Genomic DNA, 57671 nt, shown 5'->3' with positions numbered 1-57671 from the left:
GGACATTAATATCTGTTGTTAATATTTATCCCGATAGCAGCAGGGAGTATCCATATGGAAAAGATCCTCAGGGCCTGTTGATGTTTGATGAAAAAGGTAACTATGCCATTCAAATACTAAAAGCGGTACGGCCTAAAATTGAATCAGGCGACAAAAATAAATGCACCCCGGAAGAAAGTACTGCGTTGGTGCAGGGCAGTAATTCGCATTTTGGAAAGTATAGAGTTAATGAGGAGAAGAAGACCATTACGTTTATGATTGAACACGCTTTTTATCCAAACTGGGAGGGTATTGACCAGGAACGCTTTTATACATACACAGGCAGTGAAATAAAGTATGTGGTTACTCATACAACACAAGGTGGGCGAAAAGTAATTGCTGAAGTTGCCTGGCAGAAAGTACAGTGATCCGATAACTTTTTTTATACAAGTTACAGTTATGTACACAGATAACATATTTAGAAGAATATTCAGGCACTTTAAAATTAATCAACAGGTTTTAAGACAAATACTTGAAATTACTTTTTGGAGATAGGTATTCTTATATTAATGTAATAGGTTATAACATTAGCGGCTGTAAATCGGGCGTTAACCAGTTTTTTCTGGCTTCTTTACTCATTAACAATTCCCGGGAATAATATTTTAACGGAAAATCTTTCTTTAAAAATTCCTGTTGCCAAAACCCGTTCAGTATGACTTCAAATTGCCGGCCGGCGCCGGTTTGCAATACGTAGTTAATTATATGCCTGGTGTAGAAAACGGTGATCGTTTCGTGATAACCTGCGTGATCGGTATTTTCTCCACCAATGCTAATGTTGTATTTCTTTATACCTTCTTTGATTGATTCAATTGCCTGCGGTAATGGCTGCAGGCAACAATACCAAAGTGCCATGGCAAAATGTGCTTCATGTGTCCATTTTTCTTTGGGTAACCTACCAATTTCAAATTGATGGACCAGGTCTTTTACTTCAGGTGCTGTCATCTTAAAAGTTTTTTGTGTTAACCTCTTCTTTATAGGTGTTGAGAATGATGGTTGTATTGGTGCGGGTTATCGCTTTTATGGATTTTATCTTTTTTACCAGCAGTTCTTCCAGCGCCAGCGTATCTTTTACCAGCACTTTCAACAGCAGATCATAATCGCCTGCCGTATGGTGGCATTCGAGCACTTCGTTTAATGCAATGAGATTCTCTTTTACCGGCGCTGTTTTGGTGTGATCGATCCAAACCTGGATAAATGCCAGCAATTGCAGGTTTACCTGTTGCCGGTTTACTTTTATCGTGTACTTTTCTATATACCCCGATCTGTCAAGCTTGCGTAATCGTTCTGTTACTGCAGGTAGTGATAAATTTATTTTTCGGGCAATGTCTGCTCCGGTAATGCGGGCGTTGTCTGCAAGCAATTGTAGTATCCTGCTGTCATAGCGGTCCATAATGGTTCATTATTTATCCCGAAAATAAACTTTGTCTTTATATCATTTTGTTATATATAAGAAATAACAGCGACTATTAAGAAAAGCAGGGACTTTCCCTTATAATAATTTGATATAATAGTATGTTGGATAAAAAGCCAGCATTGCTAAGGCGATATTTTAACGCTGGATCAATTTTATACAGATAAGCGACAGCGTGAGCCACCAGCATGCTACCAGCATACTGGCAATAACATCTGTGGTAAAATGTACATGTAAATAGATCCGGCTAAGTCCTACCAGGCAAGCGTATGAAAGCAGTAAAAATGCGGAGGCTAATTGGGCGATAAATGACCACTTGCTTTTCAGGGTGATATAGATCAACACACCGCATAATGTGAAGGCACCGAGGGTGTGCCCGCTGGGAAAGCTATAACCTATCGCTAATTGCAAATGCGGCATTGGGGGACGTGTCCGATGAAAAATCAGCTTCAAAGCCCAGCCCAATAAAATACTACTGGCAGCAATTACAAATACATAAATCGCGGCTCGTTTATGACCTCTTTTAGACAGAAAAAATAAAATTACCAGGTAGATAGTGATCGTAAAGAAATTGGTGCCGCCGAAAGTAACCAGTAATGCCAATTTGGTATGCAGCGGTGATGTCCATTGCTTAACACAGTTCCACACAACGGTATCGAGCCATTCCCCTTTTTCTGCCAGTACTTCCCAGGCCAGCCATAGAAACAACAGGCAGCTAATGAACGACAACGCAACCAACACCCAAAAACGTGCTGTAAGTGATTTCCCGGGTTCATTATTGATCGTCATGCTTTATTTTAATAAAAATACATGCCTGTTTCGTTGCAGGTTTCTAAATGACCATTGGGGGCAAGTAACATTGACTCACCCGGTCAAACGGGCTACTTTCAGTACGCTTTAGCTTTGTAAAAAAGAAAAATATGCTACAAGAGAAAGTAATTGTAATAACCGGCGCCAGCAGTGGCATCGGAAGAGCTACTGCAAAGAAACTGGTTTCACTTGGTGCCCATGTAGTTGCTGCTGCCCGGCGTAAAACAGAACTGGATGCGCTGGCAGCGGAAAGTGGAGGACACATGCTGGCCGTACCTACAGACGTGACAAAAAGGAGGGAAGTACAATTGCTGGCGGAAGCTGCGATCAAAAAATTCGGCCGGATCGATGTATGGATCAACAATGCGGGCGTTATGCCCAACTCCTTCTTCGATGAAGGGAAGGTCGATGAATGGGACCGTATGGTTGATGTGAATATCAAAGGAGTTCTTTATGGCATCGATGCGGCACTGCCTCATGTGCTTCAAAGTAATGGCCATATACTCTCCATTGCTTCTGTTCAGGCACTAAAGACTTATCCCGGAACGGGGGTATATACAGGTACCAAGTTTGCTGTTCGGGCTATTATGGACAGTCTGCGGGAAGAGTTAGCAGGCAAGATACGCGTGACCGTCATCAATCCCGGTGTTGTTGCAACAGACTTTACCCGGGAAATAACCAGTGAAAAGCTAAAAACACTGTTTGGCGATGCCGCTAATTTCCCAAGCCTCGATCCTGATGCTATTGCTAACGCTATTGTGTATGCTGTTGGTCAACCCGCTGAAAGTGCAGTAACGGAAATAACCATTCGACCAAGTGCCCAGGCACACTAGACTATTAAAGGGAAACCCTACTGCCGATATTTTTGTTAAATTTGAGATATGGCCATTCTGAGAGATAAAACGGAATTCTATCGTCCCAATGTGTTCCTCTTTACGGGAACGGTTCCAACTTTCGCGGCCGAGGAATTTGTCCGCGAACACGTGCTTTGCCATGTGTACGCGGGCGAACTCCATTATACTACTGCAGAAGAGGAGGTGGTCGTACATGAAGGCGAAACGGTTCTTTTTCGCAGGGACTTGCTCGTGAAATGCGAAAAGCGGCCCGTTCAGGGTGAGGCAGCTTTCAGGATCGTATATTTTGTATTTGAACGGCATTTTGTAGAAGCCCTGGCCCTGAAACATCCGCTGGATGCAGGTATGAATGAGCAACGGTATGGCGCTGTAGTTCCGCTACAGCCAACTGCTCCTTTACAGGGAGTGATCGAATCCCTGCTTCCTTATCTGCGGAACAATAGTTTTCTTTCCTCTCAAATGGTTCCACTTAAATTAACAGAAGCCACGCTAGCACTTGTAGAACAGGACGCTGCTTTCGGCAGCTGGCTATTAAGTCCCCACGAAGAGCATAAACCTGATCTGACCGTTTTTATGGAACGCAATTTCCGGTTCAACGTTCCCATGGCAAAATTTGCAGAACTCTCCGGACGAAGTTTATCCACCTTTCAACGGGATATGCGCAAAGCTTTTGGTATGAATGCACAAGCCTGGCTATTAAAGCGCAGATTGGAAGCTGCTTATAACCTGATGACCACAAAGCAGGTTGCACCGGTCGATCTCTACCTTGATCTCGGTTTTGAAGATATTTCCCATTTTTCACGCTCGTTCAAAAGACAATATGGTGTCAGTCCTTCGTCACTGAAAGGAAAACAGCCTGCCCGCATTTCCTGATCCTTTTATCAATCAGAAAAACAACTTATTGACTGATCAAAGCTGCATACATTTTATCCCTGCGGTAGATGGATGTGCGTTCTCCTATTTTTTCGATTGTAGAAAAGCCAGCGTCATCAAAAAGTGTCTGTGCGCGGGCAAATGAAACAGGATAGGGGACCCATTCATTTCCTTTATCGGTGTCATATTCAATCAGGATAAACACGCCAGTGCGTTTGCGTAAATGGGTTTTTAACTGTTGGATGCATGCAGCCTGATCCTGTACGTAATGAAGCGAATTTGCCATTAGTATGCCGTCGAGGATAGGAACAGACAATTTATCTTTCACAAAATCCGCCTGTTGAAATATGATCGAGGGATTATGTTGGTAGTTAGGCCGCTTTTGCAGATCAACCGCATGAATGGTAGATCCTGGTTGTAACAGGGAGACCAGGGCTTCAGAGAATAATCCATTGCCCGCACCAAGATCTGCCCAGATTTGTGACGGACCTTTCGGAACAATTCCTTTTTTAATAAACGATATCGCTTCGGACAATTTCATGGTATCAGATTGCTGCGTTTCTAATCTTTCAAAATCCGGCTAAATATACGGCAAAACTATCTTCAGGGATAGTACGATTACTTTTTCAGGTGTAACTTATTCCGAATCGTCTGGGCGCGATTTTGTCCGGTACACGATTAAAACCGAGGTGTCGTTTAAAAAAAAATGGAGCCGGGACATCATGTTATCCTGGGAGGAAATGGAAAAGATCGCTGAATTATTAAAACCTGCATTCATCACTTACTCAATAGTAGATTTGACGGAGAAGGCACTTCGGGTTAGATCGAAATCCAAGCGGAGTAATTAAAATAAAAGGATTGTTCAATGAACGGCCCCTGCTACTTTTAGGCAGGGGCTTCTATTTCAGCCAGCGGGCATTTTACGGTTAGTAACATAAGTGAAATGCTTTTTCAGCTGAGCCTGTGTTTATCTTGCACATATAATTTCGGTATGAATCATTACAAATTCGATAATAATTTAGTTATGAAAAAGAAGACCATGAAAATGACAATACTGGCGGGCATCATAACTTATATCTCTGCTTGTAATTCAGCAAAACAGGAACCCACAGCAGGGACGGTAGATAAAGAACAAATTAAAAAAGAAATCCAGGCCAAGGAAGATGAATATGCTACTACCTATAATGCAGGCGAACTTAAGAACATTGGTTATTATGCAGATGATGCAACAAGTTATTATCAAAACAGGGCGCCATTAATAGGCAAAGAATCAATCCTGGATTTCTTAAAGTCGGACCTGGCTTCAAATTCCAACAAAATCACGTTTAAGACCAAGGAAGTTTTTGTATCAAATGATGGGGGGCAGGTTGTGGAAATTGGCTATTTTCAGGTAGTTGACTCTGCTAATACAACTGTTAATTCCGGAAACTATATGAGCCTGTTTGAAAAAAGGGACAACAAGTATGTTTGCGTAAGAGATATGAGTGCTTCTGAAATGCCTGTTCAATAACAAAAGCTATATACATTGAAATAATCAGGTGAAAATATTTCGCCTGGGTGTTTCTTATTACCGTCTTCTGCCTCCGCCACCACCACCACCTCTCATTCCACCTCCTCCGCCGCCGCTCCTGGTTCTACCAGATCCCGCTGAAGAAAAGTTAGATGATGACCGGCCTGACCCACGATCGGAGAACCCGCCGGATTGACGATCGGATACTCCTGCACGATTAGATGCCCCGTCGGAAGGACGGGTTGACGCAGAAGGTCTGTCGCCGCCTCTGTTACCACCTCTGTCGCCGCCTCTGTTATCACCTCTGTTATCGCCTCTGTTGTTACCCCTGTTATCACCTCTGTTATTACCTCTATTACCATCTCTGTTACCATTACCGTAGTTGCCATTATTCCTGTTATTGGATACGGTATTAGACCTCATTTTATTATTGTTGTAATTATTGAAATTATTAAAGTTGTTATTATTTATTACAACGTTTCCGCCCCCATAATGTCCGCCATAATAACCACCATGATAATGATAATGGTTGTGCCGATAAATGCCGACTGCCATCACCGTTGCAAACCCAAACCAGGGTGGATAATATCCGTAATGGTAAGGAGGTACATAAGGCACGTATGCAGGGGAATACACGTATTGTACAATCGGTGCAGATTCAACCACTACCGTTGTAGTTGGAGCCGGAACAGTTACGGTAACAGGATTTTCACCCGTATATGCCGGATTAGGGGTTACAGATGAATTCCCTTTTGGCTCTATGACATAATCTTTTCCATACAGTTCCTCGTCACCCACTATTTGCAAAGAAACTTTATTGTTTTTGTCTTTATCTAATAAAATAACCGCTACATCCTGTGTTTCATCTTTAGTTACATCAACCTGAAGTACAAACGTATGCGAGTTATCCTTTTTCTTGGATACAACTTTTATAAAATCAATTTTTTTATCAAGGTTTAAATCCAGGTTGTTGATTTTTGTTTTTTCATCATTTAAAGTCTTTTCAAACTCTTCAATGGTTTTTGATTTTTGAAAGACTGTTAACACGGCATAAAGATCCAGGTTGTCACCTGCCATGCCTAAGGCAGCTGTGTCTTCCTGAGAAAAAACTGGTTGATTTAGCAAGCTCATTACCCCTGCTAAATACAGCAGAATGATCTTTTTCATTGCAGGTATAATTTATGATGAGAGCTCAGGCAAGTTAAGCTAATAGTATGACTCTGGGGCTGACCTGACGGCGGGCAAACGCCAGTCTGCCTTAGTTATCCGTTTATTTTACGGTAAAACAGCTGCCCAATATTATAAAAACGGACAAATTAGTAGCAGGCGGATTTCAAAGAAAAGTATTAACAAATAAAATTTTGAAAAGAGAGCAGCATCCGTATCTTTGTACTGTAATTAAAATTATTACAGTATGAACAATGGGCGATTTGCAACAGCTTTACACATTCTTACCCTCCTTGATATCAAGAAGGGAGAGTTGCTTTCATCTGAGTTTATTGCTGGCAGTATAAATGTTAACCCGGCCATTGTGCGCAAGGAAATTGGCAATCTGCGGGCATTGGGTTTCATTGAAAGTAAAGAAGGTAAAGGAGGGGGCTATACATTGGGAAAATCTTCATCAAAAATTACCTTATCCGAAGTTTACCGGGCCGTTAACGATTCGCCGTTGCTTGGCAGAGCGAACGACCCTAATCCTGATTGTCCGGTTGGTAGGCAAATAAACGATCACCTGAAGGACTTGTTTAGTACTGCGGATGAACTATTTCTTAAGCAGCTTGATAAAATCACCGTAAAAGATTTTGTGAAGAGGTTCGAGTAATTTTTTTGAGTAAAACTGTAACATAAAACATAACAGTATTTGAGTAACACTTAAAATGAAAAGATGAAAGTAGCATTAATTGGAGCCACAGGCTTTGTAGGGACAGCCGTTTTAAAAGAACTTCTGGGAAGAGGGCATCAGGTGACTGCCATTGCACGTAATATTGAAAAGATACAGCCGCATAACCTGGTAACTGCTAAACAGGCAAATGCATTGGATGCGGCTGCAATAGCCGACGCCGTAAAAGGTAATGATGTGGTCATTAGCGCTTATAATCCGGGTTGGACCAATCCAAATTTGTATAACGAGTTCTTACAGGGGGCTGCGGCTATTCAGGAAGGCGTGAAAAGATCAGGTGTACAACGCATATTGGTTGTTGGCGGTGCAGGTAGTCTTTTTGTCGCAGAGGGGGTACAAAAAGTCGATACTCCCGGTTTCCCGGCAGAATGGAAACCAGGCGCATTGGCAGCACGGGACTATTTGAATATCCTAAAAGATGAAAAAGAATTGGATTGGACATTTTTAAGCCCTGCTCTTGAAATGCATCAGGGTACCTCTGGTGAAAGAAAAGGCATTTACCGCACCGGGCTCGATACACCGGTTTATAATGAAGAGAAAAGAAGTGTTATTTCTGTTGAGGATGTAGCGGTAGCCATTGCTGATGAAATTGAAAATTCAAGACATAGCCGCCAGCGTTTTACCGTCGCTTATTAGTATAAAAGAATAGAAATTAAATGGGGCAGGGTTATCTCTGCCTCGTTTATGGCCATCGGCATAAGTTAGTTAGATTGATTAAGTTCCTTCAGGCAACCGACCTTTAAATGATCGTATAGGGAATGCCTGTCGATCAATAAAGAAACGAGGTTGGCCAGCAAACCGGCCAGCATCAGGTAAAAGATCACGTTGTGACGGTCAGTCATTTCCAGTACAAGTATAGCTGACGTAAACGGCGTCCTTGTTACGCCCGTTAAAAAGGCTACCATTCCTACCAGGATCAGCAAATTGGAGTCTGTTAAAGAAAGATGTAACAACCCCGCTATCAATGACCCGAAGGAAGCGCCGATACTTAATGAAGGCGCAAACACCCCGCCTGCGGCACCGGAGGTAAAGGACATGATCAGTCCTTCCATACGAATAAAGGGCATGTACCAGGGAACATACTTATCGTTTGTAAACAATGTGCCCGTCATTACCTGTTTACCCGATCCTATGGCATCGGGATGAATAAAAATACCAGCCAGTGCAATTAATAATCCACCGATAATGAGATAGAAAACTGTTTGATATTTCTTTTTAAAGCGGGATTTCCAACTCATAATGCTTAAGACCAACTTTGAAATGCCGCTGCCGAAAAGACCTGCAATGATGGCCGTTAATATTACCCAAACAAAGACTATGGACGACAGATGTGTTACATCGGGATAACCCAGGTACAGGTAAGGACCCAGCAATGCCTGCGCTGTTAACCCGGCCACGATAATGGCGGTAAAAAGGGCCGTTTTAAAATAACTGATATGTGTTTTTGACAATTCTTCCACCGCAAATACAATTCCGCCCAACGGGGTGTTGAAAGCCGCTGCCAGTCCGGCTGCAGCACCTGTTATGATCATATTCTTTTTCGAGATCCTGGGCCACCAGCTGGGTAAATATTTATTTACGGTCCTGAACACGGAACCAGCTATTTGGATAGTTGGCCCTTCACGCCCGATGATGGCCCCACCAAACACCATGATCAAACTCGAAATGATCTTTACCACAATAATCCTTATGCTTAATAGCCGGTCAATTTTGTTATGTTCTTTAGGCGTTGCCAGTTCTATGGAAGCCATAATTTGTGGAATGCCACTGCCTCGTGCAAAAGTGGAAAACCGTTGAACGGTCCACCAGCCAAGCACAAAACAAATGGGTGTAATTGCTAAAAGGCTCCATTTGAAATGATGTAAAATGAAAATGTTCGCTTCTTCAACCCAGGCAAATAATTTGGCATACAGCACCGCCAGCAAACCGGCAACAAGCGACGCTGTCCAATAGGGAAGTGCCTGCATGAAATTCAACTTTACTCTTTCACTTTTCAGGTTGGCGACAATCCTTTTCAGTTTATTGCGAAATAGGGCCATCATCAGGCAAAACTACAATGAATACAAATAGAGTACATTAGAAAATGATTAGAGACGGTGCGGAATTCCTTCCCCATTTATGGTATAATATTTTAGCCTTTCCCAATGAAAACCAGGCTTTGTTAACATCAGCGCATTTCTTTATCGATATGTGAAGTATGTTTTGTATCCCTTACAACTGCATATACTATTAGGGAGATGAGGATACACCCGGTAACATACCAGAAAAACAGCGACTCATTGCCGGTTTTCTTGAAGTATAATGCGATATATTCAGCCGTGCCCCCAAAGATGGCAACGGTAAGTGCATAAGGTAAGCCTACCCCCAGGGCTCTTACTTCGGCAGGAAACAATTCTGCCTTAACAACGGCATTGATGGAAGTATATCCGGTAACGATGATCAACGCGGCCAGTATCAGGATAAACGCACCCCACTCGGTAGTTGTATGACTGATAGCAGTAAGAATAGGTACGGTGAATAAAGTGCCCAGGATCCCAAAACCCAGCAGGAGCGGTTTACGGCCTATTTTATCACTCAGCATCCCGAACAACGGCTGCATACACGCGTAGATCAGCATCAGCCAGAAGACCAGCTGTGTAGAACGTTCCTTGCTGAGATGTACTGTATTTACCAGGAATTTCTGCATGTAAGTGGTGTAGGTGTAAAAGGCCAATGTGCCGCCCATGGTAAGACCTACCACGGTAAGTACAGCACGTGGATGTTCCTTTAATAGCGTGATAACGGATCCGCGTTTAACATCTTTTTTCTCCACCACAATAGTTTCCTGCATATGCCTGCGGATGATAAGGGCAAACAGGGAAAGCGCCGCACCAATTACAAATGGGATCCGCCAGCCCCAGTTGTGTAACTGTTCGGGAGTAAGAAATACCTTTTGCAGCAACATTTGTACACCCAGTGCAATAAGCTGCCCGCCGATAAGGGTAACATACTGAAAGCTGGAATAGAAACCACGTTTTCCAGTTGTAGAAATTTCGCTCAGATAAGTGGCGGAAGTGCCGTATTCTCCACCCACACTTAAGCCTTGTAATAACCGGGCTGTAAGCAGGATAACGGGCGAGAGGGCGCCGGCAGCAGCAAAGGAGGGAGCCAGCGCAATCATAAGACTGCCTGCTGACATCAGTAAAACGGACAGGGTCATAGCCGTTTTACGTCCGGCACGGTCTGCAATACTGCCAAATAACCAGCCACCGATAGGCCGCATAAGAAAGCCTACCGCAAAAATGGCTGCTGTATCCAGCAACTGAGCGGTGGGGTTACCTTTGGGGAAGAATACGGGAGCGAAGTATAACGCGAAGGCGGCATAGGCGTACCAGTCATACCATTCAACCAGGTTACCAATGGAACCGGTTAAGATCGCTTTCAGTCGTTTAGCCGTATCGTTTTTGACGGTATTTGTGGTGTTCATATTTTTTATAGCAGATGGCTTCCAAAAATAGCTAAATCGCTCTTAATTTAAAACACTGCAAAACGGGTTTATTCACGCTGAAGGCTTTTAACCGGATTAATCATGGCAGCTTTGAGCGATTGCATACTGATGGTAATAAATGCAATAAGTAGTATGCCACCGCTGGCGATAACAAACCCACCATTGAATGGTTTTCCGGTACGCAAAATCCTGCAACCATTGTTGCATAATCAGCCAGCCTGCAGGCAGCGCAATAACAAGAGCGATCGCAATCCATTTCAGAAAATCTTTTGAAAGCAAAATCACCAGCGATAGAATGCTGGCCCCCAGAATCTTTCTGATACCTAACTCGTCCAATACGTAAAACACAATCAGCAGGCAAACGGACAAACCAAGGGCAAGTCCCAGGATATTTATTACGGTAAAGTGTATGTTTTTTTTCAGGCTGCGGAAGGCAGTTTTAAGATAATTTGTGATCATACAGGCAAGTGCTGGAATTTATAAAAACGATACAAAATTTCCTCATTTCATACGCCGCAAATGCATCCCTATGAGACACGGATCCTCCTGAAATCCATAAAACGAATAAGTATGGCCAGTCTGGGTCCATGGCCTTCTCCTTTTGCCAGGTGCCTAAAAAATGATATTTTGCGGAAATCTTTAAAGAATCAGCTATGGTAATAGAACCCAAAATGAGAGGATTTATTTGTTTAACAGCCCATCCTAAAGGCTGTGAGCAAAACATTTTAAATCAAATTGCTTATACCAGGAGCAAAGGAACAATTGCCGGCCCTAAAAATGTACTGGTAATTGGTGCATCAACAGGTTTTGGCCTGGCTTCCAGAATTGTGAGTGCTTTTGGTGCCAATGCCTCCACTATCGGTGTTTTCTTTGAAAAAGCGCCGTCAGAGGGCAAAACCGCTTCCCCCGGCTGGTACAATAGTGCTGCCTTTCAAAATGAGGCAAAAAAAGCAGGCCTTTACGCCAAAAGTATCAATGGCGATGCTTTTTCCGATGAGATCAAAAAACAAACCATCGAGCTTATAAAAAAGGACCTGGGCAAAATAGATGTGGTGGTCTATAGCCTGGCTTCACCGGTAAGGACCAATCCTAAAACGGGCGTTACCCACCGTTCTGTTCTTAAGCCTATTGGACAAACCTTCACCAATAATACGGTAGATTTTCATACCGGTAAGGTAACCGAGATCTCCATTGCGCCTGCCACACCGGAAGACATTGACAATACAATAGCCGTAATGGGTGGCGAAGACTGGCAAATGTGGATGGATGCGCTTTTACAGGCCGATGCCCTGTCAGAAAATGCTTTGACCCTGGCATATTCCTATATTGGTCCCGGCCTTACTGAGGCAGTATATCGCAAAGGAACCATTGGTAAAGCAAAAGATCACCTGGAAGCCACCGCTTTTAATATTACCGACAGTTTAAAAAAGGTGAACGGAAAGGCCTATGTTTCTGTAAACAAAGCATTGGTGACCCAGGCCAGCTCTGCTATTCCTGTCATTCCATTATACATCTCCCTGCTTTATAAAACAATGAAGGAGAAAGGAATCCATGAAGGCTGTATTGAACAAATAGATCGTTTGTTCAGAGAGCGTTTATACAGCGGCCAGTCTATTCCTGTAGATGGAAATAACCGAATACGAATTGACGATTGGGAAATGAGAGCGGATATACAGGACAAGGTAGCTGAACTGTGGGCGCAGGCAAATACCGAAACACTTCCGGCTATTGGCGACCTGGCGGGTTATAAAGCTGATTTCCTTAACCTGTTTGGATTTGGATTGGCCAATGTAGATTATGCAGCGGACGTAAATGAGATGGTGGCTATTGATGGCTTACAATAAATAATTCAATAATAAAAAAGAGGCGGTCACAAAAGAAATTTTGGACCGCCTCTTTTTTATTATTTTCTATTCTGGTCTTTCATAGAATTATACGGTTAAACCGGCCGATTTAACCTCCTGATAATACACCAGCATTCACCTTTACAGGCGAATGTTATAGGTTTGGCATACCTTTTTTACCAGCATATCTGTGATAGCCAGGAAACCATGAAAGCGCGTTGGCAATATTTTATTAATACTTCTTTATGCATCTTGTCATTTGCTGTCATTCATTCCTGTTTTCCCTGCTCGCATTGCCGGCAATCGCAATGTGTTCCCGGCAAGGGGGTACAGTATGGCAATGAGCTGCCCGACAAAACTTCGGAATTCAGCAGCAGTCCTCAAATAATACCATTGAAGCGAAAAAATCTGCGCGAGATCTCCGGCATCGCTGCCAGTCTTCAAAATAAAAATATGCTGTATTTAAACCAGGACAATGCGCATCCCAATTGTATTTATCTTACCAATACTACCGGGCAGGACCTCGGCAGACTGATCATTTGCAACAGCCTTAACCGCGACTGGGAAGATATAGCGGTTGGCCCCGGCCCATTGCCTGATCATACTTATATCTATGTGGCCGATATTGGCGACAATAATGAATGGCATTGCAATATTCGCATTTATCGTTTTCAGGAGCCGGATCTGTCAACGGCTGCATTCCCTGTTCGCAAGAGCATAAAAAGTGCAGAAACTATTACCCTGCATTACCCCGATAAGCCGCACAATGCGGAAACCATTCTCCTGGATCCATTAACCCGCGATCTGTACATCGTCACAAAGGAAGATACCTGCAGCCGGATCTATGTAGCATCATTTCCTCAATCTACCCATAAAAAAATAGTGCTGGAACCGGTGATTACATTACCCTTTCACCTGGTTACAGGCGGCAATATTTCAATCAGTGGATTGGAGATCTTTCTGCGCAGTGAAGAATATTACTGGTATTATAAACGGGCTGTGGGGGAAACGGTGGCTGCAGCATTAGGCAGGCCACCGCAACAGATAACACCGGTAACAAGAGAACCGCAGGGAGAGGCCATTTGCTTTGCAACAGATCAACAGGGTTATTTTACCTGTTCGGAAGTTAAGAGAAAACAACAGCCGGTTATCTATTTTTATGAAAGAGCTTCTTTAAGCAAAAAAGACCGCTGATAGCGGTCTTTTTTGCTTTACAACTACTCTCTATTTGATCTTTACAGGCTTTTTAAAGGCGGTTGAAAAAATATCTACTTCAAACTCGTCGGTAATATTATCCAGTAACTGGATTTCAAATTGCCGTACGCCGGTTGCGGTATTGTTCAATAGCTTAACGTAAACGGTATCCATGGCTTGTAATGCCTGTGGGAATATCATGGTATACGTGTTATCGGTAGCAGGGATCACATTTCCGTTTTTATCTACTACATCAAAGTCTACGCCGCGTACAGCAGGCAGGGTGTAGCCGGTAGTGCTGAAAGTATATTTTGCCACCGCATCGTAATTACGGGTGAACGCCGAATAAAATTGTACCGGCAATTTTATCAGGTCGGTTCTTTTTGATGACGTAATGGTGTCATTGGAGTTGGGAACAAAAACAGCATAATAGTGATGTTCCAATTCCGGTAGCTTTCGTTGGTAAGCCCTTTTCTCGCATGCCATCAACGCAAGCATTAAGGAGCCGGTAATGATACTATATGTAATGTATTTCATTTTTGTATTGTTGAGGTTATTGCCAATTGGGGTTCTGGGTAACATTGTTGCCGCTGGTGGTAATTTCATTTACTGGTACCGGGTACAGATAATCGCGGTTTGCCTGGAATTTACGGGTATTGGCAGGTTCGGATATGATCACTTTATCGCTGTTGAGCTTTAGGGTATTAACATTTGTTCCACTCCAGTCACCCGCAATATATTTGGCGCCCAGTATTTCCTTGGGTAAAACAGTTTCGGCAGTTTTCCATCTGATGAGGTCATCATAGCGGAAACCTTCCAGTGCCAGTTCTACTGTTCTTTCGCGTCTGATCTCATCGCGCATAGACAGGTTGTTGGCAGTTACAAAAGCATTGGTGAGTTTAACTGGCATGCCGGCCCGGGTGCGCAGGGCGTTCACCGTAAGATCGAGATCGCCATCGCTGATAGTTTCAGTCAGTTCAAATTTTGCTTCGGCCAGGATGAGTAATACTTCGGCGTAACGCATCAATATCCTGTCGGTAACGCCCCCGTTACTAACGGTCCAGTCCTCCAAACTGAATCCTTTTTTGCTGGCGAAACCGGTACGTGTTCCGGTTGTAAGGGTAGGCTGCCAGGGTCCTTTATAGGCTGAATCCCCTTTTTTGAATGCTAAAGTAGCCAAACGTGGATCTCTGTTTTCGAAGATGGTATTGTAAGCGGTTTCGTTTGCTTCAGGAACAAATAAAGGTGAAGGGGTAGCCACCGGCGTATTGTCTGTATTGAAAGCAGGCAATCCATCGGTATACAAATACTGCCGGAGCAGGTTACGGGTAACCGCGTTTTTGCCCTGTTCCAGGTCTCTTGAAAAGGTATGGCCAAGTATGATATTTGTGTTGCTTATGCCGTAGATTTTTACAAAGATGTTTTCCTTATTGGTGGGGCCTTCGCCGTCCTTAAGAAATAATTTTTCATAATTGGCAAAAAGCGCATGTCCCTGCATTGTTACCAGTTGAGCGGCAGCGATAGCGGTTTGCAAATGCGCTTCCCAGCCGGTTTCTCCCCGAAACTTTTCGCGGGTACCTTCGTAAAGGGCAATTCTTGCTTTTATACCCATTGCGGTACCTTTCATAACCCGGCCCCATTGTTTGGCATCTAAATTATCGCGGCCAGGTAACCAGGCATAGGCATAATCAAGGTCTTCATAAATGGCCTTCATTACATCCGCTCTTGGCGTGCGGGGCATTGTCAGCTCTTCTGAATTCAAATCCAGTGTATGTAATATCAGGGGAACATCGCCATATTTCTGAACTAACAGAAAATAAGAATAAGCCCGGAAGAACCTGGCTTCGGCAAAATACCTGTTCCTGACAAGATCAGAAACATTTGCTTTACCTGCTTTTTCCAGAATATTATTGGCGGTACGGATGTCCCTGTACCGGAAGCTCCAATCGTCACTGGTGTTTTGTATTGTCCAGGAACCATTACTGGTTTGGTTGGCACCCGTACCGATATTGTCATCACCCCGGTTGTCGAGCCAGTTGGCTTGTAAGGTTTCATATAACCGGTTGCATGCATTTATAAGGTCTGGTTCCCCGTTCCAGTAATCATTGTCGCTGATTTCTGACTCTGGTCTGAGGTTCAGTTTATTACAGCAAGTCAGTAAAATGCTTGCTGCCAGTATAGCTATTGATAGAATGATTTTTTTCATTGTATTCATTTTTTAGAAACCGGCATTGAGGCCAAAGGATACTGTTCTGTAAAACGGATAGGTGGTAGCATCTACGTTATTGCCCACTTCGGGATCGTATACGCTCAGCACTTTTGTGCTTTCCCACAGGTCCTGTCCGGATACATATACCTGCAGGTTGCGGATAAATGTTCTTTTAACCGGAACTGTGTAGCCTATTTGAATATTTTTCAAACGCAGGTAACTGCCATCTTGCGCCCACCGGTCGGAAGGTTTGAAATTATGTGCATCCTTCTCGTACATTCTCGGGAAAAAGGCATTGGGGTTATCCGGTGTCCATCGGTCCATATGGATGGTCCAGGGCATATCAGCTGTTCCAAACATGGGCGACAGGGTTTCTTCTTTGATGAGGAATTTTCTTTGTGCCGCACCCTGGAAGAAGGCAGAGAAATCAAACCCTTTCCAGCTGAAGCCAAAATCAAAGCCATAATTATAACGGGCATTGATGGTTCCCAGGTAAACCAGGTCGCCCGGATTTTGCGGGGTACCATCACCGATACCTATTGTACCACTTCCATCGCGGTCAACATATTTCATATCGCCGGGGCCCAGGTTGGTGAAATACTGGGTAGTAAATTTCGATTTGTAATCATCCAGATCATTCTTGCTTTGAATAAAACCCTGGGTTTGATAACCCCACACGGTGTTGATGGCGTATCCTTCCAGGTATTTTACCACTCCGCCGGTGCCTACGGAGTTTTTGCCAACGTATTTTATTAACTTGTTCTGGTTATCGGAAACGTTGAAGCCTACGCGGTATTCTACATTTCCTATATGGTCGCGCCATTTAACTTCCAATTCTTTTCCCCAGCTTTTCAATTCGCCTATATTATAAGCAGGAGTACCTATACCTATAATGTTTGGCAGGTTCAGGTAAGCCAGCATATTCTTGTTCTTCTTTACATAATAATCTGCGGTAATGGTTAACCGGTTGTCTAAGAGTCCCAGGTCTATACCTATGTTTGATTGCTGTACTGTTTCCCAGGTTACATCAGGTGACTCCAGGGTGTCCTGGTAAATATATTGGGAGCGGGTATTATCGAAAACAAGCGAAGGCGTGGTGGTGTTATTGGGATTTGATAATCCACTTTGCATAAGGGGCAAATAGGGATATAAACCGAGCGGTGAGCCGTTCCCTAACTGGCCCCAGGAAGCGCGGAATTTCAAATTCTGAATGAATGAAACATTGTCTCTGAAGAAATTTTCTTCACTAACGCGCCAGGCTGCAGAGAAAGAAGGGAAGATGTCCCAGCGATGTGCAGGGGCCAGTCTCGAACTTCCATCATAACGGTAAGATGCTTCCAATAAATATTTGCCGGCATAATTGTAATTGAACCGGCCGAATAAAGAGGCAAGGGCCCAGGTTTCAATCTTTTGCGAGCTTCTCACCGTTAATGGATCAGCATAGTTCAGGCTGAAGAAATTGTTGTTGGCCATATTCTGACCAGTAGAAAAGAGCTCATCTTTCCGGTATTCTTCGTATGAACCACCCTGCATAATGGTGAACTCGTGTTTGTTGAGTTTTAACCGGTAGGTAAGAAAGCTTTGCAGGTTGTTCTGATAGGACTTATTTTTTGTGACATTAATATAATTGGGCGAGTTTACAAAGGACCGGAGCAGGCTTGGAATAGCAGCCCGGCCGTACCAGTTAATGGTCTTCGCGTCTTTTTCCGCATTATAGATACCCTGGTTTCTCCAGCCGATCACATCGAGGGTTAAGCCCTTGATGACATTTTTTACCTGCAAACCGAGGCGGCTGGTGAAAGTACCATAGTTCCTTGTGTCAATACCGGCATTCTTTTCAATATCCACAGGGTTTATCTGCAGGTCGCCATTATATATTTGGCCGGTGGTATCTTCAGCCGGAACATATAGACTCTGACGGGTGCGGCTCCGGTACAGGCGGTTGATGATCTGGTCGGTGCCAAATGCATTTTCCAGGACTCTTGAATTGATGTAGCCGGCGGTAACTTTCATCGAAAGGTATTTATTCAGTTCGGCATTCACATTCAGTTTCAGGTTAACCCGGGTATTGTCATCGGGCCCAAACCGCAAAACGCCGTCGCGTTTGTAATAAGCGCCGGTAAACAGGTAGTTCAATTTTTGATCGCCGCCACCTACAGAAAGCGAGTGGTTTTGCTGGTGGTTGTATTTGTCTAACCCTTCCAGCATCCAGTTATTGTTATCAAAGTATTCCCAGCGTCCCTGGGTAGGGTTGGGACGGTAATAAAAATTGGGATTCTTCAACCATTCATAGTTCTCGGCAGTATACTCAGCGGTACCGGTAGCGTTTAACCGGGCCTCGTCGATCAATGTTTGTTCATCCCATGAATTCAGGCGTTTGGGTTGACGTGCAGTTATGTTAACGCCATAATTACTGCTTAAGGTAACCTGCGTTTTTCCGGCCTTAGCCTGTTTGGTAGTTACCAGAATAACACCGGCGGCAGCGCGGGCACCATAAATAGCAGAGGCAGATGCATCTTTCAACACGGAGATAGATTCAATATCGCTGGGGTCTATCAGGTTCAGGTCCTGCTCAATACCATCTACAAGCACCAGGGCATTGGCATCATTGGCGGAGGAAAATCCGCGAACACGGATACCATATCCTTCACCGCCCGGTTTACCTGAACTTCTAAACACGGTTAACCCGGGCATAACCCCTTGCAGGGCGCCGGTTACGTTGGCGACAGGTCTGTTCGCCAGGTCTTTACCGGTAACCTGGGCTACCGAACCACTCAGGTTTACTTTCTTTTGGCTGCCGTAACCTACTACTACTACATCGTCGAGTGTGGTGGAGCTCTGCTGCATCAATACATTGATCACTGTACGGTCGCCTACCTTTTCTTCCTGGTTTAAAAAACCGGAGGAAGAAAAGATCAGCACATTACCGGGCTGAACAAGGAGGGCGTATTTCCCTTCCTTATCAGTGATGGTACCGCTGCCACCATTTTTAATCAGCACGTTTACGCCCTGAAGCGGTACTCCTTTTAAATCAGTTACAGTTCCCTGGATACGGTTGGATGGAGTCTGGGCAATCGCTGCCAGAGATCCAAGCAGGAACATTAAGGACAATAGATTTTTGGCCGGCCATATCAAATGACCAGCAAACAATTTAATTCTCATAAACAACCTTTTTTTGGTGAAGAGACAATAGGGTTTGGGTATCCCTATTTTTGAAACAACAGGAATGATTGATTGGAAAATGGGGCCTTACCAGTAAATAAAACTGCAGATAACAAATAGCAGGAAGCCTGCGCTTACCGGATTGGAAAGGGTAAAAACGGATGGGTAATATTCCCGGATATGGCAGTCGTCGCTTGGTTATTGTCATGGCAGCTATCTTGAAATTCCACAACAAAACTGCTCATTGCAGGTGGCTGTATCAAGAAAGCGACTACGTCAAAACTGCTACACTACTAAAAAATAAAATTGATTTTCAGCTGCTTGTGTTGTGGTTACTACTGCGTACCTACTCGTCTGTTGGATCGGAAAACAACGGAAACGTTTCCGTAAAAAAAGGTAGCCGACCCTATACTAAACAGGTATTTATTATTACTGACCGTGTGTATGAAACGCTTTGACAAAAATCCTTTATGTAGTGACATGTTGCTTTATTTTAATATCTGGCGAAGTATTTGAGGGGCTGCTAATACTTTTAATTCCTTCCCCCGAAAATTATAGGTGTCCTTCCTGAAAGCTGATAACGCTGCTTTTAATCACTTAAACATAAGGAGGCGTTTATGGCACAAAAAGGATCTTTACGATCAGGTTATGTACTTATTGTTGTTCTTGCTTTGGCTTCATGCCGTAAGGACATGGGCAAGTTCTGTGATTGCAAACAGGCTGACATGGTAGCTACCGTTACCAGCTTTGCTACCGGATTGAATAATCCCCGCGGACTGACATTCGGCCCTGATGGCAACCTGTATGTGGCAGAAGGCGGTATTGGCGGCACCGATTCAACAAGCTGTACCCAGGTGATACCGCCTGTAGGACCGTATCGGGGAAGTAAAACCGGCGCCCGGATTTTGAAGATAGAGAAGTCCGGACAGATCTGGGTAGTAGCCAACAAGTTGCCATCGAGCCAGACCGCGCCTTCGCTGGGCAGTCTGGTGAGTGGGGTGGCGGATGTTGCGTTTATTGGCAATACACTGTATGGCGTGTTGGCCGGGGCAGGCTGTTCGCATGGGGTGAAAGGCATCCCGAATGGAATTGTAAAGGTGCACCCCGACAAATCCTGGGACATCATTGCCAATCTCAGTGAATGGCAAATGAGCCATCCCGTGGCCAAACCCGAACCAGATGATTTTGAGCCGGATGGTACCTGGTATGGAATAGAAGCCGTTAACGGCAGCCTGTATGCGGTAGAACCAAACCATGGCGAGATCGTGAAAGTGACTACCAACGGAAAGATTGAACGCCTGATTGATATCTCAGCCAGCCAGGGTCATATTGTGCCCACCGCTATGACTTATTATAAGGGTGATTTTTATGTGGGCAACCTGGGTGTATTCCCAATCACCGGCAATTCGAATGTATATAAAGTGACGCTCGATGGTAAGATCAGTATAGTGAAAAAAGGTTTCAGTACCATCGTGGGGATCGCTTTTGACGATGCAGGTGGGATGTATGTGCTCGAAAATACTACAGGCAATGCAAACCCTACACCCGGTACAGGTAGAATTATCCGGATCGATCCTTCGGGCGACCGGCGCACGCTGGTTTCCGGTTTAAATCTGCCCACTGCCATAACCTATGGCCCCGATGGTAATTTGTATGTTTCCAACTGGGGCTTTGGCGCACCGGCCATTGGTGGGGGAGAGATCCTTAAAATAAAAATTGACTGTGAACGCGACCGCAAAAGCGACTGGCATGATATGATCAGATAATTGAAGGGAAAGACCTTTATAAAAAGACTGTCTGCCTGTTGGGAGACAGTCTTTTTTATAACGAACATCGCTTAACTTCACCTGAATTGATCGCTTTTAAATTCTTGCACGTGAAAAAACTGATTGGTCTCTTCTGTATCTTATGCTGGTCGTTGGTATTAATCGCACAAAAGGCGGTCCCCGTAAAACCCCGTATTCTCATCAGTACCGATATTGGTGGCACAGACCCCGACGATAATCAGTCGATGATCCATTTTCTGATGTACAGCAACCTGTTTAATACCGAAGGCCTCATCTCTTCTCCTTCCTATGGGCATGGCACCAAACAAAACCTGCTCGAGATGATTGCCCTGTATGAAAAGGACCTGCCAAAGCTGGAAAAACATGCCGAAGGATTTCCTTCACCCGATGCGTTGCGGGCCATTTGTAAACAGGGAAAACAGGGCGCCGCGCCGTTCGCTGGCGTTACAAAAACTACTGAAGGAAGCAGCTGGATAGTAACCTGCGCCCGAAAAAAAAGCACTCAACCGCTTTGGGTACTGGTATGGGGCGGACTGGATGATCTGGCTCAGGCCTTACATGATGCACCCGATATTCGTAAGCATATAAAAGTATACTGGATAGGCGGGCCCAACAAAAAATGGAGCGCCAACAGCTACGCCTATATTGTTGCCAATTTTCCTGATCTGTGGTTTATTGAAGACAATTCTTCTTACTACGGCTTCTTTTCAACCAAGGGCATGCCCGACAGTGTGAACACTACTAACTATTACGATCAGCACATGGCCGGTGCAGGCAATATGGGAAAGGATTTTAAAAACTACTATGGCGGAAATGTGAAAATGGGCGATACGCCTTCCTTATTATATATGATGGATGGCAACCCCAATGACCCCGCCAAAGAAAGCTGGGGCGGAAGTTTTTCGACATTCAATCACAGCCCACGCATGCTGTTCAACCGGAACACTACACTGGCTGATACGGTAACGGTATGTTCCTTGCTGGAGTTTCATATAAAAGGACCAGTCGTTAATATTCCCGCAGACTCTGCCTGTTTTTCATTGAATGTAAAAGCCGGCATCGGCGAACAAAAATGGGCCGGGTATTACCTGGGCAAAGGAAATTATGTGGTCCGGTATGCACCCAAACAGGCAGAAACGATTTCCTATACAATTACCTCATCTATCCCCGGATTCACCGAGCTGGCCGGACAGTTTGTAGTTGATAACAGCTGGCCGGGTAAAGAAAGGAAAACTGATTATAAATTAGGCCCGAACTGGTTTACAGATCGCAGCGATCCCGATTTGTATGATGGCAACATACAGGGCGGTATTACTATAAAGAAATGGCGCAAAGAGGTGTTGATGGATTGGGCAAAGCGCTGGGCCTGGTTAAGATAAGATTAAAACGAAACAAATTCCCAACTCGCATGTTGAAAAGGAAAACACACCTTCAATATGCAACAAGCTACAAACAAAACATTTAAGATCGGTAACGACCTTACCGTGAATCGAATGGGGTATGGCGCCATGCGTATTACCGGCAAAGGTATTTGGGGCCCGCCCAAAGACCGGGACGAAGCCATACGCGTTTTAAAAGCATTACCCGGTCTTGGCGTTAACTTCATTGACACAGCCGATAGTTATGGCCCCAATGTATCGGAAGAATTGATTGCAGAAGCGCTCTATCCCTATCCTGCAGGAATGGTTATTGCAACAAAGGGCGGTTTTGAACGTACCGGGCCCGATGAATGGCACATCAACAGCCACCCCGATCACCTGAAAAAAGTATTGGAAGGAAGCCTCAAACGGTTAAAGTTAAGCCGCATTGATCTATACCAGCTACACCGGATCGATCCCCGAGTTCCTTATGAAAACACATTGACCTTTTTACAAAAGGCGCAACAGGAAGGACTGATAAAACATATTGGGCTTTCTGAAGTAAACATCGAAAGCCTGAAAAAGGCACAGGAGTTTTTCCCGGTAGTGTCCCTTCAAAACAAGTACAGCATTGTTGAACGCGATTGGGAACCTGAATTGCAATACTGCAAAGAACACGATATCGCATTCATACCCTGGAATCCCATCAATGCAGGTAATATAAGTTTTTTACAAAAGCTCGATGAAATTGCCCAGCGGCATAACGCTACATCCCAACAGGTAGCCTTAAGCTGGTTGTACCATTATGAACCCAATATTTTACTGATCCCCGGCACGTCAAAAGTGAGCCATGCCGAAGAAAATGTAAAAGCGGCAGATCTGCTGCTTTCCGCAGAAGAAATGGATGAACTGGAAAGTGTTAGCGCTTAGCCGGTCAGCCTGGCGGCTGTTCTAAATCATCCGTCAGGCTGACATTTATCATCTGCCTGCCAATCCAGGTCATATGCCTGGCAGCTGAGGTAAAATAGTTTTGTGGTGGAATTCATCACCTACAAAACTTACTACAATGAAAACCTCACGCACTACGCTGTTTCTCCTCACCTTGTTTTTTGCGTTCACCTCATCAATCGCACACGCACAAACTAAGTATCAATCCATTGGCGGAGTAAAACTGGTTATTGAAGGAACTTCCAATGTACATGACTGGGATATGAAATCCGATAAAGGATATTGTTCCAGCCTGTTCGATATAACCAATACGGGCACGCTGAACGGTGTATCGTATATCAACTTTATGGTGCCGGCCGAAAGCCTGAAGAGCGAACACTCGGGTATGGATAAAAATACCTACAAAGCACTCAATACCGGAAAATATACCAATATCAGTTTTACGGCTGCTGCTGTAACGGTAAAGCCTACCGGCGCAGCCGGGTATGTATTGACTGCCAAAGGCAAGCTTACTATTTCGGGTGTTACCAGGGATGTGGTGCTTACTGCCAATGGTACCATGAATGCCGATAAAAGCATCAGCTACAATGGCTCGTACAAACTGAAAATGACTGACTATAACGTAGAACCTCCTTCCATTATGCTGGGCGCTATTAAGACCGGGGAATTTGTAACCGTTAAATTCGACCTGCTTTTAAGATCCATATAACACCCACCCTCCATTTAACTTCTTCGAACCAATTTAAATATACTATTATGAGACGCTTGTATTTAATTAACGCAATAAAAGTAATGCTGTTTTTATTTGCCCTGCCAGCTACCATGTGGGCACAGGACGAAAAGTTTTCCTATGGCCGCCCTGCTTACTGGCGCCCATACGATAAAACCGGCATCAACGTATTTGAAACAACCAAAGAGAATCTTATACCATACGATGGCATGCGCATAAGACTGGGCGCCGGCTTTACCCAGCAGTTTCAAAACCTGAAACATGAAAACGATGGCGCTGCCAATTTTGAAACTTCTAATAGATTGTATCCCCTGGCTCCTGGTTTCATGACTGCCCAGGCTAACCTGAACATAGATGTACAACTGGCTGAAGGCATCCGGTTGAATGTAACAACCTATCTCAGCAGCCGGCACCATAACGAAGCCTGGGTAAAAGGCGGTTACATTCAATTTGACAAACTGCCGTTCAAAGGAAAGATCTGGGACGATATTATGAAAGTGACCACCATAAAAGTAGGTCATATGGAAGTGAACTATGGCGATGCGCATTTCCGCCGTTCCGATGGAGGCCAAACCCTGTACAATCCATTTATGGAAAGTTATATCATGGACGCCTATGCAACGGAGATCGGGGGCGAAGTATATGTGCAAAAGAACGGTTTGTTTGGAATGGTTGGTGTTACCAATGGGATGATAAAAGGCAATGTTGACTCTGCGGTTAAATCGCCGGTAGATGATAATGTTAAACGCAAACCTTCGCTCATTCTGAAAGGTGGCATCGATAAAAAAATAAGTGATGACATACGCGTACGGTTAACTGGTAGCTTCTATCACAACAGCAACTCTGCTGCTTCCGGTTTAACGCTGTATGGGGGCGACCGCAGCGGCAGCAATTACCAGAACGTAATGGAAAATGCACCAGCGAACGCTGCACTGCCTGCTTCAACTGCCATCGCATTTTCGGGCAGGCTGAACCCCGGGTTCAGCAAAAAAGTAGATGCCTATATGATCAACGGTTTTTTGAAAGTGCAGGGACTGGAAGTGTTTGGAACTTATGAAAATGCACAGGGCCGCGCAAAAACTGAAACTGCCGTAAGACTGATGCAGCAATATGCCGGTGATGTGGTGTATCGGTTCGGCAACCAGGAAAACCTGTTCGCCGGGGTTAGGTATAATAAAGCATGGGGCCAGTTGTCTGGTTTTGCAGACGATATAAACGTTGATCGCTGGGCAGGCGCTGCCGGCTGGTTCGTAACAAAGAACGTGCTGCTGAAAGGGGAGTATGTGGTACAGAAATACAATGCCTTCCCTGTTGGCGATTACCGCAGTTCAGGCAAATTTAATGGCTATGTTATTGAAGCTGTAGTAGGATTCTAACAAACGCTAAATACAGGTTATGAAAACGTTATTGATCATAATGCTGCTGTCGTTCTGCTGGCCACCGCATATTGTGCTGAAAGAAAAATGGTTGATTGAGAAAGAAAGTAACCTGTATTTCGAGGGCAGAACGAACATCAGCAATTTCCGGTGTGGCATAACCAGTTACCTGCGTCCAGATACAGTATGCTTTTGCCGGGAAGATGCATCCAAAGCCATCCTGGGTATTAAAGGTGGTCTTTGCATCGATGTAAATGGTTTCGAGTGTCAGCAGCCCTATATGAACAAAGACCTGCGGAAAGCACTGAAAGCCCGGGAATGTCCTTTGATGAAAATAGCTTTGCTGAGCATTGGCAATTTCACCGGCAATGTTCCGCATGTAAAAGGGAAAGTGGCTATTTGTCTGGCAGGGGTAACGCGCATTATGGATGTTGATTATACGGTGCAGCCTGTTGATGAAAGCAGCCTGCGTTTATATGGTAAACAAAAAGTATCGTTTGCTGATTTTGATTTAACACCACCCCGAAAAATGGCCGGTCTGGTAAAAGTTGAACAACAGATAGATGTTAACTTTATGCTGGCATTGCGCTTATTAAAATAATGTATATGAGTAACAGAATAGGTTTAACGGCCAGCGAGGCTGTACAATTGATCCAATCGGGCAACCGGGTTTTTATTCATGGCAGTGCGGCCACTCCGGTATTCCTGATAAAAGCTTTACAACAGCGGTATGCAGAACTGGATGATGTGGAACTGGTAAGTATTACCAGCATGGGCGATGTGGATTTTAACCAGGCCCATTTCCATGGACGCTTCTTTTTTAATTCCCTGTTTGTGTCTGCCAATACCCGGGAAGTTTGTAACAGCGAGAATGGCGATTATGTGCCTGTGTTTTTAAGCCAGATCCCACAATTGTTCAAAGAGAATATTCTTCCTATAGATGTAGCGTTGATCACGGTATCGCCGCCCGATCTGCATGGATTCTGTTCGTTGGGAACATCCGTTGATATTGCCCGCACAGCAGTGGATACCGCCCGCATTGTAATAGCCCAGGTGAACCCGCGTATGCCCCGCACCCATGGCGATGGTTTTGTGCATGTAAATAAGATCCATGCAATGGTATGGGAAGAAAGCGAACTGCCTGAGATCAACTATTCATCGAAAGTAAATGAGGCGGTACAACAGATAGGAAGGAATGTGGCTGCTCTGGTTGAAGATGGCGCTACCCTGCAATTGGGCATTGGTGGTATTCCCGACCAGGTATTGCAAAACCTGACCGGGCATAAAGACCTGGGCATTCATACCGAGATGATGTCTGACGGTGTTATCCCACTCATTCAAAGTGGTGTTATTAATAATAGTAAGAAAGTATTGAATGTAGGCCGAACGGTTACCGGTTTTATGGCCGGTACCCGTAAGTTGTATGATTTTGTACATGACAATCCATCGGTGCGGGTGATGAATATTGCCTATGTGAACGATACCAGCATTATTCGTCAAAACCCCAAAGCCACCGCCATCAACAGCGCCATTGAAATCGACATCACCGGGCAGGTATGTGCCGATAGCATCGGTACTTATGAGTTTTCCGGTATCGGCGGGCAAATGGACTTTATGCGTGGTGCTTCTTTGTCGCCAGGAGGCAAACCGATCATTGCCCTTCCTTCCGTTGCCTCAAAAGGGGAGTCGCGGATTGTACCATTTTTAAAACCTGGCGCGGGTGTGGTTACTACCCGGGGGCATATTCACTGGGTGGTTACTGAATTTGGCGCCGTTAACCTGTTTGGAAAAAATTTAAAACAGCGTGGCAAGGCATTGATTGAAATAGCCCACCCCATGCACCGCGAAAGTTTAGAACGAGCTTATTATGAAAGGTTCCATTTTTTGCCACAAAATGCGTAATTTAAAATTATTGAACCTCAGAAAGACTGCCAGCAATGGTGGTCTTTTTTATTTCCTGGCCTTTTTGGAGGCAGGTTATCGACTGGAATTGGCAGTCCTAATAATGATAATATAAATCTGCTTAAATTGCAGGTAATTAAGTTTTTTAATGCGCTATTATTAACATTCTTAAAGCTGCCTCCAAAATATTGGAGATATCCAAAGGGAGGTAAAATTAATCTTGATCACTGAGACTGTTATTTAATTTGTCGTTGGATAGTTTTCCATAACTATCCAATCAGGCAAAGTCTTATACATTCAATTCACCATAATAGTTTAACAAAATATACCAGGGATGTCTGTGTCGTTGTCTAATGATTGCACAAGGCTGCTGTTGCATGTTATTAAAGATATTGCACTGGCAGAGGACCGTGAGGAAATATTAACGGTAATTAACAACAGGGTCAGGGCTATATTCCATTTTTACAATTATTGCCTCCTGACTGTCGATGAAAGCAATGAAGTACATGCTTTTGTAGATAGTTCCGGGGATGGTATTGATGACATTGCCCAAAATAAACTTCTCTTTACCTCATTGTTACAAAGGGCTGACCATGACTGGCCGCCTCTGATCGTCAATTATAAAAATGACCCGCTTTTTTACGACAATGAAAAATCACTGGCGATACTAAAAGCAGGCGAGTGCCACAAAGGACTGTGTGAGTTGCTGAAAGCAAGGGGCAAGGTTTTTGGCTGCCTGATACTGAATTTCGAGAATGACATCAAATTGGACGATACCGATACATTGTTGTTCCGAACAATAATAGAGCAGTTTTCCATCGCATTGGATAATATTTTGTCGAATGAAAAGATCATTCACAAGGAAAGGGACCTGAATAAACTCTTGCATCTGATCGATGACCTGGTACACATCAGGCAAAGAAATGATCTCGCAAGGATGATCAGGGACAAGATTAAGCCCATCCTTGATTTTGACGACGCGGTGATCTTAATAGTGGATAAATATAAAAAAAGGGCGAGGCATTTCCTGAACATTGCAACCGATGAAAGGAAGGCGCATCCTTTTTATATGCAGATCGTGCAACATGATCTGCCTTTGGAAGGGTCCGCGCTTCACCCAATAGTCAACCACCGGGGCGATATTCACTATATGAACGTGGCTTCTTATTTACATCAATATCCTGAATCGCCCGCGCTTTTGTTAATGCAGCAAACGGGGTTGAACCACAGTTTAACAGTAAAGTTGTGGTGGGGCGGCGATTTAATTGGTTTGTTCATGTTGCATTTTGCGGACGAAGCTCCCATTCACGGTATTAATAACAACCTTATTAGAGCGGTTGGCAACCAGGTAGCCGTAGCAGTGGCAAACATACTGGCAACCGAAGACGTGGAACAGGGTGAAAAAGAAAAGACCGTACTGTTGTCTATCAGTGAAGCTATCAAAAGCATCCGCAAAAAGCAAGACCTGCTACAAGTTATATCCCGGAAAATAAAACCGCTGTTTACGTTCAATGATATGGTGATTGCATTGGTGAATGCGGATAACAAAACACAACGGGTTTTCCTGTTGCATACCGAAGAAAAACGGCGGCAAAGTGTATATTTTCAACCTACTGTGCAACAGGATTATCCCATCAATGATGGTGTCTTTGACCAGGTGCTAAAAGCTGACCGGCCGGTTGTAATTAATGTAAAGGAAGCCAGGAAAAGTTTTCCTGCAGCCGGTTATTTGAATTTTATTTATGCAAATGGTATTCAGGAGATGGTGAGTACACCCATCCGTTATATGCCCAATGTAAAAGGAGTGCTGATTTTGCAATCGGAAAAAAAGAATGCTTTTTTTGAAAAAGACTTTAACCTGTTGCAGGCGCTTTCAGATCAGTTGGCTGTGGCAGTCGCTAATATTTTGATTACCGAGGACATAAACAGAAAAGAAAAAGAAAGATCAATCCAGCTTTCCGTGATTCAACACCTGACCAGTTCCCAGCCATGGGTGCAACGGTTTGAAGGTATTGCAAAGGCGCTGCAGCAACGATTCGCATTCCGGTTCGCTTATTTTACATGCGAAAAAAAGGATAACCTGGATGGATATGGGTATGGGTTTTTGTACGTTGGCGGCAATGAATGTCAATATATTGACAAAAGCCATTTTTTTCGATTGCTGCATCTGAATGAAGAACGCTTTAAACGGTTGAAAATGCCTGCTGGCCATGATAAAAAAATCCCTGTACCGGATTTAATTGCCGAAGGGTTGGAGCTTCGCTCCCAGGTATCGTTTACTTATACCTTTCCAGCGTATGGTTATTTTTATATCAGCCTCTTCAATACAGCCGAAAAATTTTATGAGAAGTATGATCAGGAAGCATTTCATCGTATCATGGCGGAAATTACCCCGAATTTCGAGACGAACCTGTATTCTGATGAAATCATACGACTGAAGGAGAAACTGGAACATGAAAAAGTTGATCTGGCTGATGAAATGATGTCTACCTACAATTTTGATGACATGATCGGGGCTTCAAAAGTGATGCAGAAGGTTTATAAAAACATCAAACAGGTTGCAAAGACCGATGTAACGGTATTGATCACTGGCGAAACTGGTACGGGTAAAGAGTTACTTGCCCGTTCGATCCACAATTATAGCGATCGAAAAAATAATGTAATGGTCAAGGTTAATTGTGCAGTGCTTCCTCCACATCTGATAGAGAGCGAGTTGTTCGGACATGAAAAAGGAGCTTTTACCGGGGCTATTGCAAAGCGACTTGGGAAGTTTGAAATTGCTAATGGCAGCACACTTTTCCTGGATGAGATTGCGGAACTGTCGCCTGATCTGCAGGCAAAACTGCTGCGGGTATTGCAGGAAAAAGAATTTGAGCGTGTTGGCAGTAATAAAGTGATCAAAATAAATGTGCGTATTGTAGCCGCAACAAATCGTAACCTCGAAAAAGAAGTATTGGAGGGCCGGTTTAGAAGCGATTTATATTACCGCCTGGCTGTATTTCCAATAGAACTACCGCCTTTACGCGAACGTAAAGAGGATATAGTACTGCTTGGCCGTCATTTTCTTGATAAATATAATCACAAGTTCAATAAATCAGTTACCGGTTTTAGTACCGGGATCATAACTGAAATGCTGCAATCCCAATGGCCCGGTAACATTCGCGAAATGGAACATCTTATTGAACGGGCGGTTATGCTTTGCAGCGGCAAGATCATTACCAGTATTCACACAAGCAAAAAAATCCTCGAAAGGCAGCCTGGTTTTCAGCAATCCGGCGTTGTTATCAAAAGCCTGGCGCAAAGCGAAAAAGAACACATCCTGAATATTCTTAAGATCACAAATGGCAGGATCCGGGGCGCAGGCGGCGCTGCAGAACTGCTTAATATAAAACCAACAACCCTGGAAGCGAGAATGAAAAAACTAGGCGTGGAAAAGAAGTTCCTGGGGTAAGCTGTTGCGTTTCCTTTCTCCAACTACAATGAAGGCATACCTGTATATCTCCAGTATATTGGAGTAACATTCCGCGCATGTTTATGGTTGTTTGTTTACGCTGGTCATCTGTAGTTGACTGTAAATCAAACGGCTAAAATGTTTTGATGGTGATCTGGCAAATTATGGCACTGGTTTGGAATAAAGAGACAGCTTACATCATGTGAGCTTACTGGTTTCCATATCTAATTCACCATTATAAAACAATTCAACCATGACGATCTCAGATCGGTTACTAACACCCACTAACCATCAACTTGTTTTAATTGATTTTGAAGGCCTGATGGCTTTCTCAGTAGGCAGTATGGATGTAGGTGCATTGCGGACCAACTCGGCCGTTATTGCCGGCGCATCAAAAATCTTCAAGGTGCCTACAACGGTAACAACTGTAGCGGAAAAAACGATCAGTGGACCCGTATTCCCTGACATCATGGAGTTTTATCCGGAGACGGCTAATTACCTGGATCGTACAAATATGAACACGTGGGAAGACAAAGCGGCCTATAAAGCCATCACCAGCATTGGCAGAAAGAAGATCGTAATGGCTGGTATGTGGACTTCCGTTTGTATTGTAGGACCAGTATTATGTGCGATTGCTGAAGGGTATGAAGTATATGTTGTGGCGGATGCCTGCGCCGACGTATCCGTAGAAGCGCATGAAAATGCTATGCAACGTATGATACAGGCAGGTGCCCAGCCAATTACAAGTGTTCAATACCTGCTGGAATTGCAACGCGATTGGGCGAGTATGGAAACATACGACGCCGTAGTCGGTCTTATGCAACGGTTAGGCGGCGCTTACGGTATCGGAATACAATACGCTTATGCCATGCTTAAGCATTAAAGACGGGTAACATACTTACAATGCGGCTGCATAGCTTAAGTTTAGTTATTACAGGGATGTTGGTTTTTCCCGGTGTATCAGGTGCACAGCAGTTCAAATTGCTACGATTTAACGAAGATTACGAGTACCTCGCCAAAGATACCAGCCTCAACAGTTTCGAGCGAACCAAATTCATTCCATTGAATGCCGAGCGGGACGTTATACTCTCGTTTGGGGGCGAGGCGCGGTACGATATGATCTTTACACACAGGGAAAACTGGCGACCTGATGATGGACGCAATCATTCCCTGTTACAACGGTATGACCTGTTTGGTAATCTGCAATGGGGGCAGCGGGTACGAATATTCGGGCAATTGCGCAGTGCATTGGAAACCGGTAACAAATTCGGTCCCGCCCCTGTTGATAAAGATCAACTGAATGTTCAAAATCTTTTTATTGACCTGTTAACCTGGCATCGGGAAAACCGCAGCCTTGGCTTTCGCCTGGGCCGGCAGGAGGTCGATTATGGAAGCGGCCGGCTTGTTTCCGTGAGTGAAGGCACCAATGCGCGGCGGTATTTCACCGGCATTAAAGCCATGTATCATGCGCCTTCATTCGGATTGGACGTATTGGGCATGGCCGATGACGATGTGCAACCGGGTGTATTCGACAACAAGACGCTAAAACAGGTAAACCTGTGGGGCGTTTATACCTGGCTGATCATACCGGCCGGCGGAAATTTTGACTATTACTACCTCGGCACACATCACCTGGGTGTTACCTATCCGGAAGGTACAGCCGATGAAACCAGGCACACGGTTGCCATACGGTACTGGAAATATGGTGGGGGATTTATCTATAACCTGGAAGCTGCTTACCAGTTCGGAAAGTTTGGCACTGGTGATATCAATGCCTGGACAACCGCTATAGACATTGGCTATACGTTTGAAAGGGCCAGGTTCAAACCCACCATCAACCTGCGGAACGATTATATCTCCGGGGATCGAAAAAAAGGGGATGGGAGTTTACAAACCTTCAATCCACTGTATCCAAGAGGTGGTTATTTTGGTTTCAATCCACGTATTGGCCCCGCTAATCTTATCGATTTGCACCCATATGGCACTTTCAATTTTACAGACATGTTCTCTCTGCAATGGGACATGGTATTCAATTGGCGGTATTCTTTGGACGACGGTATTTATACTCCTTCCGGGAAAATTTTCCTGGAGACAAATGGCAGCCGTCAACGCTATACAGGCACCACCTGGTTGCTTAGCATGGATTATGCATTTTCAAAATTCATTAAAATAAGTGTGGGCGTGCAGTATTTTCAGATAGGCCCATTTCTGAAACAACAGATCAGTGAAGCGGTCGATTCCAAATACTTCAATGCGCAGCTCACCTTTAAATTTTAACAGGAAAAAACCAAATCAAAATGAATTGTACACATACGCGTACACGTTGCCATAAAGTAAGCGTACATATATTGGGTGTTTACCTTCTTTCTCTTTCACTTACTTCGATTTCGGCAAATGCACAAACGGGCACGCTGCCTAAAATAGGTACCAGCTCCATCGTTGGGAAAACAGATGGTATCGACATAGAAGCGAAGGTGCAAAGCCCTTCGGCGCAGGCTACACCTTTACAGATAGCCTGTGTATTTGAGTATACGGCTAATGATCTCACTACTCCGCCTGCCCTGCCGGCCAATTTGAATGGTATGTTGCATGTGGATGATGCGTTAAAGGGCCTCATAACCGGGCTGCGTGCCAGCGGTAAATTCAAAGGTTATTTGTATGAGACCCTGCTTATCACGCCTGCACCCGGCACTATGCCCGCCAAACAACTGTTGTTGATTGGCCTGGGCGATCGTAACAAATTCGATCCGGACATCATGTTCACTGTAGGCGCCATCGGCATGCGTGAGGCGTTGAGGCTTGGCGTAACCAGTTATTCACATGCCAGCAACCTGAAAGATGCCGGTGTGGAATCGCCAACGGCAGTGGTAGCATCCAATGTGGTAAAAGGTGCGGTTGAAGCTTACCGCACGCAAGCTTACCTGAAGGAAAAAAATATGTCTGCGTATAAACCTTTAACCAAAATGACCTTGTTATCGGGGCCGGCTTTTTATGAGGTCAGCACACAGGCAATAAAAGAAGCAATGGCCAGCTTCAATAACTAAAAATGTTACCTAACAAAATTTATGCACCATGAAAGCCGATATGATCCTTTATAACGGTAAAATTCATACAGGCAATAAGGAACAACCCGAAGTTACAGCCGTAGCCATTAAGGAAGGAAAATTTATAAAAACCGGTGATGACGCTGCTATGATGCAGTTAGCAGGACCTGATACTGCATTAGTAGACCTGCATAAAAAACGGGCTGTTCCGGGTTTGAACGATTCCCATACGCATCTCATACGGGGTGGACTGAATTATAACCTGGAGCTTCGCTGGGATGGGGTGCCTTCTTTAGCCGACGCGATGCGCATGCTTAAGCAGCAGGTGCAACGCACACCGCCGCCTCAATGGGTTAGGGTAGTAGGCGGCTGGACTGAATTTCAATTTGCAGAACGCAGAATGCCAACCCTTGCGGAGATCAATACCATCGCACCAGATACACCAGTTTTTATTTTGCATTTGTATGACCGGGCACTGTTGAATCGGGCAGCATTGAAAGCGGTAGGATATACCAAAGACACCCCCGCCCCTCCCGGTAGCATCATCGAAAGAGATGCGCACGGCGAACCAACCGGCTTACTGATCGCTTCCCCCAATGCCCTCATCCTGTACGCCACGCTCGCTAAAGGCCCGGTGTTGACTTATGAACAACAGCTAAATTCTTCCCGGCATTTTATGCGGGAGCTGAACCGCTTTGGTATAACCAGCGTCATAGACGCCGGCGGCGGGTTTCAGAATTACCCCAATGATTACAAGGTGATTGAAGAGTTGAAAGCAAAGGAACAACTCACTGTTCGCATCGCATATAATCTCTTTACCCAACACCCTAAACAAGAACTGGAAGATTTTGGGCACTGGACAAAAAATATACCATTACATCAGGGAGATGATATGTATCGCCATAACGGCGCAGGAGAAATGCTTGTTTTTTCTGCAGCAGATTTTGAAGACTTTCTGCAACCGCGCCCCGACCTTCCTGAGAACATGGAGGCTGAACTGGATAGAGTGGTACGCCTGCTGGTAAGCAATAAGTGGCCATTCCGGCTTCATGCAACTTATAATGAAAGCATTACCCGCTTTCTCAATGTATTTGAAAAAGTGAACCGCGACATTCCCTTTGATGGTTTGCACTGGATCATCGATCACGCAGAAACCATTGATGAACATAATATAGAACGTGTTAAAAAACTAGGTGGTGGCATAGCCATACAAAGCAGAATGGCATACCAGGGCGAATACTTTACTGATCGCTATGGAGCGGCCAAGGCCGCCATGACACCGCCTGTAAAACGGATGCTGGAAATGGATGTGCCTGTAGGCACCGGCTCCGATGCTACACGCGTAAGCAGCTATAATCCATGGATGACCATATACTGGCTTACTGCCGGTAAAAGCGTAGGTGGTATGCAGTTATATGATGAAAGGAATAAACTGAACCGGGAAACAGCCCTGGCCCTTCATACCCAGGGTAGCGCCTGGTTCTCTACAGAGCAGGACAAAAAAGGACGCATTAAAACAGGCATGCTGGCAGATATAGTGGTGCTGGATGCCGATTACTTCAGCATTGCCGATGAGGCAATAAAAGCAATAGAGGCCGAGTTGACGATCCTGGGTGGAAAAATAGTATATGCAAAAGGAGATTTCTCTTCTATGGCACCTCCGCCGCTTCCTGTTTCACCCGACTGGTCGCCGGTAAGCCAGTATGGAGGTTATTATTCGGCTGCAAAAAATAAAAGATCAGGCGCAGCCTCACAACAGGCCTTCGCCGGCGCTGATGCAGCTGTTACCTCGCAGGTACATTGTTGCAGCGGCAGCTGTACTGTTCATGGCCATGATCATGACCGCGCCCGGCTTAACCCAGTACCTGTTAACAATTTCAACGCTTTCTGGGGCGCGCTTGGATGTTCCTGTTTTGCATTCTAAATAGTTTATTATGGATCATGTTATACAACTTGTTTTTTATTCTGATCTTGGAAGTGATTTTAATAATGTCGCTTTCCTGGTTTTCAGAATTCTTTTTGCAATTGAATTGTTCCGGGTGCATGGCTTGAAAAAATTTCGTTTGGAGAACGGACAGCGGGAACACGTGCCCAATCCATTACACCTGCCTGAAAAACTAAATGGATTGGTGGCCGGGTTATCTGACACAGTTGTGCCTTTTCTTATTATACTGGGAGTGGCAACAAGGTTGGCGGTAATACCCACCATAGGAGTAACCAGCATTGGCTACTTTATAGTGCACAGAAAAGATAACCTCGAAGTGCGTGATGTCCCTTACATCTACACGATCTGTCTTCTACTCCTTCTTTTTTTAGGCGCTGGCCGGTTTTCTATTGATGGAATTATTTTTTATAAACTCTTTAATTGAATAAAATGTCCCGTATCAACTGGGTTACGTTCCTGCTTGCCTGGGTAGCCGGGTTTTGCGATACAGCCACCTTTATTGCTGGTGATTCTATTTTTTCGGCGCATGTTACCGGCAACTTTATTGTATTTGCAGCCCAGGTCGTTTCTGATAGCCATACGGTGGAATCGTGGGTTAAAGTGCTCACCTTTCCGGTTTTTGTGATGGCGGTTATGACTGGTGGCTGGTTGGCTGAAAGATCGCCAGGGAAGTACAAATTGTTGTTTATCGAGGGGCTCGTTTTAACGATCTCCGGAATAATGGCCCTTGTATCTCCATTATTGAAAACCATTGATCAAAACCTATTAAGTTATGTTATAGTGATGATCGCGGTATTTGGAATGGGTTTGCAAAATGCCTTCGGCAAATTATTTGCTAAAGAAACGCATGGGCCAACTACCATGATGACAGGAAATGTTACACAGGCTTCCCTGGACCTTGGTCGCCTGATATGGAATTGGGGAACTGGTGACGGAACTGTGTGGAGCAGTTTTAAAAAGCAACTGGTTGTCATCGGCGGATTTTTAGCTGGTTGTTTATTGGGGGCGGTGTTAGCCAAATGGATTGGCTTAAGCGCTATTGTGATACCGGGCCTAGCCACCGTCGTTTGCTATGTTGTTAAGCGGAACCCAAATGCTTAGTTAAGAAACCAATTGTTTATTTAAATAAATTAAGGCATATGAAAAAGGAAGAAAAACAAATTCAAAACTTCGGAATGCCCTGGGAAGATGACTATGGTTATGCCCAGGCGGTAAAAAAGGGCGATACTGTCTGGATCTCAGGGCAACTTGGCCACGATGAAAAAGGTGCGTTGGTTAATGGTATGGAGGCACAAATGAAGCAGACCTATGCTAATATCAATAACTTATTGTCCAGATTCAACATGACAGTAGACGATGTGGTGGAAGAAGTGTTATTTGTAACGGATATGCAGTCGGCTTTTGAGGCGCGCAAAAACAACAAAGCGGAATTTTATCCTAACCCTAAAAGTGTAGCAAGTACAATTGTTGCAGTGAATGGACTGGCATTACCGGGCCAGTTGGTTGAGATCAAAATTATTGCCCGCCAGTAACTTGATTACATTTTATACTTTAAAAAAAAGCCATCGGATATTCCGGTGGCTTTTTTTTAGTAACGGAGCGTTCCTTTTATCCTAAAATTGAAGTAAGTTTACAGCGGTCATAGGGAGATAAAGTGTTGGATAATAGTCAAATAAATACCGAAAAAGAATTGTTCTCGCGCATTGCGCAGGGAGATGAAGAAGCATTTAATACCCTGTTTCACCGGTATGTGCCGCGCCTGCATACGCTCATCATGAAAATAACCAGGTCAGAAGGCGTGGCAAAGGACATTATCCAGGAAGTGTTTCTGTATTTATGGATTGACCGTGAATCGCTTGCCGAAGTAGATGTGCCACAAAACTGGATCTTTAAAATGGCTTATAACCGCTCGTACACCTGGTTGTCGAAGCAGGTTTCCCGCAACCAGAAATACAACGAATTCAAACTACAAAATCCGGTTGAAGGAGAAGACAGCCTGGAGAATACCGTTTCCCTCCACGAAACTGCCAGGCTGATTCAGGAAGCGACCTCCTTGTTACCTGAACAGGCGAGGAGAATCTTTCAATTAAGCCGTGAAACCGGGTTAAAAGCTGCCGAAGTGGCTGACCAACTGAATATTTCTGTGCAAACTGTTCGCAACTCACTCGTGCGTTCAGTAAAATTCATCAAGGATTACCTCACCCAGCATGGTATTTTACTGCCAGCTTTGCTAATCTTAATTATTTTATAATTTTTTTTTGAAACCATAGGTATGTTTTCATTTCCCACGGTACATTATAACAGGGCAGGGAATGTAGCGTACTTTTTTTGACCCTAATTCAATAAATGTCGATGGAACAATTCCTAAAAGACGAATTGCTTGTACTGTTGGAGAAAGCCAGGGCTGGCCATGCCACCGGAAATGACTATTCCCGGATTGCAGCGATCATCAATGCCGACCAAACGGGGGAGTTGATCGCCGAGGCTGATTCTTTTTTCGCGCAGGAGCATACTATTCCGTCACAACTTATTGAACCCTATAACTACGATTACTGGCAAAAGGCTTTCCTTCAAATAAAGGAAACCTGGCAACAACAAAACACACAACCGGCAACAATTCGCCGCATCCCGGGCGTGATTCGTTACTGGTGGGTTGCTGCTTCTGTCTTACTCTTATTATCTGCCGGCACTTACTTTCTTACAAAAAAAAATCCTCCTCAGCCAATAGCAGGGGCATATAAGATTTTACCTGGTAAAGATGGTGCCATTTTAACGCTGGCTGATGGATCACAGGTGTTATTAGATAGTATTCAAAATGGAGTTATCGCTCAGCAAGCCGGTAAAACTGCTAAAATAGTAGACGGCACATTAATGTATGAAGGCAGCGGGTCTGCAGTTGTATATAATGTTATGTCAACGCCGAAAGCCCGTAAATTCCACTTGATATTACCCGATGGAACAAATGCCTGGCTGAACAGCGCCAGTTCAATAAAATATCCCACCACATTTACCGGCAATGAGCGCAAGGTTACTATAACTGGTGAAGTATATTTTGAAGTAGCCCATAACGCAGCAATGCCCTTCCGGCTAAATGTAAATAACCAGGCGCAGATAGAAGTATTAGGCACACATTTTAATGTAAAGGCTTATGATGATGAGCCGGTAATCAATACAACATTATTAGAAGGTTCCATTTCTATAACATTGTCACCCAACCAAACCAGTCAACCCGGTAAGAAAGCGCCGCTCATTCTTAAGCCCGGTCAGCAGGCGCAGATACTGATAGATCAAAAGAAATTGCAGTTGAACGATGCTGCGAAAAAAACAACCAGCCAGGAAGCACAACCCGGATTGAAGATGGTAGATAACACCGATATAGATCAGGTGATGGCCTGGAAAAACGGGGTGTTCGATTTCAATGATATCAGTTTCCAGGATGCCATGGCGCAATTGGAACGTTGGTACGACATAGAAGTGGTTTATGAAAATGGGATCCCAACCGATGTGGAACTGAATGGAAAGATGACCAAAGATATCACGTTGAACGAGTTAGTGACGGTTTTAGAAAAGATAGGCGTGAAGTGCCGGTTGGAAGGAAGAAAGTTGTTGATCCAGCGATAAGGAAAAAATACCTTATCAACAGCGTAAAGTATAATACGCTGGTCTTTAAATGTAAACGTTTACTTTTATCCGGCTACGGATAAGTACTTATAAGAGCGAATAATACTGCCTAAATAAAAACGATTGCTATGCAAAAATCACACATTACATAACACCTGTTGGGTTAAACCAAAACCGGAAGTGTCGTTACCACTTCCGGCAGTATGTTTAATTGCCCAAAACGAAAGTCTATAGTTCTCCATTTTTTAACAACCAAACGTTTGCAACTTATGCAAAAAAAATCAATTGGTTCCGGATTTTCTATGCCCTGGCATTACCTGGCTAATCGATTGCCTGATTGTGGGGGAGGGTTCAACGGAACCATCACCAAAAGACTGCTTCGCGCGATGAAATTGACTATCTTATTTATTACAGTTGCTATCTTCTCGGCCCATGCTGAGGGAACAGCCCAAAACATTACACTCTCCGGTAAAGACCTGTCGCTAAAACAGGTTTTCTCTGCAATTGAAAAACAAACCGGATATGTTATATTCAACAACAAGCGTGATCTGGATGAATCGAAAACTGTAAGTATAACAGCCAACAATCTTCCATTGAAAGATGTGCTGGAGATCGTACTGAAAGATCAACCCCTTGAATATTCCATCAAGGGAAAAACAATCGTACTGTCACGTAAAGTGCCTGTTGTTATTGAAGAAGTGGAAGCACGTGTTCCTATTACGGGAACTGTGGTTGATGCAAAAGGAAACCCGCTCGATAATGTGTCTGTTGTAATTAAAGGAAAGAATAAAGTGGGTACTACTACCAATTCAACAGGTGAGTTTAAAATTGATGCCGATCAGGGTGATGTGCTGGTATTCTCAATTGTAGGTTACCTGCAACAGGAGATAACAGTTGGAAAGAATACCAACGTCAGTATTTCGCTGAATCCCATCGATGCAAAACTGGAAGAAGTAGTGGTGATTGGTTATGGTGCTCAAAAGCGGAGAGACCTTACGGGTGCTATTGCATCTGTAAAACCTGAAGAGATCACTGCCCGCCCTGGCCCCAACCCAATGGAATCATTGCAGGGCAGGGTAGCCGGTTTGGATATTACCAAACCATCAGGCCAGCCCGGCGCTCCGCTTAACATTCAACTACGTGGTAACAGGTCAATCAATGCCAGCGGTACGCCGTTGTTTATTATCAATGGGTTGCCTGGCGACTATTCTACCTTAAACCCTTATGACATCGAGTCTATAGAAGTGTTGAAAGACGCGTCTTCCACGGCGGTATATGGTTCTGCCGGTGCAAACGGGGTGATCATCATTACCACAAAGAGCGGTAAGGCTGGAAAATTAGCCATCGATTTCAATACTTATTACGGAAGCAATGGATGGAGTGTAACTCCGAAAATGCGTACCGGCGAAGATTATCTGCAAACCAAACGCGATGCTTACAGCTATGTATGGGATGCCGCAAGCAGTCAATGGACAAAAACCGGCGCTTTGTGGCAATCACCGGCAGATGATGAAAAGATCTTTGGTGCTTCAAGATGGGACCTTTACCAGCAGGGCCAGTGGGCAGACTGGGCAGACCTGTTCCTCCAAAAAAACGCCCGCACCCAAAACTACAGCCTGGGTATTTCCGGGGGTAACGAAAAGACCAAAGGCTACATGTCATTCAACTACACCAATGAAAAAGGACAATATGTAGGCGACGACTATAAACTCTTTTCAACCACTATGCGTCTGGACCATAAAGTGAAGAGCTGGGTATCTGTAGGAGCCAACCTCACCGCATCTTATGTGAACAGAAATAAAGCGCTGGATAAACTGGAGAACGCGCTGGTAACGGATCCATTGGCGAGACCCTATAATGACGATGGCACCCTGAATACCAATCTGGGGAATAACGTATATAACCTGTTGCTTAACCAGCAACCCGGGGTATACAGCAATTTAGATAACAACCTTAAGTTGTATATAAATCCTTACATCGAGATCAGGCCATTGAAAGGATTAAGCTATTTGAGCCGTTTGAGCACCTTCCTTACTTACAATAATACCTACCGGTTCGATGGGAAAGGTTCCGTAGCATATACTTACAACAATGCCGGTGTTGCCAAAGGCGAGGTTGATCAGGACCGTGCTGTAGGCTACCAATGGGAAAACATTTTGACCTATAATTTCAAGGTGGCGCATGATCACGCATTTACCGTAACCGGCATCACTACCTGGTATAACAACGAGAATACCAAAACCAAGATGTTCCAAACCGGCATACAGTTTAACAATTACAAATGGTACAAACTGCCTGGTGACTCTACTACAACAGCCACGTCGGAATTCAACATGTCGAAAACGCTTGGTTTTATTGGTCGGATCAACTATGCATATCAGGGTAAATACCTGTTCTCCGCTACCATCCGCCGCGACGGTTCATCCGTATTATATAAGGACAACCGGTGGGATAACTTCCCTGCCGTTTCAGCCGGCTGGCGCATTTCCGACGAGTCGTTCATGGATGGAACAAAGAGCTGGTTGAATAGCCTAAAAGTGCGGGTAGGCTGGGGTGTTACCGGCACCGCAAAAATTGATCCTTATAGCTCTGTGGCCAACCTGGAATATCTCAATATGTCGTTGGGTGGTGTTGGGGTGCCCATGTTCCGCAACTCCGCTTACCTTACCAATCCCGATTTAGGATGGGAAAAGTCTTACAATACAAATATCGGGGTAGACGCTTCTTTCCTGAACAACCGGATAGATATGTCACTGGATGTGTATAACACAAAGACCAAAGGCGTTATCTACGGTGTTACAGCCCCCATCATTTACGGACAGTATAACGCCTCTACGCAGTATAAGACCAATATCAATGTAGCTTCAACGCAGAACAAGGGTATAGAGCTGGCATTGAACACCCGTAATATTGTTACCAAAGATTTTAACTGGACCTCAGCAATTGCCTTTTCCTATAACAAGGAAAAGATCCTGGCATTGACCGGTGGTGTTGCCAATAACATCGTTAATGGTGATAATAACCAGTACTCCCTTACTATAGGTCAGCCGGTAAACTCATTCCGCAACTATAAATTGGATGGCATCTGGCAGATCGGTCAGGAGAAGGATGCTGCTGCATTTGGTAAACGTCCCGGCGACATTCATGTAGATGTGCCCGGTTTAACCCGCCTGGAAGAAGGTGTATATACCAAGAACGACGCAAACGGTAACCTGGTTTACTATTATGCTGATCTGGCTGCTGCGCAGAAATTCAATCCTGCACTCACCGCTGCTAAAAATACCTATGGCGTTAGCCCTACCGATTACCAGATCGTGGGCCATAACTCACCAAACTGGTCGCTTGGTTTCCAGAACGGATTCAGCTACAAAAATTGGGAGTTGAGCGTATACTCCTATTTCAGATGGGGACAAACCATCAGTTATAATATGATGGGCTGGTATCAGCCAAATGGTTTTGCAACCACAGCAAGCCCTTCCAGAACAATTCCTACATACTTTAACTACTGGACCCCAACGAATGCATCTAACGACTTCCCGGTAATGAATTACCTGGAAACATCGGGTTCGTTAACTGGCTTCTCCGGTTTGAACTATGTGGATGGATCATTCTTTAAAGTTAAAAATATCACGCTGGCTTACAACATGCCCCGGGATCTTATAAAAAAGCTGTCGTTGGAGAAGTTCCGTGTATATGGCACTATTACCAACCCTTTGATTGTAACAAAGAGTCCTTTGTTAAAACAGTATGATCCGGAAATGAACGGTTCGCTCGAGTATCCATTGACTAAACAATTGGTGGTGGGCCTGAATGTGACATTTTAATTGTCGAATGATTAAAAACAGCGTTATATGAAAATTAAGAACACAAGAAGTTTACTATATAAATCCCTCTTCGGTTTAAGCATAGCACTTTCCGTTACCGCATGTAAACTGGATGAGTACAACCCGATCTCTTTATCGGAACAGGACCAGCTCAGTAAATACGATGGCTGGAAAGCGTATCAGAATAATTGTTATACCGGGCTCTGGGGAACAATTATCAGTATGCCCTATGGGCTATGTTCAGAAGTGGGCACTGATATGTGGACATCCCCGAATAGCAGCATTACCTATAAGGAGATCATAAGTTACCAGGACCTGACCACCGGTTTCAACCTCGTGGGCAACGTCTGGAATTATGCCTGGGGTTCCATCAAGGATTGCAATAAGACCATTCAGCTGGCGCCTAACCTCTTAGATGGTAAAGCTTCGGATATCAGTACACTGGTAGCAGAAGCAAAATTCCTGCGGGCTTACTATTATTCAGTGCTGGTGGTTCAGTTTGGTGAGTTACCACTGGTATTAACTGACGATCCTACAAAAAATCTGAGTCCTACGCGTAACAGCGTTCCTGACATCTATGCACAGATCATTTCCGACCTGCGGGATGCGTTTAACAACCTGCCAGTGGCGCCTTTTGAAAACAATCCACAGCGCGTGACCAAAAAAGCGGCGTTGGGAATGCTTGCCCGGGTATATGCTCAGGGGGCAGGGGAAGACCTGAAGGAAGGCGGAAAATCTTATTGGGTTCGGGCAAAGGAATGTGCCGACAGCCTGATCAGCAACATGGGCACTTATGGCGCCGCTATGTATGATGATTTTGCAAAGGTGTTTGCATCAGCCAACAACAGAAATAACTTGGAAGTATTATTCACCGCATATGGACTGAACCCTTATAGCGCATCCTATTCTGTTTCTACCGCCAATTCAAAACCCAATTTGTACCTGCACTATTATCCCAAGATAGATGATGCATTCGATCCAAAGGATGGGTTTTTAAAAAGGACTGTAAACTCAAACACCTCCAATGCTTACTATGGACGTTTGAACCAGGCGTTTGTTGCACCAACCAAATACCTGATCAATTGCTTCAATGCAAACTATGATAAGCGCTGGGAAAATACCTTTCAAACAGCCTTTGCCAATTATTCAGGTGTTCAGGCTATTGCCAGCCTGGGAAGCGGTGTACCTTCACCTGCCAACGTAAAATACATCGATGCCGTTATTACTATTGATCAGAACATGTGTAACAAATATGGTATCGATCCCAGGAATATAGGCAAGAAGATCTATCCCTATGAAGATGTGGATGCAAAAAATGCTTCCAAAGACGCAACCTGGCAATACATTCCGCAGATCTGGAATAAAGGTGCTACAACCGGAGTGACAGCGGGAAATTTAACAACGCCTGCCAATGCGAATGTGCATCCCTATCCATTGGCCCAGGATGAAAACCGGTTCTTTGTATATCTCAGCAAAGACAAACTCACTGCCGCCGATAAGGCCGATCGCGCGTATGCCACCATTAATATCGACGATCTGTTCGATCCTTCAGATCCTACAGGCAGTACTTACTATACGAACAGAGCTGGCAATGGCTTAGCCAATCCCGCTTTTGCAGGCATATTCCCTGCCATGCAGAAGTTCAATCATAACTTCGATGGCGGCTGGTTAGGTGCCGACTTTCAACGTAAGCTGGGCAATATTATGATCATGCGTATGGCCGAAGTGTATTTGATAGCGGCAGAAGCTACCATGCACACCACTGGCGACGGAGCAGCAACTGCCGGTTACCTGAATGTATTACGTAAACGCGCTGTTCGCAATCCGGCCGACTTCAACGTGGGTACTGGTATGGAGTTAACATCAGCCACTATGAACGATGTATTTGATGAATACGCCCGTGAATTGTGCGGTGAATTCACCCGCTGGGCGTTGTTGAAACGTAATAAAGCGTTTGAGACCCGCTTGCAGACTTACAACAAAAGAGCTGCCGCGAATTTCATTCCTGCAAAACACTATGTTCGTCCTATTCCATTTAACTTCCTGAACCAGATCAACAATGCACCTGAGTTCGGAACGAATGGATACTAATTGAAGTTTCATTGATTAGCAGACATACAGCTCCGATAAGCCGGTAAGCGGATGTCGGAATCTCAAAAAAAGGATCGCTATCTAGCGGTCCTTTTTTATTTACCTTTACTGCTTCATGAAACCCTACGCTCATGGGCGCGATAAAAACCTTTACACTTTCAACACATAGCCGGCTGTTCTCAGTGCCTGATACCAATAAGGAATATCTTTTTGTGGAGGCTGGCAAACATCCCTATTACGCAGAACCTTATCGCGCCGAAAGTTATGCGATCGTTTTTATAAAAGAGGGAGGTGTAAGACTAAATGCAGGGCTGTCATCGATGGATGTCGATGCACCGGCTATGATCACTCTGGGCCCATCTGTTATCAGGTTTTTTACAAAACGTACCGACCTGTTGAAAATGGATGTTGTTTTTTTCAAAGACACCTTTTTGCTGGAACAACATGTGGACCCCTTATTCCTGACGCGGTTTGATTTTTTTGAAAATATTGAGCGCCCAACTTTGCCCCTGCAGGAACCCTTTTTGACGAAATACACCAAAATATTTGAGCTGTTTCAACTAACACAAACCACTACAGATTTTCATCAGACACAAATCATTCGCAGCTACATCTTCGCATTGATCTATGAAGTGGATGCCTATTACCGCCTGCATGCAGGTGACGAACCGGCTGTACCAACAGCCCATCCGTTGTTTACAAAATTCAGGCAACTGCTCAGGCAGCATTATATGCAGCACCACAAACTGGATTTTTATGCCAGTCAATTACATCTTGCTCCCAAGTCGCTTTCTGCGGCCATTAAAAAACACACCGGCAAGTCGGCCGGAAAATGGATCGATGAAGCCGTCATGCTGGAAGCAAAAGTCTTACTGCAGAATAAAACACTTACGGTGTCCCAGGTAAGCGGGATGCTGAACTTCTCCGACCAATCCGTTTTTGGTAAATTCTTTCGGGCAAATGCCGGGATGACGCCGGTTGAATACCGGAAAAAGCTGTCATAAGCCATTTCGACGAACACTGAGGCGATCCGGTCTACCATTGATTCAACATTAGTTAGAACTTTGTGTCCGTGAAATCTTTGATATATGCGTTCTAACATTTACATCGGCAGTAAGCGCCGGTTGTCGATTATAGCTCTTGGGCTGATTATTTTTTTGTTCACGACAGGGATCGCACATGCGCAAACTGTTGATGGCAACAAGTACCAACTAACGCTTGCAGAAGCGATCCGGTTTGCAAAAAGCCAGAACAAATTGGTGCAGGTGGCCACACTGGAAGAAAGCGCTGCAAAAGAAGATCGAAAAGATGCTTATAACGCCGCATTACCTGCCATTACTGCCAATGGCTCTTACCAGCGTTTCTCTCAATTAACACTATTTACAGACGGGCTTAGTCACTCCACAACAGGGCCAAGAAAACCATCAGCCAATGGGGCGGCCCTGGGTATCGATGCGCTTTTTAATATTTACAGTGGCGGCAAACAACGGGCCTTACAAGATGAGCAGCAATCCCGTGTTCACCTGGCCAGGTTGAATACCCTGGACCAGTCGGGCAGTATAGCGCTACAAACAGCGCATCAGTATTTAGAGCTGGTGCGACTGAACGATCTGCAAAAACTGATTCTCGATCAGCTCAACCGGGCGCAAACCCGTTTGAATAATATAAACTCGCTGTACAAAAACCAAAAGGTTACAAAAAGTGATGTGTTGCGTGCCGAGGTGGTTTTGTCGAATGTGCAACTCTCCTTACAGGAAAATGAAAATGATCTTACCATTACCAACCGGAAACTGGATGTGTTGTTAAATATACCTGATTCCGTTCGTATTGCACCGGTAGATTCGGCCGGTATGCCAAAACCAGCCATTGATTCCCTGTTGCCATTCATCGAGTCGGCAGGTGTTACTGCTTATAGCGTGCAAAAAATTAAGGAAAATATTGAACTGCAAAAAGCCAGGGTAAAAGGGGTTGAAAGTAGTAATAAGCCGAGCATCGGTTTTTATACGGCTTACGGATTGAACTACCCGAATTATCTGTTCTTTCCGCCGGTTAATCAGGCCTATGCCATTGGGTTCGTGGGGTTGAAAGCGCAATACAGCATTTCATCACTCTATCACAATAAAAGTAAAGTAGCGGCGGCAAAGCTCCGGGAAAGGGAGTTGGAAGTACAACAGCAGGCCAATAATGACAATGTGCGTACGGAGGCCAGCTCCTATTATATCAAATACACAGAGGCACTTACCAGGATTGCCGTCAATGAGCGATCAGTAGAACAGGCGCAGGTAAACTACAGGATCGTAAATACAAAATACCTGAATCAGCTTTCGTTGTTGACCGACCTGCTGGATGCGGATAATTTGTACCAGGAGTCGCGGTTCAATATGATCAGGGCCCAAACGAACGCATTGAACATTTACTATAACATCCTTTACATCAGCGGTAATTTATAAGGGAACAATTCAGATAAATGGAAAAAGTAAAACATAAAATACACCCGGGTAATATTGTTTTAACGGCAATAGCAGCCTTGGTCATTGTTGCGGGTGCCATCTTTCTCATTCGATATTGGCGTTACAGTGCGCATTACGAAGAAACAAATGATGCGCAGGTGGAATCATACATCAACCCCGTGAGCGCAAGAGCGGGTGGTTATATTCAAAAGGTTTGTTTTGATGAACACCAGCTGGTAAAACCGGGCGATACGCTGGTGATACTGGACGACAGGGAATACCGTACCCAGTTAAAGGTGGCCGAAGCAGCTATGGAAGATGCCAATGCACAACTAACGGTGCTGGCCGCCAATATACATTCGGCGGAAACAGGCACCCGGGTAAATGAGGACCAGATAAAGGGCGCGCAGGCCAGGTATGTACAACAGCAACAGGACATCAGGCGCTATACCAACCTGGTAAACGAAGAAGCGGCAACCGGAGCAGAACTGGAACAGGTAAAGGCCCGGTACGATGTGGCAGAAAGTGATTACAGCGCCGCCCAAAATGGTTTAAAGACAAACGTGGCGCGGATCGCAGAACTGAAAACGCATTTTGCATTGCTGCAGGCAGATATAAAACGAAAACAGGCAGCATTGGAACTGGCCCGGCTGAATATGTCGTATACCGTTATCCGGGCGCCCTATGCCGGCCGGTTGGGCCGCAAGAATATCCTGGAAGGACAGCAAATTCAACCCGGGCAACCCCTGGTGAGTATTATAAATGAAGGCGAGAAATGGATCACCGCAAATTATAAAGAAACGCAAGTTGAAGGGATGTACGTAGGACAGGCAGTGGAGATCAGGATCGATGCGATAGCCGGCAGAGTATTTAATGGAAAGATCACGGCTATCGCAGGCTCCACTGGTGCACGTTTTTCGTTGTTGCCGCCCGATAACTCTACCGGCAATTTTGTAAAGATCATTCAGCGGGTACCCGTAAAAATTGAATTTGAAGGAAAGGACGCAGAAAGCGTACTGCCCGGAATGAATGTAATTGTGGCTGTTAAAAAAAGAGCTTGATCATGAAACCTGCATATTTTAAACCGTGGATAAACAATTGGGACTGGGGCATCCGGATCGCGTTATTGCTGATCCTGCTCTCTGCCCTCATGCAGTTGGGCTTGTTTGCCCTAACCGGTAATTATATTGCCGCTTATTTAGGCGCACAACCCGAAGATGTTTCATTTTGCTTACTATCCACTTATTCAGGGATCATTGCCGTTATACCCTTGCAGTTTCGCCTGCTGCGATATTTCGAAATGCGCGGGTACCTCATTTGTAATATCCTGCTGGCTATTTTATTGAATTGTCTCTGTATCGGGTGCCAAGATATAACCTGGTTATTTGTTATCAGGTTCCTGCAGGGTATCCTGGTAGGAAGTATTAACGTATCGGTGTTGATCCTGATCTTTTCCCGCGTGCCCACACCACGGGCGCAGCTGATTGGTTCAGCCGTATTTTATCCGGCCATCCTGGGCAATATTGTGCTGGTAGGGTTAATAGCAGGATTGGTACTTGATTATGCAGACTGGAAGGGAACTTACTATTGCCTGATCGGCATACAATTGTTAACGCTCGTTATTGCTTTGTTGATGCTGCGGCGACATGCAGGTCACCGGCGGTTTCCCCTGTACCAGGTAGATTGGGCGGGGTCTATTCTGATGGCTTGTAGTTTATTGGCACTGGCCTATACGTTTGTGTATGGTTCTAAATACTACTGGTTTGAAGATCCGCGTATTTGTGTAAGCGGTGGTATTACCGCAGTGGGCATTTTGCTGTTCCTGTACAGACAAAGCATCCTGAAACGACCGTTGATCCACCTCGGCGTTTTCAAATCTATTCATTTTGTAACAGGGCTTTGTTTACTGGGCATTTATTATGGCGGTAAAGACAGTATCAACCTGGTTTATAACTACGCATTTGGTATCCTTAAATGGAGCCCGGTTCAGGTAATAACGCTGGGGTTGTGCAATATTGCCGGCATGGTTTGTTTGTCGGTGTTTGCTACGCAGATGATAATTCGCAAAAAACTGACCATCCAGTATTTTCTGGTAACCGGATTTGGGATCCTCGGCCTGTTCAATATATGGATGTGGTTTATATTAACCCCCGACTTATCCTTTACCAACCTGTTATTCCCCATGTTTCTGCAGGGTGCAGCATCGGGATTGCTGTTTGTGCCGGTCATCATATATATTCTTACCTCGGCACCGGGGTTTAGCGGTACCAGTGGCATCGTGTTGGCTGCATGTACCCGGTTTATTGCAACTATTAATTCAATAGCAGGATTGTACAACCTGCAGTTATACTATAATCAATACTTCAGAGAAGGATTTTTGGGCAACATTACAGGAGATAATCAAAATACAGTGACGCGTTTGAACACTTATCAATCGCTGTATGTTTCAAAAGGATATTCGCCGCAACAGGGATCGGGTATTGCCCTTGGCGCTTTATGGCAGAATCTTGGCCAGCAAAGCCAGTTGTTAACCAACCGGGCCATATTTATGACGTTTGCCCTCCTGTTGCTGGTAACGGCCGTGCTGATTTTGTTTGTACCAGCTGCTGCCAAAACATGGAAGTATTCAACACATAATTAACATGAACCCACAGTTAACAGATATTCTTTCAAAAAACCTGGAGGTTGTGTTTTGTGGAATCAACCCGGGATTAAAGTCCGCCATGGAAGGCCATCATTTTTCTAACCGGAGTAACAGGTTTTGGCGGGTACTGCACCAGTCAGGCTTTACACCCTATGAAATAGAACCGCGCTATGATACCACTATACTTACTTATGGGTATGGGTTAACCACTGCGGTGGCACGTGCAACCGTGCGGGCAGATGAATTATCAAAAAACGAATTTGACACATCCGTTGAAATATTCAAACAAAAAATAGAGAAATATAAACCCGCCCGTTTAGCATTCCTGGGTAAGCCTGCCTGGCAGGCTTTCTCAGGATTAAAAACAATTGAGTGGGGACTACAGGAGAAAAAATTTTGTGATGCCATTGTTTGGGTATTGCCAAACCCAAGTGGACTTAACCGCAATTTTACCCTGTCTTCACTGGTTGATCATTACCAGGAATTATTAAAAAGTATTACCATTAATAAATATAATAATCATGGAACGCTTAACATACCTGAATAACGGGAATGCAGCTTATATCAGCTCACTCTACGAAGCGTATCAGCATGATCCTGCTTCGATAGAAATGGGCTGGCAGAAGTTCTTTGAAGGATTTGATTTTGGCGCCAGCCAGGACAGTGCTATCGAATCGCCCGAAACAACTACAACACTCACCAAAGAAATAAATGTATATAACCTCATCGACGGTTACCGAACGAGAGGACACCTGTTTGCAAAAACAAACCCGGTCAGAAAACGGCGGCAGTATTTGCCGGGAAAAGAATTAGGATCTTTCGGATTAAGCGATGCTGATCTGGATACAGTCTTCAAAGCCGGCGCGGAAGTTGGCCTGGGCGCCGCTACATTACGGGACATTAGGCAGTTGCTGGAAGAGACTTATTGCGGACCCATTGGGGTGGAGTATAAATATGCCAATGACCCCGAAAGTATCAAATGGTTCCAGGATAAAATGGAAAGTGTAAGAAACAAACCTGGCTTCTCACAGGATGACAAAAAGCAGATCCTGCATAAATTAACCCAGGCAGTAGTGTTTGAAAGTTTCCTCCAAACTAAATTCCTCGGACAAAAGCGTTTTTCGTTAGAAGGGGGAGAAATAGTGATCCCGGCGCTGGACCTGCTTATTGAAAAAGGTGCCGGCAATGGCGTTAAAGAATTTGTTATTGGTATGGGACACCGGGGCCGCTTAAACGTACTGGCAAACATCATGGGCAAACCTTATAAGGAGGTTTTTGCTGAGTTCCAGGGAAAGACCCAGGACCATGACGGCAGTTTTAGCGGTGATGTAAAATACCATTTAGGTTATTCCAATGATGTAACAACAGTAAGCGGACAGCCAGTTCACCTGAGCGTATCCGCCAATCCTTCACATCTGGAAGCCGTAAATGCAGTGGTGGAAGGTATCACCCGTTCGAAGGTGGATTTCAAATACAGTGGTGACTATAACCAGATTGTACCGGTAATCTTACATGGCGATTCTTCTATTGCAGGACAGGGAGTTGTATATGAGGTATTACAAATGGAAAAACTGGCAGGGTACCGTACGGGCGGTACTATTCACCTGGTGATCAATAATCAGGTAGGTTTTACCACAGATTATAAAGATGCACGCTCCAGTACGTATTGTACGGACCTGGCAAAAATAGTATCCGCACCGGTTTTTCATGTTAATGGCGACGATGCGGAAGCATTGGGGTATGTAATAGGGCTGGCTATCGATTACCGGCAGACTTTTCATGGTGATGTTTTTATTGATGTTTTATGCTACCGGAAGTATGGACATAACGAATCAGATGAACCGAGGTTTACACAGCCATTGTTATATAAATCGATCGATAGCCACCCCAATCCCAAAGAGATCTATGCGCAGAAACTGGTAGCCGAAGGAACCATCAATCAGGAATATCCAAAGGAAATTGAAGTGGCTTTCAAGGATGCCTTGCAATCATTTTTGGATGAATCGAAAGAAATAGAAAATATTGTAACAAAACCCTTGTACCGGAGTGCCTGGGAGGGATTGCGAAAGGCAGATGAAACCGGCCTGAATGCAATTCCGGAAACAGCCGTGTCAGCCGAAATACTTGAAGAAATTGGGAATGGGATCACCACTTTACCAACGGATAAGGCGTTCCTGAAAAAAATAGAGAAAGTGTTTGAAGGCCGCCGGAAAATGGTGCAGGAAACAAAAATATTTGATTGGGCAATGGGAGAGTTGCTTGCATATGGTTCATTGTTGAAAGAAGGGTTCCCCGTGCGTGTTAGTGGCGAGGATGTAAAGCGGGGCACTTTTTCTCACCGCCATGCAACGGCAACTGCCATAGACTCAGGCGAAGAGTTTGTGCCGCTCAACAATATAGGGGCCAGCGGAAAATTCGAGATCTATAATTCCCTGTTGTCGGAATATGGCGTGCTGGGTTTTGAATATGGATATGCATCGGCAAATCCCAATGCACTGGTAGTATGGGAAGCCCAGTATGGAGATTTTTTGAATACAGGCCAGGTAATAGTAGATCAGTATGTAGTGAGCGCCGAAGCAAAATGGCAATTGGGTAACGGCCTGGTGCTGCTGCTGCCGCATGGCTATGAAGGAGCAGGTCCTGAGCATACCTCTGCCCGCATCGAACGCTTTATGGCCTTGTGTGCCAATAATAATATTCAATTAGTGAATTGTACCACCCCGGCTAATTTCTTTCATGTATTACGCCGGCAGTTACACCGCGATTTTCGCGTGCCGCTGATAGTATTCGCACCAAAGAGTTTATTACGGCATCCGCTGTGTGTATCGCCCATTACTGAATTCACGCAGGGCAAATTCCGCGAACTGATCGACGATGCAATCGTGAACAGCGGGGATGTAAAGCAGGTATTGTTTTGTTCCGGTAAAATTTATTACGACCTGCTTCAACGGCAGCAGGAAAATAAACGCGGCGATGTAGCCATTGTGCGGATAGAACAGTTGTACCCCACACCATTTGATGAACTCAAACATATTAAAGAGAAATATACCGCAGCAACGGAATTTATCTGGGTTCAGGAAGAACCTGAGAATATGGGCGCCTGGCCATATCTGTGCCGGAAGCTCCACAACTATAATTTAAATCTTCAAATCATTGCGCGACCGGAAGCAAGCAGTCCGGCGACGGGTTTCTCAAAGCAACACGTCGCGGAGCAAACGGAAATTGTTAACCGGGCGTTCGGAAAAAATTAATTGGTCAAGTTATGGAAAATACAATTGTAACCAGTTTCTGTATTGGTACAGATGAATGTAAACAAACTTTATCGTTTATAGCAGCCGCAACTGCCAGGGAGAAATATACCGGTAAAGTAGCACCGGTGCAGTTGAAAGAATATATCCAGAAAAAGTTCAGCACAGGTGCCCTAAATGTAGACATGAACAGCCTCTCGAACCAATTCCTGGTAGTGTATGCAGATGGCGAGGTGGCTGGGTATGCACGTCTTACCTCCAAGGGCACCCGCCCCGAAACGTTGAATGGTAAAAGTGTGATGCGGATAGCCGACTTTGCCGTATTGAAAAAGTTTGAGGATATCGAGATAAAGAAAAGCCTGTTTGAAAAATGTCTTTCCGTATGCAGTTTACAACAAATAATATGGATAAGCGAGTATGACCAAAACCCCGACATAGATTTTTTTACCAATTATGGATTTGTAAAAAACACCGCCGTTACGGGCATAGATGAATTAGGCCTGCCAATGGTTTATTTGATCCGGGATAAACAATAAAATAAATATTGCTATGACATTAGTTTCGAAAGAAAATAAAAATATTTCAGGCGCCGTTGCTGTTATAGAAGGACTTATTGCCGAAGAAGTGGAAGTAGTTTTTGGAGTACCCGGCGGCGCCAACATTGCAATTTATGATGCGCTGTATGATTATGAGCAACAACTGAAGCATATCCTGGTACGGCATGAGCAAGGAGGTATTCATGCGGCCCAGGGATACGCACGCACATCAGGGAAGGCAGGCGTCGTGTTCGCCACAAGCGGGCCCGGCGCCACTAACCTGCTCACCGGTATAGCCGATGCCATGATCGATAGCACGCCTGTAGTATGTATTACAGGGCAGGTATATGCGCACCTGCTGGGTTCAGATGCGTTTCAGGAAACAGACATCGTTACCATGTCAACGTCGATAACCAAATGGAATTATCAGGTTACGAATGCAGAAGAGATCCCCAAAGTGCTGGCAAAAGCATTTTACATTGCGCGCAGCGGGCGCCCCGGTCCCGTGTTGATCGATATTACCAAAAATGCACAGTTACAGTTATTTGATTACGCAGGTTACAATAAATGCAATCATATTCGAAGCTACCGGCCAAAACCGGAAATTCGCCCTTTCTATTTAGCCCAGGCAGCCGAATTAATAAACAGTGCAAAAAAGCCATTGGTTGTTTTTGGCCAGGGCGTAATACTGGGCAGAGCCGAACAGGAATTCAAAGCATTTATTGAAAAGGGTGGTATTCCCGCTGCCTGGACGGTATTAGGTGCCGGAGCCATTTCGTCAGACCATGTACTTAATGTGGGTATGCTGGGCATGCACGGCAATTATGCGCCCAACGTATTGACAAATGAATGCGATCTGCTAATAGCGGTCGGGATGCGGTTTGACGATCGCGTTACAGGGCGGTTAGACAGATATGCCAAACAGGCGAAGGTGATCCACCTGGATATTGACCCGGCTGAAGTTGATAAAAATGTAAAAGCCACCGTGCCGGTTTGGGGCGATTGTAAGGAAACGTTGCCCCTGCTTACTGCACTGATCGATAAAAGAGACCATTCCGACTGGTTGCAGCAATTCCATACTCTTTACAAAGAAGAATTTGAAACAGTGATCTATCCCGAGCTGCATCCCGCCGGCGGCGAATTAACAATGGGGGAGGTGGTGCGGATCCTGAACGATTGTACAAAAGGGGAGGCCGTCATTGTTTCGGACGTGGGGCAAAATCAAATGGTGGCAAGCCGCTATGCGAAACTAAACCATAGCAGAAGTGTGGTAACCAGTGGTGGGTTGGGCACGATGGGTTTTGCACTGCCGGCAGCAGTAGGCGCCAAATATGGTGCACCGGAAAGAACGTTGATAGCCATCATTGGCGATGGCGGATTTCAAATGAACCTGCAGGAGATGGGGACCATCATGCAAAACAACCTCGACATCAAAATTATTATTTTGAACAACCGGTTCTTAGGCATGGTGCGGCAATGGCAGGAGCTTTTCAGTGATAAGCGATATGCTTCTGTTCATATGGAGAATCCAGATTTTGTAGCATTGGCCGCTGCCTATCGCATGGCGGGGAAATGTGTTTCCAAACGCGAGTACTTAGAAGAAGCAGTGCAGGAAATGTTTAATCACAAAGGCCCCTACTTATTAGAGATAATGGTAGCCAAAGAAGGAAATGTGTTCCCCATGGTACCGCAGGGCTGTGGCATCAGCGAGATAAGGCTTAAATAATGTCAAAGTCTTTTTACCAGCGAAAGACTAAAAGCGCCATTGTTATATGTCGGAAGAATTATAGCAGTGGCGCTTTTTTTAGTGGTAAAAAGCCGTTTTATTTTCGGATAAATAAAATAAGTGAAGTCTGTGGACAAGATGCCAACACCCGCGGCAGCCACTACATCGCTTAGCCAGTGTTTATTATTATACATTCGCAGGAAACCTGTAGTGGCAGCTAATGCATAACCATACACGCCATACCAGGGAGAAACATCTTTATATTCCAGTCGCATAAATTCAGCACCGGTAAAAGCATTGGCCGTGTGCCCCGAAGGGAAGGACTGGTTGCTCTCCCCATTCGGTCTCATTTCACCACTGATCTTTTTTACAGACGCAACTACCGAACTTTGGATCAATTCGGCTATGCCGAAGATCAACGCCCGGTCCGTAAAATTATGCCTGCCCTTTACTCCGGCAAAGCCAAGTGCGAAAGTGCTGACAGCGGGTCCCCATTGCAAATAATTATCTATATGTATTAACTGATGAGGTTGTTTTGTCCAGATCTCGTCTTTAATGGTTTCGTTCCAGTCCTGGAAGCCATCAAACTTTATGGCAACTGCCCCATAGGTGATCATGGCGCCGGGTATTATCAGGTTGCGCCAGGTGATAAGTGGTTTAGCAGGAATGGAATCAAAAGGAGTAGCAGGTTTTTCCTGCGAAAAAGTCACCATACAACTCATGACCAAACAAGCGGACAATATTATACTTCTAAGCAAAACAGGGGTTTTAACAGCTAAAGATCTTTAACGATTCTGTTGAAATGCTGAACTAAGGCATTCACTATTGTACTAATATTACAACGTATTTCAGGCTGGCTTATTACATATTTTTAAAGTTATCCAGCTTCGCCAAGAAGTCTTCAAATTTCCCATTTAGGTTTGCTTTCAACCAGGATACAACTTAACTCTACTTAATGAAAGCAATCCTTATCTGCTTGTTTATATGGCTCTCAATAGGCTTACAGGCACAACCAACTGCACATGCAGGGGAAAATGGAAAAATAACCGGAAAGATAGTTGACTCCGTAACAAAGACCCCGCTGGAGTATGCTACTATCACTGTAATGGATAAATCATCAGGTAAAATATTGACCGGCGGCGCCAGTAATGATGCCGGTCTGTTCACCATTGCCAGTGTGCCAGCAGGTGATTATACTATTATTGTAGAATCCATCGGATATCGGAAAATGACACTGCTGTTAGTACCTGTACAAAAAGGGAAAACGGTTGATCTGAAATTGATCAGGTTGATAAAGAAAGACCAGGACCTGTCAGCAGTGACCGTAACCGCTAAAGCCAGATTGGTTGAAAATAAAATTGACAAACTTATTTTCAACGCTGAAAAAGACCTTACCACCGCCGGTGGGGTAGCTACCGATCTGTTGAAGAAGGTGCCTCAGGTATCGGTAGATGTAGATGGCAATGTGCAACTGGCCGGTAATGGCAGTATCCGCTTTCTGATCAATGGTAAACCCTCTACAGCCTTTGGCAGCAATGTGGCAGATGTATTGCAATCAATACCGGCCAGCCAGATAAAAAGTATTGAAGTGATCACCAACCCGGGTGCACGGTACGATGCACAGGGAATGGGTGGGATCATTAATATAATTTTGAAAACCAATACAGCAAAGGGCATTAATGGCAATGTGTCCCTTA

General features: G+C 44.6%; 48 protein-coding genes (2 of these 48 only partly in view). 36 read left to right on the top strand and 12 right to left on the bottom strand.

Annotation, left to right across the window (positions count from 1 at the left end):
- Positions 1–407: the 3' portion of a lipocalin-like domain-containing protein gene (locus BMX95_RS15875; RefSeq protein ID WP_081203416.1), read on the top strand. The gene continues 109 nt to the left of window position 1, outside the view; the window shows 407 of its 516 coding nt (coding positions 110–516); the start codon falls outside the window, past its left edge; it ends in the stop codon at positions 405–407.
- A 151-nt stretch (positions 408–558) separates the two neighbouring features.
- Here the strand turns inward: BMX95_RS15875 and BMX95_RS15870 are convergent, their stop codons facing one another.
- From BMX95_RS15870 to BMX95_RS15860, 3 genes are all read right to left on the bottom strand, one after another.
- On the bottom strand, positions 559–981 hold the full coding sequence (locus BMX95_RS15870) for a hypothetical protein (protein WP_081203415.1): 423 nt from the start codon (positions 979–981) through the stop codon (positions 559–561).
- Between the two features lies 1 nt (position 982).
- Positions 983–1429: an Lrp/AsnC family transcriptional regulator gene (locus tag BMX95_RS15865; RefSeq protein WP_081203414.1), complete on the bottom strand. Its 447-nt coding sequence runs from the start codon at positions 1427–1429 to the stop codon at positions 983–985.
- Positions 1430–1588: 159 nt separating this feature from the next.
- Positions 1589–2239, bottom strand: a complete 651-nt coding sequence (locus tag BMX95_RS15860; RefSeq protein ID WP_081203413.1) for a phosphatase PAP2 family protein — start codon at positions 2237–2239, stop codon at positions 1589–1591.
- A gap of 131 nt (positions 2240–2370) precedes the next feature.
- Here BMX95_RS15860 and BMX95_RS15855 point away from each other — a divergent pair, with 131 nt between their 5' ends.
- Together BMX95_RS15855 and BMX95_RS15850 are read left to right on the top strand one after the other, a co-directional pair.
- The gene (locus BMX95_RS15855) at positions 2371–3093 is read left to right on the top strand and encodes an SDR family oxidoreductase (RefSeq protein ID WP_081203412.1); all 723 of its coding nucleotides are present in this window, start codon (positions 2371–2373) and stop codon (positions 3091–3093) included.
- Positions 3094–3141: 48 nt separating this feature from the next.
- Positions 3142–3987 (top strand): helix-turn-helix domain-containing protein, encoded by an 846-nt coding sequence (locus tag BMX95_RS15850; RefSeq protein ID WP_081203411.1) that lies wholly within the window; start codon positions 3142–3144, stop codon positions 3985–3987.
- Positions 3988–4012: 25 nt separating this feature from the next.
- Here the strand turns inward: BMX95_RS15850 and BMX95_RS15845 are convergent, their stop codons facing one another.
- Positions 4013–4528, bottom strand: coding sequence for a methyltransferase domain-containing protein (locus tag BMX95_RS15845; RefSeq protein ID WP_081203410.1), 516 nt, complete (start codon positions 4526–4528; stop codon positions 4013–4015).
- Positions 4529–4930: 402 nt separating this feature from the next.
- On the opposite strand from BMX95_RS15845, the gene BMX95_RS15840 reads away from it, so the two are divergent.
- Complete coding sequence (locus tag BMX95_RS15840; protein WP_242673224.1) at positions 4931–5497, top strand: YybH family protein; 567 nt, start codon at positions 4931–4933, stop codon at positions 5495–5497.
- A 57-nt stretch (positions 5498–5554) separates the two neighbouring features.
- Here the strand turns inward: BMX95_RS15840 and BMX95_RS15835 are convergent, their stop codons facing one another.
- A complete protein-coding gene (locus BMX95_RS15835; protein WP_081203409.1) occupies positions 5555–6664 on the bottom strand; it encodes a hypothetical protein in 1110 nt (369 codons plus the stop codon).
- A 247-nt stretch (positions 6665–6911) separates the two neighbouring features.
- Here BMX95_RS15835 and BMX95_RS15830 point away from each other — a divergent pair, with 247 nt between their 5' ends.
- Positions 6912–7319, top strand: coding sequence for an Rrf2 family transcriptional regulator (locus BMX95_RS15830; protein WP_081203408.1), 408 nt, complete (start codon positions 6912–6914; stop codon positions 7317–7319).
- Positions 7320–7382: 63 nt separating this feature from the next.
- A complete protein-coding gene (locus BMX95_RS15825) occupies positions 7383–8033 on the top strand; it encodes an NAD(P)-dependent oxidoreductase (RefSeq protein WP_081203407.1) in 651 nt (216 codons plus the stop codon).
- 65 nt (positions 8034–8098) lie between these two features.
- Here BMX95_RS15825 and BMX95_RS15820 read toward each other — a convergent pair whose 3' ends face one another.
- The 3 genes from BMX95_RS15820 to BMX95_RS15810 all read right to left on the bottom strand — a co-directional run bounded on the left by BMX95_RS15820 (position 8099) and on the right by BMX95_RS15810 (position 11343).
- The gene (locus BMX95_RS15820) at positions 8099–9439 is read right to left on the bottom strand and encodes a chloride channel protein (RefSeq protein WP_081203406.1); all 1341 of its coding nucleotides are present in this window, start codon (positions 9437–9439) and stop codon (positions 8099–8101) included.
- 125 nt (positions 9440–9564) lie between these two features.
- Positions 9565–10863, bottom strand: coding sequence for an MFS transporter (locus BMX95_RS15815; protein ID WP_081203405.1), 1299 nt, complete (start codon positions 10861–10863; stop codon positions 9565–9567).
- A 96-nt stretch (positions 10864–10959) separates the two neighbouring features.
- Positions 10960–11343 carry an ABC transporter permease gene (locus tag BMX95_RS15810; protein WP_081203404.1) on the bottom strand — a complete coding sequence of 128 codons (384 nt, stop codon included), beginning with the start codon at positions 11341–11343 and terminating at the stop codon, positions 10960–10962.
- 194 nt (positions 11344–11537) lie between these two features.
- Between BMX95_RS15810 and fabV the strand changes: the two genes are divergently transcribed.
- Positions 11538–12728: an enoyl-ACP reductase FabV gene (gene fabV / locus BMX95_RS15805; RefSeq protein WP_081203403.1), complete on the top strand. Its 1191-nt coding sequence runs from the start codon at positions 11538–11540 to the stop codon at positions 12726–12728.
- A gap of 207 nt (positions 12729–12935) precedes the next feature.
- Positions 12936–13922, top strand: coding sequence for a hypothetical protein (locus BMX95_RS15800; protein WP_090519458.1), 987 nt, complete (start codon positions 12936–12938; stop codon positions 13920–13922).
- 30 nt (positions 13923–13952) lie between these two features.
- Here BMX95_RS15800 and BMX95_RS15795 read toward each other — a convergent pair whose 3' ends face one another.
- Genes BMX95_RS15795 through BMX95_RS15785 form a run of 3 tightly spaced genes read right to left on the bottom strand, consistent with a single transcriptional unit; the run spans position 13953 to position 19293 of the window.
- Complete coding sequence (locus BMX95_RS15795) at positions 13953–14459, bottom strand: hypothetical protein (protein ID WP_081203626.1); 507 nt, start codon at positions 14457–14459, stop codon at positions 13953–13955.
- 16 nt (positions 14460–14475) lie between these two features.
- Entirely contained in the window at positions 14476–16128 is a 1653-nt protein-coding gene (locus tag BMX95_RS15790; protein WP_207631704.1) for a RagB/SusD family nutrient uptake outer membrane protein, read from the bottom strand.
- A gap of 12 nt (positions 16129–16140) precedes the next feature.
- The gene (locus BMX95_RS15785; protein ID WP_081203400.1) at positions 16141–19293 is read right to left on the bottom strand and encodes a SusC/RagA family TonB-linked outer membrane protein; all 3153 of its coding nucleotides are present in this window, start codon (positions 19291–19293) and stop codon (positions 16141–16143) included.
- A 617-nt stretch (positions 19294–19910) separates the two neighbouring features.
- On the opposite strand from BMX95_RS15785, the gene BMX95_RS15775 reads away from it, so the two are divergent.
- From BMX95_RS15775 to ilvB, 27 genes are all read left to right on the top strand, one after another.
- Complete coding sequence (locus BMX95_RS15775) at positions 19911–21059, top strand: ScyD/ScyE family protein (RefSeq protein ID WP_081203398.1); 1149 nt, start codon at positions 19911–19913, stop codon at positions 21057–21059.
- Positions 21060–21169: 110 nt separating this feature from the next.
- Positions 21170–22459: a nucleoside hydrolase-like domain-containing protein gene (locus BMX95_RS15770; RefSeq protein WP_081203397.1), complete on the top strand. Its 1290-nt coding sequence runs from the start codon at positions 21170–21172 to the stop codon at positions 22457–22459.
- A 57-nt stretch (positions 22460–22516) separates the two neighbouring features.
- Positions 22517–23368, top strand: coding sequence for an aldo/keto reductase (locus tag BMX95_RS15765; protein ID WP_081203396.1), 852 nt, complete (start codon positions 22517–22519; stop codon positions 23366–23368).
- Positions 23369–23504: 136 nt separating this feature from the next.
- Positions 23505–24095: a YceI family protein gene (locus BMX95_RS15760; RefSeq protein ID WP_081203395.1), complete on the top strand. Its 591-nt coding sequence runs from the start codon at positions 23505–23507 to the stop codon at positions 24093–24095.
- 47 nt (positions 24096–24142) lie between these two features.
- Positions 24143–25492, top strand: a complete 1350-nt coding sequence (locus BMX95_RS15755) for a hypothetical protein (protein ID WP_081203394.1) — start codon at positions 24143–24145, stop codon at positions 25490–25492.
- A 19-nt stretch (positions 25493–25511) separates the two neighbouring features.
- Positions 25512–26093, top strand: a complete 582-nt coding sequence (locus BMX95_RS15750; RefSeq protein ID WP_081203393.1) for a hypothetical protein — start codon at positions 25512–25514, stop codon at positions 26091–26093.
- A 5-nt stretch (positions 26094–26098) separates the two neighbouring features.
- A complete protein-coding gene (locus BMX95_RS15745; RefSeq protein WP_081203625.1) occupies positions 26099–27394 on the top strand; it encodes an acetyl-CoA hydrolase/transferase family protein in 1296 nt (431 codons plus the stop codon).
- A 334-nt stretch (positions 27395–27728) separates the two neighbouring features.
- Positions 27729–30845 (top strand): sigma 54-interacting transcriptional regulator, encoded by a 3117-nt coding sequence (locus BMX95_RS15740; protein WP_081203392.1) that lies wholly within the window; start codon positions 27729–27731, stop codon positions 30843–30845.
- Between the two features lie 253 nt (positions 30846–31098).
- Complete coding sequence (locus BMX95_RS15735) at positions 31099–31728, top strand: hydrolase (protein WP_081203391.1); 630 nt, start codon at positions 31099–31101, stop codon at positions 31726–31728.
- 20 nt (positions 31729–31748) lie between these two features.
- Positions 31749–33122 carry an alginate export family protein gene (locus tag BMX95_RS15730; protein ID WP_090519456.1) on the top strand — a complete coding sequence of 458 codons (1374 nt, stop codon included), beginning with the start codon at positions 31749–31751 and terminating at the stop codon, positions 33120–33122.
- 20 nt (positions 33123–33142) lie between these two features.
- The gene (locus tag BMX95_RS15725; RefSeq protein WP_081203390.1) at positions 33143–33889 is read left to right on the top strand and encodes a M17 family peptidase N-terminal domain-containing protein; all 747 of its coding nucleotides are present in this window, start codon (positions 33143–33145) and stop codon (positions 33887–33889) included.
- A 28-nt stretch (positions 33890–33917) separates the two neighbouring features.
- Positions 33918–35813 carry an amidohydrolase gene (locus BMX95_RS15720; RefSeq protein ID WP_081203389.1) on the top strand — a complete coding sequence of 632 codons (1896 nt, stop codon included), beginning with the start codon at positions 33918–33920 and terminating at the stop codon, positions 35811–35813.
- 10 nt (positions 35814–35823) lie between these two features.
- Positions 35824–36258: a DoxX family protein gene (locus BMX95_RS15715; RefSeq protein WP_081203388.1), complete on the top strand. Its 435-nt coding sequence runs from the start codon at positions 35824–35826 to the stop codon at positions 36256–36258.
- A 5-nt stretch (positions 36259–36263) separates the two neighbouring features.
- On the top strand, positions 36264–36935 hold the full coding sequence (locus BMX95_RS15710) for a YoaK family protein (RefSeq protein ID WP_081203387.1): 672 nt from the start codon (positions 36264–36266) through the stop codon (positions 36933–36935).
- A gap of 38 nt (positions 36936–36973) precedes the next feature.
- Complete coding sequence (locus tag BMX95_RS15705; RefSeq protein ID WP_081203386.1) at positions 36974–37366, top strand: Rid family hydrolase; 393 nt, start codon at positions 36974–36976, stop codon at positions 37364–37366.
- Between the two features lie 122 nt (positions 37367–37488).
- A complete protein-coding gene (locus tag BMX95_RS15700; RefSeq protein WP_081203385.1) occupies positions 37489–38085 on the top strand; it encodes an RNA polymerase sigma factor in 597 nt (198 codons plus the stop codon).
- A 101-nt stretch (positions 38086–38186) separates the two neighbouring features.
- The gene (locus BMX95_RS15695; protein ID WP_165759069.1) at positions 38187–39455 is read left to right on the top strand and encodes a FecR family protein; all 1269 of its coding nucleotides are present in this window, start codon (positions 38187–38189) and stop codon (positions 39453–39455) included.
- A gap of 269 nt (positions 39456–39724) precedes the next feature.
- Positions 39725–43279, top strand: coding sequence for a TonB-dependent receptor (locus BMX95_RS15690; RefSeq protein WP_081203383.1), 3555 nt, complete (start codon positions 39725–39727; stop codon positions 43277–43279).
- A gap of 27 nt (positions 43280–43306) precedes the next feature.
- A complete protein-coding gene (locus BMX95_RS15685; RefSeq protein WP_081203382.1) occupies positions 43307–45370 on the top strand; it encodes a RagB/SusD family nutrient uptake outer membrane protein in 2064 nt (687 codons plus the stop codon).
- A 131-nt stretch (positions 45371–45501) separates the two neighbouring features.
- The gene (locus tag BMX95_RS15680) at positions 45502–46374 is read left to right on the top strand and encodes a helix-turn-helix domain-containing protein (protein WP_081203381.1); all 873 of its coding nucleotides are present in this window, start codon (positions 45502–45504) and stop codon (positions 46372–46374) included.
- 84 nt (positions 46375–46458) lie between these two features.
- Positions 46459–47820: a TolC family protein gene (locus BMX95_RS15675; RefSeq protein WP_081203380.1), complete on the top strand. Its 1362-nt coding sequence runs from the start codon at positions 46459–46461 to the stop codon at positions 47818–47820.
- 17 nt (positions 47821–47837) lie between these two features.
- Positions 47838–48881 (top strand): HlyD family secretion protein, encoded by a 1044-nt coding sequence (locus tag BMX95_RS15670; RefSeq protein WP_081203379.1) that lies wholly within the window; start codon positions 47838–47840, stop codon positions 48879–48881.
- A 2-nt stretch (positions 48882–48883) separates the two neighbouring features.
- A complete protein-coding gene (locus BMX95_RS15665; RefSeq protein WP_081203378.1) occupies positions 48884–50461 on the top strand; it encodes an MFS transporter in 1578 nt (525 codons plus the stop codon).
- A 1-nt stretch (position 50462) separates the two neighbouring features.
- Positions 50463–51011 carry a G/U mismatch-specific DNA glycosylase gene (mug, locus tag BMX95_RS15660; RefSeq protein WP_081203377.1) on the top strand — a complete coding sequence of 183 codons (549 nt, stop codon included), beginning with the start codon at positions 50463–50465 and terminating at the stop codon, positions 51009–51011.
- The gene (locus tag BMX95_RS15655) at positions 50986–53715 is read left to right on the top strand and encodes a 2-oxoglutarate dehydrogenase E1 component (protein WP_081203376.1); all 2730 of its coding nucleotides are present in this window, start codon (positions 50986–50988) and stop codon (positions 53713–53715) included. Before mug ends, BMX95_RS15655 begins: the two co-directional genes overlap by 26 nt.
- A gap of 11 nt (positions 53716–53726) precedes the next feature.
- The gene (locus tag BMX95_RS15650) at positions 53727–54248 is read left to right on the top strand and encodes a GNAT family N-acetyltransferase (RefSeq protein WP_081203375.1); all 522 of its coding nucleotides are present in this window, start codon (positions 53727–53729) and stop codon (positions 54246–54248) included.
- 13 nt (positions 54249–54261) lie between these two features.
- Entirely contained in the window at positions 54262–55974 is a 1713-nt protein-coding gene (gene ilvB, locus BMX95_RS15645; RefSeq protein ID WP_081203374.1) for a biosynthetic-type acetolactate synthase large subunit, read from the top strand.
- A gap of 2 nt (positions 55975–55976) precedes the next feature.
- Here ilvB and BMX95_RS15640 read toward each other — a convergent pair whose 3' ends face one another.
- Positions 55977–56732, bottom strand: coding sequence for a phosphatase PAP2 family protein (locus tag BMX95_RS15640; RefSeq protein WP_133054031.1), 756 nt, complete (start codon positions 56730–56732; stop codon positions 55977–55979).
- Between the two features lie 197 nt (positions 56733–56929).
- Between BMX95_RS15640 and BMX95_RS15635 the strand changes: the two genes are divergently transcribed.
- On the top strand, positions 56930–57671 hold the 5' portion of the coding sequence (locus BMX95_RS15635; RefSeq protein WP_081203372.1) for a TonB-dependent receptor. The gene runs 1733 nt beyond the window's last position; the window shows 742 of its 2475 coding nt (coding positions 1–742); its start codon is at positions 56930–56932; the stop codon falls past the right edge of the window.

Origin of the sequence: Niastella yeongjuensis (assembly GCF_900110245.1) — a bacterium.
In the GTDB taxonomy this organism is placed as follows: domain Bacteria; phylum Bacteroidota; class Bacteroidia; order Chitinophagales; family Chitinophagaceae; genus Niastella; species Niastella yeongjuensis.
Note: the sequence above shows the minus strand (reverse complement) of the source record. Positions and strands in the feature narration are given on the sequence as shown.

What these genes read in the sequence shown, in the direction of transcription:
- mug (WP_081203377.1), top strand. Translation starts at nt 50,463, where the DNA reads ATGAACCCACAGTTAACAGATATTCTTTCAAAAAACCTGGAGGTTGTG.
- BMX95_RS15730 (WP_090519456.1), top strand. Translation starts at nt 31,749, where the DNA reads ATGCGGCTGCATAGCTTAAGTTTAGTTATTACAGGGATGTTGGTTTTT.
- BMX95_RS15830 (WP_081203408.1), top strand. Translation starts at nt 6,912, where the DNA reads ATGAACAATGGGCGATTTGCAACAGCTTTACACATTCTTACCCTCCTT.
- BMX95_RS15845 (WP_081203410.1), bottom strand. Translation starts at nt 4,528, where the DNA reads ATGAAATTGTCCGAAGCGATATCGTTTATTAAAAAAGGAATTGTTCCG.
- BMX95_RS15835 (WP_081203409.1), bottom strand. Translation starts at nt 6,664, where the DNA reads ATGAAAAAGATCATTCTGCTGTATTTAGCAGGGGTAATGAGCTTGCTA.
- BMX95_RS15800 (WP_090519458.1), top strand. Translation starts at nt 12,936, where the DNA reads ATGAAAGCGCGTTGGCAATATTTTATTAATACTTCTTTATGCATCTTG.
- BMX95_RS15840 (WP_242673224.1), top strand. Translation starts at nt 4,931, where the DNA reads ATGCTTTTTCAGCTGAGCCTGTGTTTATCTTGCACATATAATTTCGGT.
- BMX95_RS15870 (WP_081203415.1), bottom strand. Translation starts at nt 981, where the DNA reads ATGACAGCACCTGAAGTAAAAGACCTGGTCCATCAATTTGAAATTGGT.
- BMX95_RS15685 (WP_081203382.1), top strand. Translation starts at nt 43,307, where the DNA reads ATGAAAATTAAGAACACAAGAAGTTTACTATATAAATCCCTCTTCGGT.
- BMX95_RS15725 (WP_081203390.1), top strand. Translation starts at nt 33,143, where the DNA reads ATGAATTGTACACATACGCGTACACGTTGCCATAAAGTAAGCGTACAT.
- BMX95_RS15825 (WP_081203407.1), top strand. Translation starts at nt 7,383, where the DNA reads ATGAAAGTAGCATTAATTGGAGCCACAGGCTTTGTAGGGACAGCCGTT.
- BMX95_RS15765 (WP_081203396.1), top strand. Translation starts at nt 22,517, where the DNA reads ATGCAACAAGCTACAAACAAAACATTTAAGATCGGTAACGACCTTACC.
- BMX95_RS15710 (WP_081203387.1), top strand. Translation starts at nt 36,264, where the DNA reads ATGTCCCGTATCAACTGGGTTACGTTCCTGCTTGCCTGGGTAGCCGGG.
- BMX95_RS15680 (WP_081203381.1), top strand. Translation starts at nt 45,502, where the DNA reads ATGGGCGCGATAAAAACCTTTACACTTTCAACACATAGCCGGCTGTTC.
- BMX95_RS15650 (WP_081203375.1), top strand. Translation starts at nt 53,727, where the DNA reads ATGGAAAATACAATTGTAACCAGTTTCTGTATTGGTACAGATGAATGT.
- BMX95_RS15715 (WP_081203388.1), top strand. Translation starts at nt 35,824, where the DNA reads ATGGATCATGTTATACAACTTGTTTTTTATTCTGATCTTGGAAGTGAT.
- BMX95_RS15690 (WP_081203383.1), top strand. Translation starts at nt 39,725, where the DNA reads ATGCAAAAAAAATCAATTGGTTCCGGATTTTCTATGCCCTGGCATTAC.
- BMX95_RS15820 (WP_081203406.1), bottom strand. Translation starts at nt 9,439, where the DNA reads ATGATGGCCCTATTTCGCAATAAACTGAAAAGGATTGTCGCCAACCTG.
- BMX95_RS15695 (WP_165759069.1), top strand. Translation starts at nt 38,187, where the DNA reads ATGGAACAATTCCTAAAAGACGAATTGCTTGTACTGTTGGAGAAAGCC.
- BMX95_RS15810 (WP_081203404.1), bottom strand. Translation starts at nt 11,343, where the DNA reads ATGATCACAAATTATCTTAAAACTGCCTTCCGCAGCCTGAAAAAAAAC.
- BMX95_RS15785 (WP_081203400.1), bottom strand. Translation starts at nt 19,293, where the DNA reads ATGAGAATTAAATTGTTTGCTGGTCATTTGATATGGCCGGCCAAAAAT.
- BMX95_RS15755 (WP_081203394.1), top strand. Translation starts at nt 24,143, where the DNA reads ATGAGACGCTTGTATTTAATTAACGCAATAAAAGTAATGCTGTTTTTA.
- BMX95_RS15745 (WP_081203625.1), top strand. Translation starts at nt 26,099, where the DNA reads ATGAGTAACAGAATAGGTTTAACGGCCAGCGAGGCTGTACAATTGATC.
- BMX95_RS15740 (WP_081203392.1), top strand. Translation starts at nt 27,729, where the DNA reads ATGTCTGTGTCGTTGTCTAATGATTGCACAAGGCTGCTGTTGCATGTT.
- BMX95_RS15795 (WP_081203626.1), bottom strand. Translation starts at nt 14,459, where the DNA reads ATGAAATACATTACATATAGTATCATTACCGGCTCCTTAATGCTTGCG.
- fabV (WP_081203403.1), top strand. Translation starts at nt 11,538, where the DNA reads ATGGTAATAGAACCCAAAATGAGAGGATTTATTTGTTTAACAGCCCAT.
- ilvB (WP_081203374.1), top strand. Translation starts at nt 54,262, where the DNA reads ATGACATTAGTTTCGAAAGAAAATAAAAATATTTCAGGCGCCGTTGCT.
- BMX95_RS15670 (WP_081203379.1), top strand. Translation starts at nt 47,838, where the DNA reads ATGGAAAAAGTAAAACATAAAATACACCCGGGTAATATTGTTTTAACG.
- BMX95_RS15850 (WP_081203411.1), top strand. Translation starts at nt 3,142, where the DNA reads ATGGCCATTCTGAGAGATAAAACGGAATTCTATCGTCCCAATGTGTTC.
- BMX95_RS15775 (WP_081203398.1), top strand. Translation starts at nt 19,911, where the DNA reads ATGGCACAAAAAGGATCTTTACGATCAGGTTATGTACTTATTGTTGTT.
- BMX95_RS15720 (WP_081203389.1), top strand. Translation starts at nt 33,918, where the DNA reads ATGAAAGCCGATATGATCCTTTATAACGGTAAAATTCATACAGGCAAT.
- BMX95_RS15705 (WP_081203386.1), top strand. Translation starts at nt 36,974, where the DNA reads ATGAAAAAGGAAGAAAAACAAATTCAAAACTTCGGAATGCCCTGGGAA.
- BMX95_RS15655 (WP_081203376.1), top strand. Translation starts at nt 50,986, where the DNA reads ATGGAACGCTTAACATACCTGAATAACGGGAATGCAGCTTATATCAGC.
- BMX95_RS15790 (WP_207631704.1), bottom strand. Translation starts at nt 16,128, where the DNA reads ATGAAAAAAATCATTCTATCAATAGCTATACTGGCAGCAAGCATTTTA.
- BMX95_RS15665 (WP_081203378.1), top strand. Translation starts at nt 48,884, where the DNA reads ATGAAACCTGCATATTTTAAACCGTGGATAAACAATTGGGACTGGGGC.
- BMX95_RS15750 (WP_081203393.1), top strand. Translation starts at nt 25,512, where the DNA reads ATGAAAACGTTATTGATCATAATGCTGCTGTCGTTCTGCTGGCCACCG.
- BMX95_RS15675 (WP_081203380.1), top strand. Translation starts at nt 46,459, where the DNA reads ATGCGTTCTAACATTTACATCGGCAGTAAGCGCCGGTTGTCGATTATA.
- BMX95_RS15815 (WP_081203405.1), bottom strand. Translation starts at nt 10,863, where the DNA reads ATGAACACCACAAATACCGTCAAAAACGATACGGCTAAACGACTGAAA.
- BMX95_RS15865 (WP_081203414.1), bottom strand. Translation starts at nt 1,429, where the DNA reads ATGGACCGCTATGACAGCAGGATACTACAATTGCTTGCAGACAACGCC.
- BMX95_RS15860 (WP_081203413.1), bottom strand. Translation starts at nt 2,239, where the DNA reads ATGACGATCAATAATGAACCCGGGAAATCACTTACAGCACGTTTTTGG.
- BMX95_RS15855 (WP_081203412.1), top strand. Translation starts at nt 2,371, where the DNA reads ATGCTACAAGAGAAAGTAATTGTAATAACCGGCGCCAGCAGTGGCATC.
- BMX95_RS15760 (WP_081203395.1), top strand. Translation starts at nt 23,505, where the DNA reads ATGAAAACCTCACGCACTACGCTGTTTCTCCTCACCTTGTTTTTTGCG.
- BMX95_RS15735 (WP_081203391.1), top strand. Translation starts at nt 31,099, where the DNA reads ATGACGATCTCAGATCGGTTACTAACACCCACTAACCATCAACTTGTT.